Raw genomic sequence first — 57,671 nt, 5'->3', positions numbered from 1 at the left:
GCTGGTACGGGAAGTCGAGCACCTCGTCGATGATCCGAGCAACGGTTCCGTCGGCGTGCGCGCGGGGGGTGTAGATCCAGACGTAGAAGGCCTCCAGGAAGGCGCGTTCGCTCGGGGCCAGCTCTGCCATCCAGCGCCACGAAGCCGCCATGGAGCGGGCCAGCGCGTCGAACCGGGCCCAGGTGCTGACCAGGGCGAGGCTGCGGACGAGCTCCGGGTGACGGAGCGTCAGCTCCTGGGCGATGATGCTGCCGCCGGAGAACCCGCAGACATGCGCGGACGGGATGGCCAGTGCGCGCAGCAACCCCGCGGCATCGTCCGCCATGGCGGCCACCGAGACGGGCTCCGGGCGCATCGGCGAGCGCCCCATGCCGCGGTTGTCGAAGGCGGTGAGCCGGTAGCGGTCGGAGAGGCCGTCGAGCTGGGCCTCCCACGCCTCGGCGGGGTCGCCGAGTCCGGCGATCAGCAGGACGTCGGGCCCTGAGCCGCGCTGGTCGGTCCACAGGTCGATGTCGGCGGTGCGTACCTGTTCCGCCACGGTGCATCCCTCGTCCCGTACGAGCGGTTATGTCAATTCTGTTAACTGTTTGGCCCGCGCGCTCTCGTCGGAAGCCCGGCGGACGCACGAGGCGGGGACCGGGAGCGGTTGGGGTCAGGGCATGGCGTTCGGGCCGGACGGGGGAGTGCCGCTCGGGCCCGGCGGCGGCACTGACGCCACCGGTTTCTCGTGGGCCAGACGGTTGGGCCACCACATCCGCGGTCCTGCGTCCAGGAACAGCGCGGTGACCAGCACGGACCGTACGACGAAGGTGTCCAGCAGCACGCCCAGCGCCACCGCGAAACCGATCTCGGCGAAGCCCACCAGGGGCAGCGTGGCCAGGGCGGCGAACGTGCCCGCGAGGACCAGGCCGGCAGAGGTGATGACGGCACCGGTCGCGGCCAGGGCGGTACGGGCCCCCCGCCGCGTGCCCTGCTTGCGGGCCTCTTCGCGGATACGGGTGGTGAGGAAGATGTTGTAGTCGATGCCCAGCGCGACCAGGAACACGAAGACGAACAGCGGGAACGCGGGGTCCTCGCCCGCGTAGTCGAAGATGTACCGGAACGCGAGCGCACTGATGCCCAGGGCCGCCGCGTAGGACAGCACCACCGTGGCGATCAGGACCAGCGGGGCGAGCAGTGCGCGCAGCAGCGCGCACAGGATGATCAGCACCACGACGAGGATGAGCGGGATCACGACCTCGTTGTCGCGGGCGGAGGCGTTCTCCGCGTCGAGCAGTGTGGCCGTGGTGCCGCCCACCTTGGCGTCGGCGTCCGGGACGGCATGGACCGCGTCCCGGACCCGTTCGACGGTGTTCTTCGCCTCCGTGCTGTCCGAGGGATCGGTCATGGTCGCCTCGAAGAGGACCCGGCCGTCCTTCTCCGGTGCGGCGCCCAGCGGGACGGCGATCGACTGCGGCACCACGCCCGGCGTGGTCGCGACCGTACGGAGGACCTCCTGGGCGTTGCCGGCGTCGGTGACGACGACCAGCGGGTCGCCGCTGCCCGCGGGGAAGTACCGCTCCGAGATCTCCTGGCCCTTGACCGAGTCCTGCTCGTCGGTGAAGGCGTCCGCGTTGCTGATGCCCTCCGCCCGCAGCACGATGATGCCGAGGGACAGCGCCGCGAGGATCACGGCGGTCGTCGTCCAGACGGCGCGCGGCCGATGGGAGATACGGGTGCCCGTACGGGCCCACAGCCCGCGCTCGGTCGGCTCGGCCGATCCGAAGTGGGGAATGGCCGGCCAGAAGATCCAGCGCCCGCAGATCACCAGCAGGGCCGGGAACAGCGTCACCATCGCGACCAGGGCGACCAGCACGCCGACCGCGCAGACCGGGCCGAGTCCGCTGGTGGAGTTCATCTCGGCGACCAGCAGCACCAGCATGCCCGCGCAGACGGTGGCGCCGCTGGCGATGACCGCGGGGCCCGCCCGGTGCAGGGCGAGGGCCATCGCCTCGTGCCGGTCCTCGTGGCGGCGCAGCTCCTCGCGGTACCGGGCGGTCAGCAGCAGCGCGTAGTCCGTGCCGGCGCCGAAGACGAGGACGGTGAGGATGCCGGCGCTCTGCCCGTTCACGGTGAGGTCGGCGTGGCGCGCGAGGAGATAGATGATCGCCTGGGCGGTGAGCAGGGACGCGATGGCCGCGACCACGGGAACCAGCAGCAGGGTGGGACTGCGGTACGTGATGAGCAGAGCCACGATCACGACGCCGAGAGCCGCCACCAGCAGGGTGGAGTCGATGCCCTCGAACACCTCGGCGAAGTCGGCGTTGGTGCCGGCGGGCCCGGTCACGTACACCGTCAGCCCGTCGCCGTCGTCGCCGACCTTCGCGCGGATGTCGTCGACCGCGTCCGACAGCCGTTCCCAGCCCTCCTCGTCGACGGTGACCGGCACGAAGATCTCCGCGGCGCGCGGGTCGCCGGGCCGGTCGAAGACCGGGCCGCGGGTCTCCTCGCCCCGGATTCCGTGGGCGGTCATCCGCTTCAGTTCCGCGGCGTCCTGCCCGATGGCGCTGAGGTCCTGCGGGGTGAGCCCGCTGTCCCGGGCGTAGACGACCACCGCCGGGATGGTCTCGGGCCGGAAGTCCTCGGAGAGATTGAGGACCTGGGTGGACTCGGCGCTGCCGGGGAGCCAGGACGTCGCGTCGTTGTCCTGGGCGCTCATGAGTTTCCCGGCCAGCGGGCCCAGAAGGAAGATCGCGATCACCCACAGGACGAGCACCAGCCACTTGGTACGGCGTCCGCAGATCAGCCACGCCACTCCCTGGCGCTTTCCTTCCGGCATGGGGCTCCTCGGATTGTGTCCACCACGGTCCGTCAGCAGCCGCAGGCCATGGCAGGCTTGTGCCATGGCCGTTCAGATCAGCCCCAGTATCCTGTCCGCCGACTTCTCACGCCTGGCGGAACAAGCCCAGGCGGTGGAGGGTGCCGACTGGCTCCACGTCGACGTGATGGACAACCACTTCGTGCCCAACCTGACGCTCGGAGTGCCGGTCGTGGAGTCGCTGGCCCGTGCCGCGGACACGCCGCTGGACTGCCATCTGATGATCGAAAGCCCTGATCGCTGGGCGCCCGCGTACGTGGAGGCCGGCGCCCGATCGGTCACCTTCCACGCCGAGGCGGCCGCGGCGCCCGTACGGCTGGCGCGCGAGATCCGGGCCAAGGGCGCTCGCGCGTCCATGGCACTGAAGCCGGCGACGCCGATTGAGCCGTTCGAGGACCTCTTGTCCGAGCTGGACATGATCCTCGTCATGACCGTGGAGCCCGGCTTCGGCGGCCAGGAGTTCCTCGACATCATGCTGCCGAAGATCCGCCGCACCCGTGAGCTGATCGCCAAGCACGGTCTGGAGATGTGGCTCCAGGTGGACGGCGGAGTCTCGGCCGACACCATCGAGCGGTGCGCCGAGGCCGGCGCCGATGTCTTCGTCGCGGGCTCCGCGGTCTACGGCACGGACGACCCCGCCGCGGCCGTGCGCTCCCTGCGCGCGCAGGCGCAGGAGACGACCGCGAGCGCCGCGTGGGCCTGCGGCCACTGAGCGTCAGCTCGGTGAACGCGGTGAGGCAAGAGCTGATCCGCGGAGGCAAGAGCTGATCGGCCACCGCCGCTTCTGACAGGATGAGCAAGGGGGAACCCCCAGCCGAGCGCGCCGGGGGCTCCCCGGTGTGAGCTGGGGAGTGCCCAGCAAGGTGCAGCAGTGAGGAGAATGCGGTGTCTGCGATGTCGGCGGGTCGGCCTGCCCTGCGGATGGGACCCGCGGAGCTGGTGCAGGCGGCGGCCATGGCCCGCCGCTTCTACCTCGAGGGCAAGTCCAAGATTCAGATCGCCGAGGAGTTCGGCGTCAGTCGCTTCAAGGTCGCGCGGGTGCTGGAGACGGCGCTCGAGCACGACCTCGTACGCATCGAGATCCGGGTCCCGGCCGAGCTGGACGCCGAGCGCTCCGACGCGCTCCGGGCCCGCTACGGCCTCCGGCACGCGGTCGTCGTGGAGTCCCCGGCCGACGTGGAGGCCGACGCGCCGGACCCGGAGAACCTCGGCGAGGTCGCGGCCGACCTGCTCGGTGAGCTGGTGACCGAGGGCGATGTCCTCGGCCTGGCATGGGGGCGGTCCACCATCCACATGGCCGCGGCCCTCGACCGGCTGCCGCCGTGCACGGTCGTCCAGCTCACCGGTGTCTACGACGCGGGGACCGCCGAGCGCGGCTCCGTCGAGGCGGTACGCCGCGCCGCCCAGGTCTCCGGCGGCGAGGCCCACCCCATCTACGCGCCGATGCTGCTGCCCGACAGCGCCACGGCCGCGGCGCTGCGCGGCCAGACCGGGATCGCCCGCGCCTTCGAGTACTTCGACAAGGTCACGGTCGCCTGCGTATCCATCGGTTCCTGGGAGGCGGGCATCTCCACGGTCTACGACATGCTCGGCGAGGAGGAGCGGGAGCACTACGCCTCGCTCGGCGCCGCGGCCGAGATGTCCGCGCACCTCTTCGACGCCGACGGCCGCCGCATCGGCCGCGACCTGGGGGAGCGCTGCATCACCGTCGAGGCCGACCGGCTGCGCCGTATCCCGGAGGTCGTCGCCATCGCGGGCGGCGGCCGCAAGGCCGACGCGATCGGCGCCGTCCTGCGCTCGGGACTGGTCACGAGCCTGGTCACCGACACCGCGGCCGCCGACCATCTGCTGCACGAGGCGACGCCCGGCCTGCGGCCGGCGCGGGAGCGTACGGACCCCGACGGGGTCTGAGGCCCGCCAGGGCCGCTCCACGGCGCGGCGGGCAGGCCCGTCGACGGCACGTCGCGCGACCACCCCTGCGTACGGAGTCGTGTGGCCACCCCTGCGTACGGATTTGTGTGCCACCGCTGCGTATGGAGTGATGGCGACTGCACCGTCCACGGCCCGGTCCGACGGCCCTGCTGCGTGCCGGGAAGGCGACCGGCGGAGGGCCGCGATGCGCCGCGCCGCCGGGGCAGCCGGACAGCCAGGGAAAACATCCGCGTGAGCCCGTTCCGGCAGCCGTGTGTTCCATGGCAGAGTGCCCCGAAACGATCGTGGGCCGGGCACGGTTCGCGGCGGCGCACGGCAGCGGGAGGCGGACCGGCGCGCCACCCCTTCGGAAGGGCCTCATCCGGAAGTCGGAGGAGGCCGCCGTCCGAATTCAGACCATCGACGGACTCCGTGGAACCCCCGGTCGGACGCAGGGAACGGCGCCGGCCGCCACCCTGGTTGCGCCACGGGAAGTCCACCAGCAGGTGACGGAGATGACCACGTGAGTCTCGGGGAGCCACAGAGCGCGTGCAGCAAGGGCTGGCCCCTGGTCGGCCGGGATGCCGCGACGGCCGAGCTGGACGAGGTGGCCGCACAGGTTCTCGTCGGCCGCTCCACCGTCGTACGGATCGAAGGCCCGGCCGGGATCGGGAAGTCGGCCCTCCTGAGCAGTTGGTGCGGCCGCGCCGACTCCTTCCGTGTGCTGCGCGCCCGGTGCCACCCCCTGGAGAGCGAGTTCGCGTTCGGCGCGGTGCGGCAGCTCTTCAAGCCGCTCGTCGACCCGGCCGGGGAGGCCGGGCAGGAGGCTCTCAGGGACGGGACGGCGACGGCCGCGCTGCGCGTTCTCGACGACCGGGTGGCGGGTGGCCCGCCGGAGGGATCCGATGTCGTGGCCGCGGCGCTCAGTGGTCTGGACGGGCTGGCCCTCGCCGTGTCCGCGCGCCGGCCCCTGCTTCTGGCGATCGACGACCTGCAGTGGATCGACACGCCCTCCCTGCGCTGGCTGACGCACTTCGTGCGCCGGGCGGGCCATCGCTCCGTCCTCGTGGTCGTGACCAACCGGACCACCGAGCTGCGCAAGCCGGACCCCTTGGTCGCCGAACTCGTCCACCCCACGAACTGTCACACGCTGACCCTGGAGCCCCTCGACGTCGCCGCCGTACGGGAGTTGGCGCAGGCGGTCTGGGACGGAAGCGAGCCCGAGGCGTCCTTCTGCGCCACCTGCCATGCGGCCACCGGAGGGCATCCGCTGTTCGTCCGCGCCCTGCTCCACGAGGCGCGGATCAGAGGAGCACTGCCGACGGCCGGGTTCGAGGAGCGCATCCCCACGGTCAACCTCTCCGTGCTCGGCCGGGAGATCATGCACCGCCTCTCCCAGGCCAGCGACGCCGCCGTGCAACTGGCCCATGCCCTCGCCGTCCTCGGCGACCACAAGCCTCCCCAACTCCTCGCCGCCTACTGCGAGAAGGGGGATGCCGTGGTGCGGGCGGCGGCCTCCGATCTCCGTGCCCTCGGACTGCTGCGCGCGGAGGGGCAGCGCTTCGTCCACCGGGCCGTGCGCGACACGGTGCTGGCGACCTTCTCGCCCGAGGAGCTGGGGCGGGAGCACGCACGCGCCGCGCAGGTGTCGTATCTCGGCGGGCGGCCGGACGAGGAGGTCGCCGCCCATCTCCTCGCCGCCGGTCCCGTGGTGGGCGAGTGGGTCCTCCTGGTGCTGCGAAGAGCCGCCGACGCCGCGCTCGTCCGGGGCGCACCCGAGGTCGCCGTCACCTATCTGCGCTCCGCCCTCAACCAGCCGCTGCAGTCCGCGGAACGCGGCTCGGTGCTCTTCCAGCTCGGTATCGCGGCCGGGCACTACGACGCGGCGCTGGCCCTGTCGTACATCACGAGCGCGCTGGAGACGCTGACCGACGAGAGGGCCCGGCAGGAAGCCCTCGGGGTGCTCACCTACTCGCTGCTCTTCTCCCACCAGTCGCCCACGATGGTCTCGAACATGGACCGGGTCATAGGGGAACTCAGCAGCCAGGCGGACTACGGCTGTGCGGACCGCGAAGTGGTGCTGCGCGTACGGGCGTTGCGCGCGTGGATGGAGTACGAGCGGCCCTCCGCCGGCACTCTGGAGCCGCTGTCCGACGCCGCGGATCTGGCCGGCCGGTCCTCCGGGGAGCGCCAGCTCCTGGCCCTGCACGCCTTCCACGCCCTGCGCCAGGCGCTTCCGGCCCCCTACGTCCGCGAGCTGGTGAACCTCGCGTCCGTCAGCCTGCCGGTCTTCTCCTACGACCTTTATCCGCTGCACTACTTCGTCGTCCAGACGCTCTTCTATCTGGACGACCTCACCGCGGCGGAGCGCCTCCACGAGGAGCTGGCCCAGGAGACCAGCGACAAGGGCATGGACATCGTCGTCTCCGCGCTGACGGTCTATCAGTCCGCGTTGGCCCTGCGCCGCGGCAAGGTCCGCGAGGCGCTCGCCGCGGCGGACCGGGTGGTCTCCGGCTCGGGCACCGGCGCGGTGCCGTACGGGACTGCCCTCGACATCATCAGGATCGACTCGCTGCTCGAACAGGGCCGCGTCGCCGAGGCCGAGCAGATCGCGCTCGCCCATACCGCGGGAGGACCGTCGGGCGCCGCCTGGGAGCGGCCGCTGTTCCTCATGTGCCTGGGCGGACTGCGGGTCGCCCAGGGCGACATCCGGGCCGGGCTCTCGCTGATCCGGGAGTGCGGCCATGAGGTGCAGGAGGCGGGGACGGTCAACCCCGCTGTCGTTCCGTGGCGTTCCAAGGCCGCGGCCGCCCATCTCCGCCTGGGCGAGAGGTCGGTGGCCCACGAGCTGATCGAGCAGGAACTCGACCTGGCCCGCCGCTGTGGCATTCCGCGTGCCCTCGGCGTGACCCTGCGCACCGCGGGAAGCGTGACCGGCGGCGCGGCGGGGCTGGAGCAGCTCGCGGAATCGGTGGATGTGCTCGGCTCGACCCCGGCACGCCTCGAACTCGCCTACGCCCTGCACGACTTCGGTGCTGCATCGCTGGAACGGGGCGACAGGAGCGGGGCGCGCGAGATCCTCCGGCGCGGGCTGCGGGTGGCGGGCGAGTGCGGTGCGACGGCGCTCGCCGACCGTGTGCGGGACCGTCTGCACGAGGCGGGGGGACGCGTCACCCGGTCCAGTCTGAACGAGGGGCCCGCGCTGACGCCCGGCGAGGAGCGCGTCAGTGCGCTGGCCGCCCAGGGCTACCGCAACAAGGAGATAGCGGAGCGGCTCTTCGTCTCGCTGCGGACCGTGGAGACCCATCTCACCGGCGCCTACCGGAAGTTGGGGATCGCGGGGCGCAGCGGCCTGGCCGCGGCGATGGCGGGACGGATCCCGCCGCCGGACGAACAGGAGCCGCGGAACGCATCCTGACGCGGAACGCGCCCACCGGTCCGCCGTACCGTAAGTCGTACGCGATCACAGGACATCGAGGGTGCATCACTGGTCCTGCTGTCCCTCTCGCCGGGCCACGACCCGGTAGGCGTTGGAGAGACCCCACCGGTGTGCCAGCGGCTTCAGCAGCAGGTCGAGCAGATGCGCCACGACCATGAACGGGATCCCCGCGCCCAGGACGGCACCGCGCAGCACCCGCCGGAGCGTGCCGGGCGTCTCCGCGAACCACGGTTCGTCCCGGTGCGGCGCCGCACGGTTGACGGCCAGGCAGGTCGCGGCCAGGAGGTCCACGGGATCGTGCGGTCCTGCATGCTCCTCGGCGACCACCGTGAACCCGTGGGCGGCCAGCCGCTCGCGCAGATTGCCCACCGGGAAGAGGTGCAGATGCTGAGGCTGCAGCCAGGGCAGCCACCAGCGCCCGAGCAGCCGGGCGAACCGGGACCGCGGATCCGGCACCTCGACGATCAGCAGTCCGCCGGGGTGCAACGCCTCGCGGGCGGCGGCCAGTTCGGTATCGGGGTCGGCGCTGTGCTCCAGGTAGTGGAACATGCTGATCACGTCGTAGCCGTCGGTCGCAAGTCCGGGTGCCAGCCCGGTGAAACTGCCCCGGTAGCCGCGGCGCAGCCGGCCCAGGCGCTCGGCCGATTCGACCCCCGCGCCGATGTCCAGCCCGTCGAAGGCGGTACGGGGCAGCACCGCGCGGGCCGCCTCGCAGAAGTGACCGTGGCCCGTTCCCACGTCCAGCCAGGTCTTCGGGGCGTCGGCGAAGGGCAGCACGGCCTCGGCGCGGGGGCGGTGGAAGCGGCTGTGGGAGCGGAAGAGGCCCGCGAGGTTCTCCTCGCCGAGCCCGTCGTAGAAGTCCCGGTAGTAGAAGGCGAGTCCGTTCTCGTTCAGCTGCGGGTTCTGGAAGATGTGGCCGCAGTCCTCGCACGCGTCCAGGACGAACCGGCCGGGCTTGTGCTGGAGCAGGTCGGAGGTCCGCATCCGTACGCGCAGCCGCCGCGAGCCGCACCAGGGGCAGTCGTTCCGCCGGGGGGCGAAGAACCGCGCCGTACCGGCGGCCAGTTCGGCCTGGTACTGGGGGCGGAGGGCGGCGACCTGCTCGGTCCGTGTCGTGGGCGGCGCGGCCGGTGCCTGCGGCGGCCCGCTCCGCGGGTCGACGAGCTCCGGCCGGGCGGTCCGGTTGCCGCGGGTCCGGTTCCGGATCATCGTCAGAACCTCCCCGAGAGCGCGCGCGACCGTACGAGCTGTTCCAGGTGGACCGCCGCGACCGCCGCGCCCCCCGACGTCCGCAGGGACCGGCCGACCCGTGCGGCGGCGGCCCGGAAGTCGGGCTCGTCGAGCACGGTGTCCAGGGCAGTGCCCAACTGCGGCGCGCTCACACGGTTGAACCGGACGCGCACACCGGCGCCCGCGTCGACCACCTGGCCTGCGATGGTGGGCTGGTCGTCCCGGATCGGGGCGACGACCAGGGGCAGTCCGTGCCACAGCGCCTCGCACACGGTGTTGTGCCCGGCGTGGCAGACGACGGCGTCGCACCGTTTCAGCAGGGCCAGTTGGGGCACGCTGCGCCGCACCAGCACGCGGTCGCCGGTTCCGCTCAGGGTGCCGGCCGGGTCAACGACCACCGCCTGTATCCGGTCCGACCGGGCCCCGACCGCCTCGGCGCAGCGGGCGAGAAAGCCCTCGCCGGCCTCCGCGTTGGCTGTGCCGAGGGTCACCAGAACGGTCTTGAGACCGGGGCGCAGCCACTCCCACGGAAAGCCGGAGGTGGAGGGCCGGGAGGTGACGGACGGGCCGACGAACCGCACCTGTCCGCCGAAGTTCCCCGGTCCCACCAGCTCGCGGGAGCTGAACGTCAGCACCAGCCGGTCGGACAGGCGTGGATCCACCGTGCTGTCCGGGTCGCCGATCCGCCGGCGCAAATCCTGGATGCGCTCGGTGATCCACTCCTCCACCTTCGGCAGATCGGCCAGCGCGGTGAAACCCGCCGACGTCGTCGCCGAGGTCGCCCACGCGACACCGAGCTGCTCGGCCACCAGCCCGCCGGCGACGGCCTGCTGATCGGCGATCAGGACATCCGGCCTGAACTCCCGCACCGCGGACCGGATTCCGGGAGCCATCGCCTCCGCCAGCGGCACGAGGAACCGCTCCCAGAGGAACTTCAGCGCCGCGGGCCCGCGCAGCGAGGGCGGACGCAGGAGCGCCGGGTCGTTCAGCGGCGGCGCGGCACACCGGAAGACGGCGGCATGCTCGCCCACCAGGGGCTCCACCACTTCCGGGACGCCCGCCCAGGCCACCTGGTGACCCCGCCGCGTCAGCTCCGCGGCCACGCCCACCGTCGGGTTGATGTGCCCCACCAGAGGGGGCACCACGAAAAGGAACCTGCTCATCGCCCGCCGTCCTCTGCCGTCGCCGCGCCGTCGTGCTCGCGGATCCACTCCAGGACCAGATCGCTCACCAGCGCCGTCGCGCCCATCAGCACCCAGTGCTCCTGCTCGGGCACCACGACCGTACGGCAGTGCGCGAGCAGCGACTTCAGCCACGGCTCCTGGGCGGCCAGGTCCGATTCGCTGCCGTAGATGGCCAGGACCGGGCAGCGCAGCGACCGCAGTTGCTCCTCGTCCATCAGACGGCTGGCCGGGACGTCGCGCGCCATGGTGCTGGACTCCAGAAGCCGCGAGGCCGACCTGACCCGCTTGGTGACGTGCGGCCCGTGCTCCTCGGCCAGTTGCCGGTGGAGGTCCGGGCGGGCGAACTCGGTGGCCGCCCGCTCCAGATTGGCCGCCATCTTGCGCGACCACGCGTCGGTGGCGGGCTCGGACTCGATGACCGAGATGCTGGCCACCCGGTCCGGCCGCAGGGCCGCATAGCCGAACGCGACCGTCCCGCCGTAGGAGTTGCCGACCAGATGGACCGGGCCCGGCACCTCCAGCCCGTCGAGCAGGGCGTCGAGGTCCCCGATGAAGTCCTCCACGGTGTACCCGGTCGGCAGCCGCTGACTGCGGCCGTGCCCGCGCAGGTCGTACATGATGACGTCCATGCCCGCGGCGGCGAACACCGGCGCCAGGGTGAAGTAGTAGCTGATGAGGCTGTCGACGAGCATGCCGTGCACGAACACCACGGTGGGCGGGGCCACCCCCTCGGCCGTGTTCCGGGCGGGCATCCGCTCCACGTGCAGGTCCACGCCGCCTGCGTTGACGACTCCCACGGTCACCGCTCCCCGGCGTCGCGCAGGCACCCGGCCACGTACGCGGCGAGCTCGCCGATGGTGAGGTAGATGATCTCCTCGAGTTCGAGGCCGGCGAGGAACTCGGCGAAGTTGATGCGGTCTCCGTAACGCGCCGTCAAATGCCCGCCCAGAGTGACCAGATCGATGCTCTCCAGGTCCAGGTCGTCATGGAAACGGGTGTCTGTGGTGATCTCGACGTCGTCCAGCCCCTGCTCGTCCAGGACGACATGGAGCATCCCGACGATCTCGTCGAACACCACCGTCTCGTCCGCGGCGGCCGGCGGCACTGCCTGGCTGCTGTTCACTGCTTCGACTCCCGTTCGTCGGTCGTTCCCGCCGTCCATGCGACGACGTAGTCCCGGCCGGGCAGGCCCTCCGGGTTGCTGATCCGCCGGCAGTGCACGCGGTGCTCGAGGCCTCCGGCGGACACCAGCAGTTCCTCCGGCGATGCGGCGGTCACGGCGAACTCGCGTGGCCGTCCCCGCAGTCCGGTTCCGGCCGCCTTGGCGACGGCCTCCTTCGCCGTCCAGAAGCGGGTGAACCACACCGCCTCCGGCTCGCCGCTCGTGGCGCAGCACTCGGCGAGCACGGCGCGCTCGGCGGGGCCGAGCGCCACATCCCGTGTCTCCGGCGGGCGTTCGGTGATCTCCTCGACATCGATGCCGACTCCTGTGGCTCCCTGGGCCGGGGGCCGGCTCGGGCGAGCCAGCGCCACCCCGGCCTCCGCGCAGTGGGCCAGCGTCACCTCCAGCGGTGGAATGCTCCGGCCGTGGAGCCCGGTGACGCGCGGCGCTCCGCTCGCGTCGTTGCTCACCCGGATCTCCGCGGGGAAGACCGGCCCTTCGCCCTGGTCCCACAGCCACCGGCGTACGGCGTCCTTGACGGCGATGCGGCCCAGGAGCCACTGGCGGCGGCGCCGGGGCGGGCATCGCTCGTAGTCCTCCCGTTCGGCGCTGCCGAGATGGTTGCGCAGGACCAGATCCCGGGACGCGAGGTCCGGCCAGCGGTCGTGGACGAGCGTCCAGCCGCCCGGCTGCGGGCGGGAGAGGGTGTTCCGCTCGGGGAACCGCTCCTGCGCCCGGGTCTCGGGGTGGTTGTCGAAGCGCCGGTCCCGCCAGCCGTCGATCTCCGCCCAGACGCCGCCGCCGGAGACGAGCTGCACATCGGCTTCCACGGCGGCCTCGGTGACGGCCGTGATCCTGATGAGGCAGTCCAGTTCGGTGCCCGGCGCCGGATGGGGCCCGTGGAAGCGGATCTCCCGCATGCCGACGGGGAAGACCACGTTCCGTTCGGTGAGCGTGGTGATGATCCAGTAGCCGAAGAGCTGGCCCACGTTGTCCAGCAGCGCCCCCGGTGCCGCAGGGGTGGTGAGGACCCCGCGGACGTGGGACGGGCCGATCGCGGTCAGCTCCGTGACGCCCTGGAACAACGGACCGTGGAACATCCAGCGCTCGCTGTAGAGCTGATCCGCGGTCAGATGGGGGGTGCGCTCGGACGCGGGGTCGAAGTGCCACGGGCGGGGCGGTGGGACCGGGTGGCCCGCCGCAAGGCCGACCCGTGCGCCCGCGTACGGGCCGAACGCCACGTCCGCCTCACCGCCACCCTTCGGCGTCACGGTGATGGGGACGTCGACCGGCGGTGTGGCGGCCACCCAGCGGTTCAGCCGTACGTCGCGCACCGCCACCGCCGTCGCGCCGGGCTCCGCCTCCTCGGCGTACCGCATCATGTGGTGGATCACCGTCGTGGCCGGGACGACGGGGCGGCGGTCCGACTCGTCGGGCCAGCCGGGCCGCTGCGCGAAGAAGCAGTGGTCCAGCAGATACGGCATCGACGCTGTGGACACCCGCAGTACGGCACGGTGTTCGCGCCCGCCGGATGACGGTGCGGTGCCCGTCGCACGGGAAGGGGAGTCCGCGTCTCGCGAGGCGTCGGCCGCATGCCGGGTGTCGGCTGTCAGCGGGGCGTCGGCCGTGTGCGGGGGGCTCGCCGCTCCCGAAGTCGGTGACGGCTTGGGTGGGTTCGCCGTCTCCCTCGTCCCGCCCGCGTATGCCGTACCCGCGTATGCCGTACCCGCGTATGCCGTACCCGCGTATGCCGTGCCCGGGGTGGCCGTCGCGCCCGACGTGGCCGACGTGGCCGCGCCGATCAGCGCGACGGCCGTGTCCGCGGTGTCCCTCAGCAGCGCGGACAGCTCTTCGGCCACCGGGAACCGCGAGGCAACCGCCTCCAGTTCGGCCGCACTTCTCGTTGCACTCCCGGCCGCACCGGCCGCACCGGCCGCACCGGCCGTACCGGCCGTACCGGCCGTACCGGCCGTACCGGCCGTACCGGCCGTACCGGCCGCACCGGCCGATGCGGCAGCGGCCGCACTCCGCGCCGAATCCTCGCTCCGCCCTTCGCCGAGCGCCGTACGGAGACCGCTCAGGGTGTCCTGGTCCAGGGACACCAGGCGACCGCCCAGGTCCAGCCGGACCGCCGGGTGGCGGCGGCCCTGCGCGGGGCGGGGGCGGGTCTCCAGCACCTCGGTATCCGGTTCCCCGCCCTCGGTCCAGAGCGCCGTGGCGACGCGGCGGAGCTGCGCGATCCCGCTGCGGTGGGGTGAGTTGGCGGCCACCGCCAAGTGCGGGCGGCCGTGCAGCGTGTTGCCGATCAGCGCACCGATCTGCCCCGGCCCCGCCTGGACGAACACCCGGACGCCGTCCGCGTGCAGGGCCTCGATCAGAGGCCGGAACCGTACGGGCTCCAGCAGATGCCGTACGAACAGCTCCCGCACCCGCGCCTCCTCGCGCGGGTACACCGCCGCGGTGGTCGCCGACCACACCGGCACCGTCGGGGGATGCAGTTCGAAGCGCTCCGACGCCTCCCGGATCGGTTCCAGGTAGGGGGCCAGCATCGGGGTGTGGAAGCCGGAGCGGAACGGCAGCACCTGGCCAAGGACGTCCCGCGAGCGGAACCAGCGCACCAGCTCGTCCACCGCCTCCGGCGGCCCGCACACCATCGACTGGTCCGGTGCGTTGTCGTGGGACAGGACGACGCCGGGGTGCTCCTCGGCGGCGGCCGCGACCCGGTCGGCGCTCGCACCCAGGACGGCGAAGGACAGCTCCGGCACCTGGAGTTCGTCCGGGTCGAAGGTGTCGAGGAACGCGTCCGTAGCCGTTCCGGAGAACAGTCCTCCGGTGACCATCGCGGTCCACTCGCCCACGCTGTGGCCCGCCACCGCGTCCGGCACGATCCCCATCCGGCGCAGCGCGGTGTCCATCACCCGCCCGGCGCCCACCACTCGGGCACCGAGCCTGCCGACGTCGTCTGCCGCGTCCACGCCTCCTGCCGCGTCCACGTCCGCGTCCTCGGACCCGTCCGGCCGGTCGCCGCCGCTGAGCGTGAGGCGCGCCGCGGGCAGCCCGAAGTGCTCGGCCACATCGGAGATCCGGGGTTCGACGCCCGCTTCGAGGCCGGGGAAGACGAACGCCGTACGGCCGGCGCCGGGGCCCGCGAGCAGGGGCTCATCGGTGAACCACACATCGCCCCGCCCCCGCCAGGGCCGTCCGCGGGCGACGGCCTTCCGGGCCAGCGCGAGGCGCTTGGCGGTCGGGTCGACGATGCCCAGCCGGGTACGCCGGTGCTCCCGGCCGCCGGGGCGCCGCGCCCCGGAGCCCTCCTGGGCGAGCCCGGCCGCCAGCACGGCGGAGTCGTCGGCGTCCAGCAGGGCGGCCAGTTCCTCCGGGCTGTCGGTGGCAAGGCGCACGACCCGCTCCCGCTCGCGTACGGTCGTGGCGGGCCGCAGCCCTCCTACGGTCGCCGCCGGGTGCTGTCCCCGCCCGCCCCGTACCGCGCCGGGTGCGGCTTCGAGCACCACGTGCGCGTTGATGCCGCCGAAGCCGAAGGCGTTCACCCCCGCCCGGCGAACACCGCCGCCGCCACCGGACTCCCAGGGTTCCGCCGCCGAGAGCGGGCGGAACCGGGTGGTCTCCAGGGCCGGGTGCGGATCCTCGCAGTGCAGGGTCGGCGGCAGCACTCCGTGGTGGACGGCGAGCGCGGCCTTGACGAGACCGGCGACGCCGGCCGCGGGCATGGTGTGTCCGATCATCGACTTCACCGACCCGATCACGGCCCTTTCGTCACCGCCGGGCTGCCCGAACACCTCGGCCACGGTGGCCAGTTCGGCCGCGTCCCCGGACGGGGCGGCGGTGCCGTGCGCCTCCAGGAGCCCGATCGAGCCGGGCTCCGCGGGGTCGAGGCCCGCCGCACGCCACGCCTGCCGCACCGCGCTCACCTGGCCCCGGGGGTCGGGGTTCACGAGGCTGCCGCTGCGACCGTCGCTCGCCATCCCCGTACCGCGGACGACGGCATAGATCCGGTCCCCGTCGCGCTGGGCGTCCGCGAGCCGCTTCAGCACCACCACACCGGTGCCTTCCCCGATCAGCAGCCCGTCAGCGCCCCGGTCGAAGGGGCGGATGCGCTGGCTCGGTGACAGGGCCCGCAGTTGGGCGAACACGCTCCACAACGTGATGTCGTGGCAGTGGTGCACACCTCCGGCCAGCATCACATCGCACTGCCCCGCGGACAGCCGGGCGACCGCGTGGTCGACGGCGACGAGGGAGGACGCGCAGGCGGCGTCCACGGTGTACGCGGGGCCGCGCAGATCGAGCCGGTTGGCGACGCGGGACGCGGTGAGGTTGGGCACCAGGCCGATGGCCTGCTCGGGCTCGTCAGGCCCGAGCTGCTCGGTGAACGCCCGCCGGACCTCTTCCAGCCGGCCGTCCGGAAGTCCGGGAAGCAACTCGCCGAGTGTCCGTACGAGTTGATTGGCCGTCCGTACGCGCTGGGTGCCCCGGGACAGCCCCGGCGTCAGATAGCCCCCGCGGCCCAGGATCACGCCGATCCGCTCGCGGTCCGGCAGCCACTCCTCGCCGCCGGCGTCCGCGATCGCGTCGGCCGCCACCTTCAGCGCGATGAGCTGGTCCGGCTCCGTGCCCGCGACGGAGGTGGGCATGATGCCGAACCGGGTCACCTCGACCTGCGCCAGATCGTCCACGAATCCGCCCCGCCGGCAGTAGACGCGGTCCGAACGCCCCACGGCCTGCGGGTCGTAGAAGACCTCGTCCCAGCGTCCCGAGGGGACGTCGCTGATGGCGTCGACCCCGCCGACCAGATTCCGCCAGTAGGTGTCGAGGTCCGCCGCTCCCGGCAGGAGGACGGCCATGCCGACGACGGCGATCCCCGGGCGATGTGTGTCCTCGGCCATCACCCGTCACCAGGCCGATGCCGTGTAGAGGACCGCGTCGTCCGAACCGTCGCCCCAGGCCAGTTCCCGCAGCAGGGCGAGCACCCCCTCCTCGGGGTCGATCAGCCCGACGCCGCGGCGGGCGTACTCGCGCGCCAGCTCCGGGGTCACCATGCCGGAGTGCTCCCCGGACGGTGCCCACGGCCCCCAGTGCACGGTCAGCGCGCGGCGCTCGCCCCGCGCGGCCCACCGGCCGCCCAGGCTCTGCAGGGCGTCGTTGGCCGCCGCGTAGTCCACCTGGCCGCGGTTGCCGAGGACGGCGGAGATGCTGCCGAACAGGACCGCGAACCGAGGCCCGTTGGACAGGCCCTCCACGGCGTCCAGCAGCGCACGCGCGCCGTCCACCTTGGTGCCGAACACCCGACGGAAGGACTCGATGTCCTTGTCCGGCACCAGCCGGTCCTCGATCACACCCGCGGCGTGGACCACACCGTCCAGACGGCCGTACTCGGCGTGGATCTCCTTGACCAGCCCGTGGACGGCCTCGGTGTCGCGCACATCGGCCGCGTGGTACCGCACTTCGCTCCCGAGAGCGCGCAGGTGCCGGGCCGTGGCGGCGATCTCCCGCTGCGCCAGGATGCGCCCCACGGCGCGCTCGATGGCGGCGGGTGAGCGGTCGACGCCGGGCGAGGAGGCCAGGGCGGCGCGGAGAGCGGCGGGGTCCGACGCCGTACGGGCGGTGGCCGGGTCCTCCGGACCGGACAACTCGGGGGTTCTGCCGACGAGTTCGATTCGGCAGCGGGAGGCGGCGGCCAGGGCCGCGGCGAAGCGTGCCGTGATGCCGCGCGCCCCGCCGACCAGGAGGACCACCGACTCGTGGTCCAGGCCGATCGCTTGGGCCTCGGCCGTGCCGTCGCCTCCCGGCCCTGCACCTCGCGCGGCGAGGGGGCCGAGGTCGCGCTCGGCGGTCTCGATCCCGTACCGCGCACCCGCGGACCGCAGGACGACCGGGGCGGGCTCGGGGCACAGCAACTCGTCGGCCAGCGCGGCAGCGACGGCGGTCGGCGTCTCGTCGGCGCCGGTCTCGACGACGCGGGCGACGGTGTCCGGGTACTCCCGCGCGAGGGTACGGAACATGCCGCGCAGACCGTCCGTACGGCCGTCGTCCGACGCCGTGGCCGGTGCGGCGGCGATCAGCCAATGGGGGCCACGGTCCAGCACGGCCCGGAAGACCGGGAACGCCTCGGGCAGCAGAGGACCGTCGGCGCGGGCGAACGCCTCCAGATGGAACACACCGTCCACCGGACCGTCCTGCTCGGTGAGGAGGTGGCCCGGGCCGAGGACAACCGACTCCGCGCCCCGGTCGGCGAGTTCGGCGGACAGGCTCCGCACGACCGGGCTGCTGCCCTCGCCGAGCAGGGCGAACCGCCGCCCGGCGGCGGGCGCGGGGCGCTCCTCCCGGGCCTGGTGTCCGGGGTCGTTCACATGGTGTCCGCCATCGGCAGCCCCGGGCTCCGGGAGGGCGACACGCCGCAGCACGAACCGCGTGGGGGCCACGCCGGTGACCGGGGCGGGCTCGCGGATCTCCTCGTGGGCCGGTGCCGGTGCCGGTGCCGGTGCCGGTGCCGGTGCCGGGTCGGGCGACTCGGGTGCGGAAGGAAGCGAGGCCGGGGATGTGGCAGGGGACGAGGTGGAGGACGAGGTGAACTCACCCTGCGGGGAGGCCGGTTCGCCCCGCCGCATGGTCAGCGCCTCGGCGATGCCCGACGCCGTGCGCGCCTTGGAGAGGACCTCCACCTCGTCCTCGTCCAGCCCCGAGACACCGGCCGCGCCCTGGGGTGCGGCGCCGATACGGGAGGCCAGCTCACCGGCGATCTCGATCCGCTTGATCGAGTCGATGCTCAGATCGGCTTCGAGATCGAGATCGGGCTCGATCATGTCCACCGGGTAGCCGGTGCGCTCACTGATGATGTGCAGCACGGTGGCGAGCACGTCGGTCTCGCCGGACTCAAGGGGCCCGCCCACGGCGTCCGGCCCGGGCTCATCGCCCGGCGGGGACCCGTCCGGGGCCGGGACGCCGACCGCGGGCAACTGGGCCCCCGGCAACTGGGCTTCGGCAGGCGAGGGGGCGACCGCGGGCAGCGAGGCGACGGGGGCAGCCAGGGCCGGTGCGGCCACCGGCGGCGGAGGCGGCCCCGCCGTACCCGCTGCCGCGCCGAAGTAGGTCATCAGCACATCGCGTTGCGCGGCCACCATCTCCCGGCTGGTCGCCAGGAATTCGGAGACCATCCGGTCGCGGTCGGGAACGCCGTGGTCACGGGCTGGGTCAGTCACCGCACACTCCTGGATTCGTACGGCCGGTGTGAGCGAACCGGGCAGGGGATTGCCGTCACGGGTGCGGACCAGATGTCCGTCGACGGTCCAGCCGGGGGTCCGGGGCGGATCTCCGGCCCCTGCCTCGGACACGTCCCGGCCGTGGAACATCCAGCCGGTGCGCACCCGGGCACCGGTGACGGCCAGCCGGGCAAGTGCGGCGAGGAATCCGGGCAGCCCGCGGCGCCCCGGCGTCTCGCACGTCACGGTGGTGTGCGGCCGGTCGCCCAGGGTCGCGGACACCAGCGACGTCAGCACCGAGCCGGGGCCCGCCTCCACGAACACGCGGGCACCGGCGTCGTACATCGCCTCGATCTGCTCCATGAACCGCACGGGCGCGCCGATGTGGGCGGCCAGTTCGGCACGGATGCCGTCGGGACGCGCGTCGTGGACCCCGGCCGTGCGGTTGGACCACACCGGCACTTCCGGTGCCCGCACCGGCTGGTCCGCGAGTATCCCGGCGAACCGCTTCCCGGCATCGGCGACGACCGGGCTGTGGAAGGCGCAGGCGACGGGGATCTCCTTGGCGCCGTAGCCGCTCTCGCGGAGCCGGTCCACGGCGGTGGCGACGGCCCCGGCCGGTCCGGAGACGACGGTCTGCGCGGGGCTGTTGCGGTTCGCGAGAACGACGTGGTCCGCGAGACCGGCGGAGGCCAGCTCCCGCGCGACGTCCTCGCCACCGGCCGAGACCGCGGCCATCGACCCGGGGTCGGGCCCCGCGGCCGACAGGATCGCCCCGGCGCGTTCGGCGCTGAGCCTCAGCAGGGTCGCCGGGTCGAACGCCCCGGCGGCGCAGAGCGCGACGAGCTCGCCGTAGCTGTGCCCGGCGAGCATGGCAGGGGTGACGCCGGCACGGCAGAACATCTCGTGCACGGCGAGCCCGACCATGCCCAGGGCGGGCTGCGCGACACGGGTGTCGGTGATACGGGCCCGCTGCCGGTCCGCGACGCCCGGGCCGAACGCCGCGGGCGGATAGAGCGCGTCGGCCCACTCGCGCCCGAGGTGGAGGTAGCGCTGCGTCTCCGGAAAGGCGACGAACAACTCGCCCAGCATTCCGGGGCGTTGGCTAGCCTGTCCGGGGAAGAGGAACGCCACGTCGCCACCGGTCCCCGGTTCGCCACCGGCCAGGAACACCCCCGCCGCCGCGTCGTGTTCCCCCGCGAGCGCCCGCCGCAGCAGCCCCGGCAGCTCGTCCAGATCCCGGGCCACCACGGCCGCCTGCACGGGCTTGGCGGAGGCATCGGCGCGGCGCGAAGCGGCCAGGGCGAGGTCCGCGAGCCGCCAGGGACGCCCGCCCGTGTCATTGGTCCCGGCCAGATCCAGCAGATGTCCGATGGCCCGTGCGGCGTCCTCGCGGTCCGTGCCCCGGAAGAGGAACAGTTCCGCCGGCCACAGCCCGAGTCCTTGTGCCGGGGGAGGACCCTCGTCGTGGGCGCGCAGGACCACATGGAAGTTGGTGCCGCCGAACCCGAAGGCGCTCACCCCGGCTATCCGTTCGGCAGGCGGCGTCGGCCACGGCTGTGCCGCCGTGTGGAACACGAACGGGCTCACGCCCTCCTGCCAGGCCGGGTTGGGGTCCTCCAGCAGCCCGGTCGGCGGCGCGACCCCGGTGTGCAGGGCCATGGCGGCCTTGATCAGACCGGCCAGTCCTGCCGCGCACTTGGTGTGACCGATCTGCGACTTCACCGAACCGAGCACACAACTGCCGGGCTTCGCACCGGACTCGGTGAACACCTCGGTGAGGGCGCCGAGTTCGGTACGGTCCCCGACCACGGTCCCCGTCCCGTGCGCCTCGATCAGCCCCACCGCGGCCGGCGAGATCCCCGCGTTGCGGTACGCCCTCTCCAGTGCGGCCCGCTGCCCTTCGGGCCGGGGAGCGGTGAGCCCGCGCGACCTGCCGTCGCTGGAGCTGCCGACGCCCTTGATCACCGCGTAGATCCGGTCGCCGTCGCGCTCCGCGTCGGACAGCCGCTTGAGGACGAGACAGGCGACGCCCTCGCCGAGCGCGATGCCGTCCGCGCTGCGGTCGAAGGTGCGGGAGCGGCCGGTCGGGGACAGCGCGTGCACGGAGGAGAAGAGCAGGTAGTCGTTGATGCCGTTGTGCAGGTCCGCGCCGCCGCACAGCACCATGTCGCTGGTGCCGCCGGACAGTTCCTTGCAGGCCACGTCGACGGCGGCGAGCGAGGACGCGCAGGCCGCGTCCACCGTGTAGTTCGCGCCGCGCAGGTCGAGCCGGTTGGCGATGCGCCCGGAGATGACGTTGGCCAGCATCCCGGGGAACGAGTCCTCGGTCAGCCGCGGCAGTTGGGTGTCCAGACCGGGCGGCAGCTCGCCGATGTAGGCGGGCAGCAGCGTCCGTAGCGTGGCGGCGTTCGACAGATCGCTGCCCGCCTCGGCCCCGAAGACCACCGAGGTCCGGGAGCGGTCGAACTCCCGCCGCCCGTAACCGGAGTCGTCCAGCGCCCGCCGCGCGGCCTCCAGCGACAGCAGCTGCACCGGCTCGATGCTGCCGAGCGACGTGGGCGGAATGCCGTAGCGCAGCGGGTCGAACGGGATCCGGGGCAGGAAGCCGCCCCACTTGGACTCGGTACGGTCGCTGCCGGCGTCCGCCGCGTAGTAGACCGCCGGGTCCCACCGGTCGGACGGCACCTCGGTGACCGTGTCGGTCCCGGCGACGACGTTCGCCCAGTACGCGTCCAGGTCCGGGGCGTCCGGGAACATGCACGCCATGCCCACCACGGCGATGTCCAGCGGCTCCGGCGGCTCCTCGCGGGGCCGCGCATCGCCCGCGCGCCCGAGGACCGTCTCAGCCCGCTCCGCGAGGAACGCCGCAGCCCCGGCGGTGACCGCTGTGTGCAGCGCGGCGATCGTCGTGATCTCGGACCGCAGCACGGCCACATCGCCGGCCATGAACATGCCCTTGGCCAGTTGTTCGTGCTCGTCGCGCCCGGCGAGCTCCTCACCGATCCGCTCCACGCCCTTGCTGGCGATCCTCAGCCGCCCGACGTTCAGCCGCTCGAGCTGCTCCCACGCCTCGCGGTCCGGTACGCCACCGGCCCTCAACTCGTCCTTGAGAGCGCGGTAGTCCTCGGTGTACGGGCTCGGCACGCAGCGCGTCGCATGGCCGGGCGCCGTCTCCAGCAGCTCGGTCCGCCGCGCCTGGAGGACCTGCTGCTGGAAGACGGGCCGGACCGCGCCGCGGCCGACCGCTTCCTCGGTGAACAGATAGGCGGTGCCCATGAGGACACCCACGGCCACCCCGCGCGCCGTCAGGGGCGCGGCGAGCGCGGCGACCATCGCCGAGGACCGTTCGTCGTGCACGCCTCCGGCGAAGAACACCTGGAAGCGGACGGGGTCGGCGTCACCGGCGGTGTCCAGGAACTCGGTGAGGACCGCGATCTGCGCCTCCCACAGGGCGAAGCTGCTCCGCGGTCCGACGTGGCCCCCGCACTCCGAGCCCTCGAAGACGAACCGATGGGCGCCCGCCCCGAGGAACTGCCGGAGCAGGCCGGGGGAGGGCACGTGCAGAAACGTATCGATCCCGGCTTCCTCCAGGACTGCCGCCTGCGAGGGGCGTCCCCCGGCCAAGATGGCGCAGGACGGCCGGAGTTCGCGGATGATCTCGAGCTGGGCGGTTCTGATCCGCTCGGGAGCGAACCCCAGCACGCCCACCCCCCAGGGCTGTTCCCCCAGCAGTGCGCGGGTCTCCTCCAGCAGCGTCCGCGTCTGCTCCGCGCCGGCGAGGGCCAGCGCGAGGAACGGCAGGCCGCCGTGCTCGGCGACCGCCCCGGCGAACGCGGCCTGGTCGCTGACCCTGGTCATCGGACCCTGCGCGAGCGGCAGGGACGTCCCCAGCGCCCGGCTCATCGCCGATCCGGGGAGCAGCGCGGCGGACGGCGTACGGTCCCGGGCGTCCTCGGGTACCGCCTCCGGCGCCGCATCGGGGGTGGCGTCCCGTGCTTCATGGCGTACGGCATCCCGCGCCGCATCGCGTACGGCATCGGTGACCGCGCGTACGGCGCCGCCGACATCACCCCACTGCTGGGCGAAGTGGGCGGCGAGAAAACCGTCCTGACCGACCGGCAGCAGCCGGGTGCGCGGGTCCTCCGACCCCAGCAGCGCGGCGACACCGGCCGGGTCGTCCGGGTAGGGCGGTGCGTCGGGGCCGCGGCGGCGCAGCACCCGGTGCCCTGCCACCACCACGGTCTCGGAGCCGTCCATCGTGCGTACGGCCGCGGCCACGTCCTCGGGCGTACCGGACTCCGCGAGCAACGCGAGCTGGGTGTCCAGGACGACCCCCGCCGCGCCGCCGAGCACGGCGGCCGCCGCGGTGCGCGGGCCGATGCCGCCGCACGCCCAGACGGGCAGATCGGCCAGGTCGGGGTCCGCGAGCAGCTGCTGGAGCAGGACGAACGTGCTCAACTCCCCTACGCGGCCTCCGCTTTCGTGGCCGCGCGCGACCAGGCCGTGCGCACCGGCCAGGGCGGCGGCCACCGCTTCCTCCCGGCCGGTGACCTCGGCCAGGACCCGGTGGGCGGAGGTGAGGGCGTCCGGGGCCAGTGGGGCTCCGGCCCCGAGCAGCACGGTGTCGACGGATCCGCCGTCCAGCAGGTCGGAGGCGGTGAGCGCGCACCCGGCGCCGATCCGTACGCCGAACGGCCCCGGCACCCACTCCCGGACCGCCGCCAGCGCCTCTCTGGCCCGCCTCCCTCCGTTTCCGAGATCCAGGATCCCGAGTCCACCGGCCCGGCAGACCGCGGCGACGACTCTCGGATCCGGTTCACCGAACGGGCTGATTCCGAGGACCGTTCCGGTCACGGGTGCAGTGGTCACGGGCACTCCGAAAAGAGGGATTCGTTCCGGGGAAAACGAATCGGAAAGCGGGGGGAAAGAAATGTGATGGGGGGAGGTGGGGGCGGGTGGTCCAGGGCCTGTGCGGCGAGCGGAAATGCCGCTTGCGTCCGACCGGTGAAATCAGCCTGTTGTCGGGCCGGGCGGAGTGTCAATGAACACTAGGGATCCCCCGGTGGTGCCGGACCGGCCTCGTGGCAGCCACGAGACTTAGTGGGATCCGGTGACCACGAGACAGCAGGCGGTACCACGAGAAACCCCTTGCCGGTAGCGTGGCAGGGGGTTCGGGGAGGGGCTGCGGCGAGCGGTTGCGGTCGGTGGGAACCGGCGGGCGGAGACGTGCCGCGGCCGGGCGCCGTCCTCCGGTCCGCACCGTTCGCGCCCCGTACGGGACATACGCACGGCGGAATTCAGATGAACACCGGGAAATGCGGAGCGAGATATTCCGTCAACGCCGTCCGCATCGTACGGACGAGATGACGCGGTCAGGCCGTGAGACGGCGCGCAGTGCGCCGTTCCCATTGCCCGATCCAGGCTTTCAGCGGGATCAGGAGCACCCAGAAGAACTTGGCCCCGCTCGGGGTGGCGAAAGCCAAGGGAACGGCGATTCCGAACACCACCACCGTGGATGCGAAATCGGCGGCGTGGAGCAGGCGGAACTTGCGCCCGAGCGGGCTGTCCGGAGGCGGAAGGATCCGCTGGACGGCGAGCAGCAACGCGAGGTGGACCGCGTTCGTGGCGGCGACGCTCAGGGAGTAGATGGCGACGGGCAGGGACTGGTCGCCGTACTCCGCGAGCAGTGCCGTGGGGAACGGGAGCAGCGCGATCAGCCCGAGCCCCAGCAGTGTCAGCCCGGTCACCCAGCCGTCGACCGCCCGCAGGGACCCGAGGATACGGCGGTGGTCGGTCCAGAACTCGGCGATGACAGCGAAACTGATCGCGTAGGCCGCGAGGTTGGGGAGAGCCTTGTGCAGGGCGTCGTGGAACTGCTCATTGTTCAGCCCGGGCGGGATCGACACATCGAGCACCAGCAGGGTCATGGCGATGGCGAAGACGCCGTCCGCGAGGGCCGTCAGACGCTGAGCGGCCGTGTCGGGTTCGGTGGCGACGGGTGCAGACGGCATGCGGGAAACGCTATGCAGCGGACCTGCGCCCGCTGCCGTGCTCGCCCGCGTGCCCGGTGGGCACGGATGTTCCAACGGTGCAGCCGGGAGGCGGTGGTTGACGTGCGGCGGGCCGGCGGCCATCGCCCCCGGGGCCCGCCGTCGAACGCCGTCGTGTCCCGGCCGTGGTTGTGCCAGTCGCCGGTCGCCGCCACATGCCGTGCCGGGAGGGGCGGTTGCCTCGAATCCGCCGACGCGCGCCGGTGAGGGGTGCGAGGCGGAGAGGTGGGCGGACGGGCCGTGCTGGCCGGGCCGGGGGGAGAGAGCCGTCCGCGTTTCGGCGGAGGTCGGCGTACCCGACGCCGAGGACCGACGGCCATCGGCCCTTCGACGACGTCCACGGCTCAGAAGCTCCCGGGCCCGTATGGCTCCCTGGGAGTCATACGGCTCCCAGGACTCATACGGCTCCCGGCACCGCGCGGACGGCGAGGCCGTGCCCGGCCGGAGGGGGGCCTGACGGCCGTCCGGCAGGTCGGCGTCCTCACCGACCTGGTGGCTGTCCGCCGATCACCATCCTCACGCCCCCCGTGCGACTTCGTGCGCGACCCGGCCCGGGACCCCGCGTTCGACCCCGCGCCCGCCGTCCGCCAGCCGTGAACCGACAGCCGGGTGGCTGCTCCGGAGAGGCCCGCCCCTCGCCCCGTCGCCGCGCCGATCCGGCGGAGCCCTACGCCGCAGAGCCGTCGCGGGGCTCGACGCGGGTCCGGCCCGGACCGCTGCCCGTCCCACGGGCGCCCGGCGGCGCGCGAGCCCCCCCGGCCCTCGGCGCCCCGTACGCCACCCACCCCGCGCAGTCACAGCCACCGGGGCCTCCGACCGGTCACGTGCCCGCCCTGGGGCCGGTCACGCGCCCGCCCGGGGGCTGGTCACGTGCCCGCCCGGGGGGACCGGGCATCGCGAGGACGGCGGGCAGCGCCGTGTCACGGGCCCGGAGGGTCGGCCGATGAGGACCGCGAGGTCCGCCTGACGAGGGAAGGTGACGGGAACGCGACGGTGGCGAATGCGCTGTCCGGCCGCACGATCACCGCCGCGGTGCCGGCCCTTCCCGCCGTGCTCCCTCCCCCTTGGCGGAAACCACAGACCGGCGTCGGGCCCACTCGGCCGATGGCACAGACATCGGCGGCGGATGGCCAAGCCGGGCCGGGGTCGGCGACAATGGCCTAGGAGCCGCAGCCCGATCCAGCTCGGCCCGGTGCTGACTCCCCGCCCGCCCTTACGTAAAACCGCAGGTGAGAGAGTTAGATGCGCTTCCTCAACGACCAGAAGCCGGCGTACGACCTGACGTACGACGACGTGTTCATGGTGCCGGGCCGCTCGGCGGTCGGGTCCCGGCAGGGTGTCGACCTGTCGTCCCGCGACGGCACCGGCACGACCATCCCCCTCGTCGTCGCCAACATGACCGCGATCGCCGGCCGCCGCATGGCCGAGACGGTCGCCCGCCGCGGCGGCCTCGTGGTGCTCCCGCAGGACATCCCGCTCGATGTCGTCGCCGAGGTCGTCGGGTGGGTGAAGGAGCGCCATCTGGTGCTCGACACCCCGATCGTCCTCGCCCCGCACGCGACGGTCGCCGACGCGCTGTCCCTGCTGCCCAAGCGGTCCCACGGCGCCGGAGTCGTCGTGGAGGACGGCCGGCCCGTCGGCATCGTGACCGAGTCGGACCTGACCGGGGTGGACCGCTTCACGCAGCTGAACGAGGTCATGTCCCGGGAACTCCTGGTCCTCGACGCAGGCATCGACCCGCGCGAGGCCTTCAACCGCCTCGACGCCGCCCACCGCAAGATCGCGCCCGCGGTCGACCGGGACGGCCGGCTCGTCGGCATCCTCAACCGCAAGGGAGCCCTGCGCGCGACCCTCTACACCCCGGCGACCGACGCCGACGGCAGGCTGCGCATCGCCGCCGCCGTCGGCATCAACGGCGATGTCGCGGGTCGGGCCAAGGCGCTTCTCGCGGCCGGGGTGGACACCATCGTCGTGGACACCGCGCACGGCCACCAGGAGTCGATGATCGGCGCGCTGAAGGCGGTGCGGGGAGTCGACCCGCAGGTCCCGGTCGTGGCGGGCAACGTCGTGGCCGCCGAGGGCGTACGCGACCTCATCGAGGCGGGAGCCGACATCGTCAAGGTCGGGGTCGGGCCCGGCGCCATGTGTACGACGCGGATGATGACCGGCGTCGGCCGCCCGCAGTTCTCAGCCGTGCTCGAATGCGCCGCGGAGGCAAGGAAGTTCGGCAAGCACGTCTGGGCGGACGGCGGCGTACGGCACCCGCGCGACGTGGCGATGGCACTGGCGGCCGGTGCGTCCAATGTGATGGTCGGGTCCTGGTTCGCCGGCACGTACGAGTCGCCGGGCGACCTTCAGCACACCGCCGACGGACGCCCGTACAAGGAGAGCTTCGGCATGGCTTCGGCCCGCGCCGTGCGCAACCGCACCTCGGAGGAGTCCGCGTACGACCGGGCGCGCAAGGGCCTGTTCGAGGAGGGCATCTCCACCTCGCGGATGTTCCTGGACCCGGACCGCCCGGGCGTCGAGGACCTCATCGACTCGATCATCGCGGGCGTGCGCAGCTCGTGCACGTACGCGGGGGCCGGCTCGCTGGAGGAGTTCCACGAGCGGGCGGTCGTGGGCGTGCAGAGCGCCGCGGGCTACGCGGAGGGCAAGCCGCTGCACGCGAGCTGGCAGTAGCGGAACAGCAGGGGACGAACGGCAGTCGGCCCCGCCCGGGCGTGTCCCGGGCGGGGCCGACTCGTGCGGCAACGTCGCGTGCGGCCGACCGCTTCCGCGGTCGTACGGGTCAGCCCGTCCGGACGGCGACGCGCTCCACAACACGCTCGTCACCGAAGCGCCCGTCCCCGTCCGGCGTGCCGTTGAGCGATGCGTCGAGCGCGTCGTCGAGCGAGTCCGCTGCGACCGGCTCGGATTCGCCGTGGCCCGCCTCGCCGGGCGGGATCCACCACGGGACCTCGCCGCCCTCGAGGTAGGTGAGCAGGATCCCCTCGCGGAGCGCCCAGGGGGAGATGACGACGCGGTCGAGCCCGATCAGCTTCATCGTGGTGTGCGCGACCACGGCTCCGGCGAGCGACTGCCCGGCGCGGGCCTGCGAGATGCCGGGCATGCTCGACCGGTCGGCCGTGGGCAGCGCCGCCAGCGCGTCGATGGCGGGGCGCAAGTCCCTCCGTGCGAGCCCGCGTTGGACGAACGGGCCCTCCCGTCCCGGGGCCGCACCGCAGAGCCGGGCGAGCTGCTGGAACGTCCGCGAGGTGGCCACGCCCGTACGCGGTCCCTCCCACCGTATCCGCGCCGCGACGTCCCGCAGTTCATGGCGGACGCGTCGGCGGAGCGCCTTCAGCGCGGGGGGCCGGGGCGGATCCTGGTGGCCGAAGTGCTCCCGGGTCAACCGGCCCGCCCCCAGGGGCAGCGAGGTCGCGAAGTCCGGCATTCCGCTGCGCCCGAAGGCGACTTCGAGCGAGCCCCCACCGATGTCGAGCAGCACGAGTGGCCCCGACCGCCATCCCATCCACCGGCGGGCGGCCAGGAACGTCAACTCGGCCTCGGTGCCACCGGACATGAGACGCAGCGGCATTCCGGTACGACGGAACACCGCCTCCAGGACCTCCCGGCGGTTGGGCGCGTCACGCACCACCGACGTGGCGAAGACGAACGGCGCCGTCACGCCCCACCGTTCGGCTTCGTGCCGCGCCGCGGCCACCGCGTCGGCCAGCACTGCCACGGCCTCACCGGCGATCCGGCCGCTGTCGTCGAGATGCTCGGCCAGCCGGAGTCGGCGTTTCGAGGTGTGCACGGGTAAGGGGACGGTCCCTTCGCCGTCCGCGACCATCAACCGCACCGTGTTCGAGCCCACGTCCACCACGCCGAGTCGCATGGGGGCTGCCTACCCGTGACACCCGCGCAGCAAGCCCTTGCCGCTCACTCCCTGATGTGAACCGGGCTCGCTCGGTGACGATGCTTTCTGATTTCTGGTGAAAAGTTGTATATGCCCCATACTGGAAATGGTGTTGGACCCCTCCAATGCCTCGCGGGGGTCATGAACTCTTGCGCGCATCAGGTCTCCGTGACGCGACAACAGCGAGACCGGAGAGGACGACGATCATGAACAACGGCCAGACGGCGCTCGCCATCGCCGGAGGCTACGTCCTCGGACGCACACGCAAGGCGCGCGTCGCTCTCGGGCTGGCCGCCCTTGCGGCGAGCCGGGGGCTGGGCAGCCGAGGTCTCGGTGAAGCCGGCGAGCTCGTGAAATCGGCGGGGGGCGACAAGCTCACCGCGAACCTGCGCGGCCGGCTCGTCAAGGCGGGCAGAACGGCGGTCACCGGCGCGGTCGGCCACCGGGTCGACGCACTCAGCGACCGGATCGAGCGCAGGACATCGTCGCTGCGCGGCGGACCGTCCGACGACGGAGAGGCCGAGTCCGCCGAGCCGGAGGACGAGCAACAAGAGCGGACGGACGCCCGCGACTCCACGCGGAAGCGGTCGACGGGCAAGGCGTCCGGGGCCGGGAGCGGGAAGGCGGAATCCTCGCGCAAGACGAGCGGAACCGGTACGGGCAGAAGCGGGCCCGGTACGGGCAGGACCGGATCGGGCTCGCCGCGGACCGGCACGAGCAAGGCCGGTACCGGGCGGACCGGCACCGCCAAGTCCGGCACCGCCCAGTCCGGCACCGCCCAGTCCGGTACCGCCCAGTCCGGTACCGCCAAGAAGGAGACAGCCAACAAGGAGACAGCCAACAAGGAGACAGCCAACAAGGAGACAGCCAAGAAGGCGACCGCCAAGAAGGCGACCGCCAAGAAGGCGACCGCCAAGAAAGAGACAGCCAAGAAGGAGACAGCCAAGAAGGAGACCGGAAGCGGTCGTTCGGGAGCCGCGCGGAAGAGCAGCGGCTCGGGTGGTTCGGCCGGGCGGAGCCGAGGGTGATGGAGGTGGTGATGACGTATGGCTGAACAGTCGAAGGGCCGCTCGGACGGAAACGGCACCCTGGGCCAGGAGTTGCACACCGACCGGCTGAGGCAGGAGGTGCAGGACCTTCTCGGCGCGCTCGGTGAGAGGGCGATCGGCTCGCTCAGCGACAAGGTGGGCGGCGTCACCGACCGGTTGACGGATATCGGGCCGGACGGCGGGCCTGGTCTGATGGCTGCGCTGACGGGCGGAAAGTCTCTGGCCGAGGGCAAGTCACCGCTGCGCGCGATGGTCGGAAGTGGTCTGACCGGGATGAAGGAGAAGGCCAAGGGGGCCCTGTCCGGTGCCGTCGGCGGGGGCGGCGGGGGCGGCGGGGGTGACAAGGACAAGAAGATCAAGGTCACCAATATCGTCGAGCAGATCGACGTCGGCGTCCCGGTCTCGACCGCCTACGACTATTGGACGCAGTTCGAGGACTTCCCCGCTTTCATGAAGAAGGTCGAGAGCGTCGAGCAGGAGTCGGAAGCCGAACTGGAGTGGAAGGCTCAGGTCCTCTGGTCCCATCGGAAGTGGCAGTCGACGATCATGGAGCAGGTTCCGGACGAGATGATCGTCTGGCAGTCGAAGGCCGAGAAGGGCCACGTCGACGGTGTGGTCACCTTCCATGAGCTGACGCCCAATCTGACGCGGATCCTGCTGGTGCTGCAGTACCACCCGCAGGGGTTCTTCGAGCAGACCGGGAACCTGTGGCGGGCGCAGGGCCGACGTGCGCGCCTGGAGCTCAAGCACTTCCGCCGTCATGTCATGACCGACACCTTCCTCAACTCCGAGGACGTCGAGGGGTGGCGCGGCGAGATCCACGAAGGCGAAGTCGTCAGCAGCGCTGAGGACGAGGAAGAGGAACCCGAGGACGCGTACGACGACGAGGAAGAGCCGGAGGACGAGTACGAAGAGGACGAAGAGGCGGAGGACGAGTACGAGGAGGACGAGGAGCCGGAGGACGAGTACGAGGAGGAGGACGAGGAGCCGGAGGAAGAGGAGCCCGAGGAGGAGCCCGAGCGTCCCCGACGGCGGTCCCGGACCGCGCAGCGGTGAGCCGCCTTCCCGCTCCGACCGGCGCCCCTCGCCCCCCCGTAACCAGCACGGCATGCGGACCCATCCCGCCCGGTGCACGCTGGAGTCATGAGCAGAGCGCGTCATTCCGTGACCACCCAGGCGGCCAGGGGCGCAGCACCCGAGTCGCTCGGGATCTACCTCAACGACCATCTGGCCGGTTCCACGGCGGGCGTCGAACTCTCCCGCCGTATCGCCCAGCGGCACCACGGCGGCTTCGGCAGCGGTGAACTGGAGCGGCTCGCGCAGGAGATCGCGCGGGACCGCGCCTCGCTGCTCGGGATCATGGAGGCGCTCGGGGTGCCAGTACGCCGCTACAAGATCGCCGGGGGCTGGATCGGCGAAAAGTTCGCCCGCCTCAAGCCGAACGGGCGGGTGGTGCGCAGCTCGGGCCTCGGCGTGGTCATCGAGCTGGAGACGCTGCGGCTGGGCGTCGAGGGCAAGTACCTGCTCTGGCGGGCCCTGGAGGTCGTAGCCGACCCGGACTCCCCCCTCGATCCGGACGAGCTGTACGAGCTGAAGGACCGCGCCCGCGATCAGATCGAAATCCTGGAGTCGCTGCGCATCCGGGCGGCGTCCGCCGCCTTCGCGCCGGGTGTGCCGGCGCCCCAGTAGGGGCCCGTTTGTCGGCGCGGCCATTCCGTTCGTCTCACGGGCACGGGCACAGGCACGGGCACGGGCACGGGCACGGGCAGCGGCAGCGGCAGCGGCCGCGGATGCCGCGCGCGGGTCCAGGCCCTTCCGCGCGGATCCTCGGACGCCTGGTCCGGTGTGCCCTTGACCGCGGCACTGCGACGTCGCGAGCGCCGTCCGGCTTCCGGAGGCACGGCTGTCCCCGCGCAGCCCTCGACCGCGCCGTCCGGCCCGCCGTCCGACGGAGCCGTCCCCGGCGGTCCGGCCCGCCGTCCGACCCCCGCGGTCCCGGAACCGCCGGACGGCCCTTCACAGGCAGCGCCCGGCCCCGTGGATCGCCTCCACCCGGGCCCTCCCCGTCCCGGGCGCCGTACCCGCACCTCCGTCCCCACGCCCCGTAGCGAATTTGGCAATCCCCTCGGTGACCTGCAACGATCTCCCGCGCTGCGCGTCCTACGCGCAACGATTGCGCGCCGATGCGCAAGGTTCGTGCATTACGGGCTCGCACACCCGGCTCGTAGTGTCGTGCGCTGTACGTGGAGTGGCGGTGACCGCCCGCTCGGCGGTCCCCGTCCCGGGCTTTTCTGCCATGCCTGCCGGGTTCCGCCGCCGGTCGCCCGCCGGAGACCGGTAGCAGTACCGGCAGCAATGGAGGAGCCCCCAGTGGTGGAGCACGGCGCAGCCCCCGAGGCCGCGGAAGGTGAGACGCGGTCCCCCCGGCCGCCCGCGGGCGGCTTCGGTTCCCGTCTGATGCGGCGCAAGCCGGTCGAGCGGCTGGTCGCCGAGGGCGGCCACGGTGAGAACGGCTCGCTGCGGCGCTCCCTCGGCATGTGGCAGCTGACGATGATCAGCATCGGCGCCACGCTGGGCACCGGCATCTTCGTCGTGCTCGGCGAGGCGGTCCCGGACGCCGGTCCCGCGGTCACGCTGTCGTTCGTCCTCGCCGGGCTGACGGCGCTCTTCTCCGCCCTCTCCTACGCCGAGCTGGCCGGCACCATCCCGGTCTCCGGCTCCTCGTACTCGTACGCGTACGCCACCCTGGGCGAGATCGTCGCCTGGGTCTGCGGCTGGTGCCTGATCCTCGAGTACGGCGTCTCGGTCGCGGCCGTCGCGGTCGGCTGGGGCGAGTATCTGAACGAGCTGCTCGACGGCACCATCGGCGTCACGATCCCCGACGCGCTGGCCGCGCCGCCCGGCGAGGGCGGCCTGTTCAACCTGCCCGCGCTGCTGGTCGTCATGCTGGCCATGGCCTTCCTCCTGGGCGGGGCCCGGGAGAGCGCCCGCGCCAACACGATCATGGTCGCGGTGAAGATCGGTGCGCTGCTGCTGTTCTGCACCGTGGCCTTCACCGGCATACGGGCCGGGAACTACACGCCGTTCATGCCGCTGGGCATGGCCGGGGTGAGCGCCGCGGGAGCCACGCTCTTCTTCTCGTACATCGGCTTCGACGCCGCCTCCACCGCGGGCGAGGAGGCCAAGGACCCCAAGCGGGACCTCCCGCGCGCGATCATGCTCTCGCTCCTCATCGTGACCGCGCTCTACGTGCTGGTGGCAGCCGTCGCCGTCGGGGCACACCCCTGGAAGGGCTTCGAGGGCTCCGAAGCCGCCCTCGCCGGGATCATGAGAGAGGTCACCGGCCAGAGCTTCTGGGGCGTACTCCTCGCGGCGGGCGCCGTCGTCGCCATCGCGAGCGTGATCCTCACCGTGCTCTACGGCCAGACCCGCATCCTGTTCGCGATGTCGCGCGACGGCCTGGTCCCGAAGGTCTTCTCCAGGGTCGACCCGCGCACCGGCAGCCCCCGCGCCAACACCCTGATCGTCGCGCTCTTCTGCGGCGTCCTCGCGGCCGCCGTCCCGCTCGGCAGCCTGGCCGACGCCACCAGCATCGGCACGCTCTTCGCCTTCGCCCTGGTGAACGTCGCGGTGGTCGTGCTGCGCAGAACCCGGCCTGAGATGCCGCGTACGTTCCGGGTGCCGCTCTCCCCGCTCCTGCCGGCCGTGGGCTTCGGGTTCTGTGTCTGGATGATGGGCAGCCTCGACGCCGTCACCTGGGCAGTCTTCGGGGTCTGGATGGCCGTCGGCCTTGTGGTCTACTTCGGGTACGGCATGCGCCGCTCCCGTCTGGAGGCGGCACCGGCTCAGGCACCCGCAGAGAAGTGAACCACCCGCAGTGCGACTGAACGATCTCGACGAACGCATCGTCCACGCCCTCGCCGCGGACGCCCGCCGCTCGTATGCGGACATCGGCGCCGAGGTCGGCCTGTCCGCGCCCGCCGTGAAGCGGCGCGTGGACCGGCTGCGGGCGGAGGGGGCGATCACCGGTTTCACCGTACGGGTCGACCCCGCCGCGCTGGGCTGGGAGACGGAAGGGTTCATCGAGCTCTACTGCAGCCGCAACACCGTTCCCGAGGCGATCCACCGCGGGCTGTCGCGCTACCCGGAGGTGGCGTCCGCGTCGACCGTGACCGGTGACGCGGACGCGATCGTGCAGGTCTTCGCGTCCGACATGCGCCACTTCGAGCAGGTGCTGGAGCGGATCGCGGGGGAGCCGTTCGTGGAGCGCACCAAGTCGGTGCTGGTCCTCTCTCCGCTGCTGCGCCGCTACAGCTCGGGCGCCCCGGGCTGACCGCACCGGCGCCACAGGGCCGTGAGCTGCGGGGCAGGTGAACGGGCAAGCCAGGTGGACGGGCAAGCCAGGTGGACGGGCAGGCCAGGTGGACGGGCAGGCCAGGTGGACGGGCAGGCCAGGTGGACGGGCAGGCCAGGTGGACGGGCAGGTCGGCCGGGCATGCCGGGCCGGGTGAACACGCGGGACCGGTGAGTTTCCCCGGCCCTCACCCACTGGTCGTTGTTTCGTCGGCTCCGCATCTGCGAGCGTGGGGGGCCGGCCGAGCGACATGAACGGACGACGGAACAGGGGGCGGTGTGGACACCGCACTGTGGATGTACGCCTCGCTGGCCCTCGTCACCGCCCTGCCGCTGATCCCCAACTCCGCGGTCCTGGCCACGGCGGGAGCGCTCGCCGCGGTGGGCCGGCTCGACCTCTCCCCGGTGCTGCTCGCCCCGCTCGCCGGGGCGCTGGCGGGCGATCTGGCCGTGTACCGGGCCGGGAGCCGGGCGCGGGGCCGCGTCCTCGCGTGGGTGGCGCGCCACCCCAAGCGCCGCGCGGTGACGGAGTGGGCGGCGGCCCGCGTCGGGCGGCACGGAATCCCGGCGGTGATCGCGATGCGCTTCGTGCCGTGCGGGCGTTTCCTGGGCGGGCTGACCACGGGTCTGGTCGCGTTCGGCACGCGCCGGTATCTGATCGGGGCGGGCATCGCCGAGCTGATCTTCGTCGCCTGCACCGTCGGTCTCGGTTACGCCGGCGGGCTCGTCGCCGCGACCAGCGGATCCGCGCTCGCCATCGGGCCCGCGGTCTCCCTGGCCGTCGCCGCCGCGACCGCCGCGGCGCAGCGGGCGTCCCGCCGGCGGGAGGTGTCCTCGCGGGACGATGCACCAGGCGTCGTGATCCCGTGGGCCCCGGCCGGACAGGCCGTGTCCGCACAGTCCGTATCCAACAGTCCGTATCCACCCAGCCCGTATCCGCACAGGCTCGGTCCGCACGGACCGACTCCCCGCGGGAAACCTCACCGCAGGCGCTGCCCTCATGGGACGAATCGCCTCAACTCCCCACCGTGCACGGTTCGGTGAGCGGCGGGCGAAGTGATCTGCGTCATCACTTTCTACTTTCAAGTAGCCAACGGCGTCAGGCCAGCTAGCGTGCAGGGACATCCTGTCCCTCTGCGCCCGGGGAGACCATGCGCAGGCGTCCTGGCCGTCCCACCATCCGTACCCGGATCGTCACCCTGACCCTGATCCCGATCGCCGCGCTGCTCGCCCTCTGGGCGTCGGCGATGGTCTCGATGACCGGGGACCTGAGGGCGCTCATGCGCCTGCAGGGGGTGTACGAGCATTTCGGCACGCCCGTGGACACCGCCATCGGCCAGATCCAGACCGAACGGCGCCTGGCCGCCGTGTACTTGGCCTCACCCGGCAGCGCCGCCCGCACCGCCCTGGCCCGGCAGCACCGCGCGACGGACCGTGCCGTACGGAGCATGCGCGCGGCCGTGTCCGGCCAGGATCGGCAGGACGAGCTGACCGGACGTCAGCGCGCGGCCCTGCGGTCGATGGCGGCCGCCGGCGGCCGCCTGCCCGCGCTGCGCGACCAGGTGATGTCCCGTCGGATCTCCTGGGACCGGGCCGTCGACGGCTACACGACGGTCGTCGAGCCGACCTTCGCCGTCCAGTCGTCGCTGACCGCCCTTCAGGCCGGGCAGTTGGCGCGCGAGGCGCAGACCGTCGTCGAACTCGTACGGGTGCGGGAGTTCGTCTCACGCGAGGACGCGCTCGTGGCGGGGGCCCGTGCCGCCGGATCGTTCGATGCGGCGCAGTTCCGGTCGCTGGTCGCCACGATCGAGGACCGGCGCGTCTTCCAGCGGACGTATGTGCCGGACCTGCCCGAGGACTCGCGCACGCTGTTCGAGGAGTTCCAGCGCGGTCGTGCGTACGAGGACCTGACCACCGGCGAGGACGCTCTGCTGGCCGCGGGCGCGCGCGGCGCGGGGAAGGCGGTCGCAGCCGACTCCTGGCGCACGACGATGGACGCGGTGGTGCGGCGCTACATGGCGCTGTGCACCGAGGCCGCCGGGAACTCAGCAGAGCGCGGACGGGACTTCGCCGGCGACGAGTTGATCCGCACCGGTGCGGTGGGCGGCCTGGGCCTCCTGGCCGTCGCCGGATCGGTGGTGCTCTCGGTGCGCGCGGGACGCCGGATCTCGGCCAGGCTGGAGGATCTGCGCGACTCCGCGGATCTGGCCACACGTCAGCTTCCGGACCTCATACAGAAGTTGAGCCACGGGGACGGGGTCGACCCGGCCTCGGTCCTCCCGCCGCTTCCCGACGACGGCGACGCGGGGGCGCAGGACGAGATCGGTCAGGTCTCGCGGGCGCTCGGCACCGCGCACCGGGCCGCGGTCGAGGCGGCCGTCGAGCAGGCCGGTCTGCGCCGGGGCGTGTCCGCCGTCCTGCTCAACATCGCCCGCCGCAACCAAGCGCTGGTGCACCGTCAGTTGAAGCTCGTGGACACCCTGGAGCGGCGCACCGCCGACCCGGACGTCCTGGAGGACCTGTTCCGGATCGACCATCTGACGACACGGATGCGGCGCCACGCCGAAGGCCTGATCATCCTCTCCGGCTCCGCCCCGGGCCGCCGCTGGCGCAAGCCCGTGCCCGTGGTCGACGTCGTGGGCTCGGCGGTGGGGGAGATCGAGGAGTACGCGCGCGTCGACGTGCCGCCGATGCCCGCCGTGGGCGTCAAGGGCGAGGCCGTCGCCGACGTCGTGCATCTGATCGCCGAACTCGTCGAGAACGCAACGGTGTTCTCGCCACCCCACACCCCCGTCACCATGCGGCTGGAGAAGACCCGGCGCGGCTGTGTGCTGCAGATCGACGACCGGGGTCTCGGCATGGACCCGGCCGCCCTGGACGAGGCCAACCGGACCCTCGCCCGGGAGGGCGACTTCGACCCGGCGCTGACCGAGCGTCTCGGCCTGTACGTCGTCGGGCGCCTCGCCGGGCGCCACCGGATCGACGTCTCGCTGACCCGGTCCCCCTACGGCGGGACCACGGCCGTCGTCGTGCTGCCCGGCGCGATTCTGGAGGACCTGCCGGAGATCGCGGTCATGAACGTGGAGGAGACCGCGGAGGCCGAGGCCACCGCGGACCCCGAGAGCCCCTCGTTCGCCGTTCCCGCCTCCGTGGCCGCGGGGCCGGTGACGTCCATGCGGCCCGCGGGCGGTCTCGACGGCACCGGAGACCACGACGGCCTCGACGATCCGGCCGGCCTCGGCGGCCTGGACGGTCCCGGCGGACTCGATGGTCCCGGCGGTTTCGACGATCCCGCCGTCCTGCCGCGCCGCGTACGGCAGAGCCATCTCGCGCCGCAGCTCCGCGCCGTCGGATCCACCGGAACCGGCTCCGGAGGCCGGTCGTCCGGGGCTCCGGCTCCGGCGTCGGTGCGAGGCAGACGGTCGACCACGCCGGGACGCCAGGAGCCGGACGCCGCGGGCCGCGAGGTGACACCCGAGCGGATGAGCGTGATCTTCGGGGCGTTCCAGCGAGGCGTGGAACGCGGGCGCGACAGCGAGCCCGAGGAGCGGCCCGGTACCCAGGGATCCCGATCGAACACCACCGAGGGGGCGGACGATGACACGCGACGACCGGGGCACTGAACGCCGGGACGGCGGACTCGACTGGCTGCTGGACGACCTGGTCGCCCGCACCGAGCACGTACGGCAGGCTGTGCTGCTGTCCGCGGACGGGCTCCCGACGAGCGCCTCCGAGGGGTTGAGCGCCGAGGACATCGACCATCTCGCCGCGGTCAGTTCCGGGTTCCACAGCCTCGCCCTGGGGCTGGCGGACCGTTTCGCGGCCGGTGGTGTGCGCCAGACGATGATCATGCTCGACGACGCCTACCTCTTCGTCACCCCGGCCGGCAGAGGCAGCCGCCTGGCCGTCCTGGCCGGCGCCGAGACGGACACGGGCCAGCTCGGCTACGAGATGTCGCTGCTCGTCAAGCGCGTGGGGCGGCACCTGGCCGCACCGCCGCGCGCGGGATCCGAGACCGCTGACGGATGACGCGTCCGGACGGCGAGGGGGAGGTCTGGTACGAGGGGGAGGCCGGGCCGATGGTCCGTCCGTACACCGTGACCCGTGGCCGTACCCGGCCCGCCGCGGAGCACGCCTTCGACCTGACGGCGTGGGTGTCGGCCGCGGACGGGGGACCGGAGGCCGAGCGCGCCGGCCCGCGGCTCGACCATGCGCGGGCCTCCCTGCTCGCCCTGATCCGCCGCGGCCCCCGCGCGCTCGCCGAACTCGCCGCCGCCGCGGACCTGCCGCTCACCGTCGTACGGGTCGTGCTGGGCGACCTGGTCGACGCCGGGCTCGTGCACATCGGAGACCCGCCGCCCGCCACCGGGCGTCCCGACCCCGCCCTGCTGCGCGAGGTCCTGGAACGTCTCCACGATCTCTGACCCCACGGCCTCCGACCCTCCACGATCTCTGACCCCACGGCCTCCGACCCTCCACGATCTCTGACCCCACGGTCTCCGACCTCTACGGTCTCCGACCTCCAAGACGTCTGACCTGCACGACCTCTGACGTCTCCGGCCGCCACCCCTGCCCCGCGCACCCGCCCGTACGCCACCACGCGTCCCCGCACAACGATTCGCCGCAATGTCCGGGAAGCGCGCAACACATCGCTCGTCGATGGCAATGGACGCGCCTTGTCCGCCCGTCGTCGCGAAACGTACCGTCGTGACGTCTCCCCGAGTCCGTCCGCGGCTCACCCCTGCGCCCGTCCCGCGGCGCACCCTGCCTGCCCACCCGGTCCACCCCTGCTCACCCCGCGAAGAGGTCCCATGACGCCGCTGCGCACCGCGCTGCTCCAGGGCCCCGGCGGCGTCCCCTGCTCCACCGGGGACAGCCTGGCCGCGCTCGACTCCGCCGCCCGCCGGGCCGCCCGCGCCGGCGCCCGGCTGCTGCTCACCTCCGAGCTGTATCTGACGGGCTACGCCGTCGGCGACGCGCTGCCCGAACTCGCCGAGCCCGCCGACGGACCCGGCGCGCGCCGCGTCGCGGAGATCGCCGCCGCGCACGGCCTGGCCATCGCGTACGGCTACCCCGAGCGCGACGGCGGCGCCCTCCACAACTCCGTCCAACTCATCGGCCCCGGCGGCGACCGCCTCGCGAACTACCGCAAGACGCACCTCTTCGGGGCCTTCGAGACGGCCTGGTTCACGCCCGGCGACGAGCCCGTCGTCCAGGCGGACCTCGACGGCGTCCGGCTCGGCCTGCTGATCTGCTACGACGTCGAGTTCCCCGAGACCGTACGGGCGCACGCCCTGGCCGGCACCGAACTGCTGCTGGTCCCGACCGCCCTCATGCGCCCGTACGAGATCGTGGCGCACACCGTCCTCCCCGCCCGCGCCTGGGAGAGCCAGCTCTACATCGCGTACGCCAACCGCTGCGGCCCGGAAGGCGATTTCGACTTCGCCGGGCTGAGCTGCCTCGCCGCGCCGGACGGGACCGCACGCGCCCGTGCCGGGTCCGGCGAGGACCTGATCCACGCCGATGTCGACCCCGGCTTCCTCAAGGCATCCCGCGCCGAGAACACCTACCTCGGTGACCGCAGGCCCGGACTCTACGGCTCGCTCGTCCACGACTGAGCCCCGCGCCGTGCTCACCCCGCACCGCCCGAACCCCCGCTAGGAAAGCTCACGCCCATGACGTCCGTGCCCACCGCAGTCCACGACGAACAGCACGCCGCGGCGCAGGAGCAGCCGCCGGTCACCATGTTCGGCCCGGACTTCCCGTACGCCTACGACGACTACCTCGCCCACCCGGCGGGTCTCGGCTCCGTGCCCGCGACCGAGCACGGCACCGAGGTCGCGGTCATCGGCGGCGGCCTGTCCGGCATCATCGCCGCGTACGAGCTGATGAAGATGGGCCTCAAGCCCGTCGTCTACGAGGCCGACCGGATCGGCGGCCGACTGCGTACGGTCGGTTTCGAGGGCTGCGATCCCGAACTGACCGCGGAAATGGGCGCGATGCGCTTCCCGCCGTCCTCCACCGCCTTCCAGCACTACGTCGACATGGTCGGACTGGAGACACGCCCCTTCCCCAACCCGCTGGCCCCGGACACCCCGTCCACCGTCGTCGACCTCAAGGGCGAGTCCCACTACGCCCGTACGGTCGAGGACCTCCCCGAGGTCTACACCCAGGTCATGAACGCCTGGAACGCCTGTCTCGAGGAGGGCGCCGACTTCTCCTCCATGCAGCGCGCCCTGCGCGAGCGCGATGTGCGTAAGGTCCGGGAGATCTGGTCCCGGCTGGTGGAGAAGCTGGACAACCAGACCTTCTACGGCTTCCTCTGCGACTCCGCGGCCTTCTCCTCCTTCCGTCACCGCGAGATCTTCGGCCAGGTGGGATTCGGCACCGGCGGCTGGGACACCGATTTCCCCAACTCCATCCTGGAGATCCTCCGCGTCGTCTACACGGGCGCGGACGACGACCACCGCGGCATCGTCGGCGGCAGCCAGCAACTGCCGCTCCGCCTCTGGGATCGCGAGCCGCAGAAGATCGTCCACTGGCCTTACGGCACCTCGCTGTCCTCGCTGCACGGGGGCGATCCGCGTCCGGCCGTGACCCGGCTGCACCGCACCGCGGGCAACCGCGTCACGGTCACGGACGCGGGTGGTGACATACGGACGTATCAGGCGGCGGTCTTCACCGCGCAGAGCTGGATGCTGCTCAGCAAGATCGATTGTGACGACGCGCTGTTCCCCATCGACCACTGGACGGCGATGGAGCGCACCCACTACATGGAGTCGTCCAAGCTGTTCGTGCCCGTGGACCGGCCCTTCTGGCTGGACAAGGACGAGGACACCGGCCGGGACGTGATGAGCATGACGCTCACCGACCGGATGACCCGCGGCACGTACCTCCTGGACAACGGGCCGGACCGGCCCGCCGTCATCTGCCTCTCGTACACGTGGTGCGACGACAGCCTGAAGTGGCTGCCGCTGAACGCGGGCGAGCGGATGGAGGTCATGCTGAAGTCGCTGTCGGAGATCTATCCGAAGGTCGACATCCGCAAGCACGTCATCGGCAACCCGGTCACCGTCTCCTGGGAGAACGAGCCGTACTTCATGGGGGCGTTCAAGGCGAACCTGCCGGGCCACTACCGGTACCAGCGCCGTCTGTTCACCCACTTCATGCAGGACCGGCTCCCCGAGGACAAGCGGGGCATCTTCCTGGCGGGCGACGACATCTCGTGGACCGCGGGGTGGGCCGAGGGGGCGGTGGCGACGGCGCTGAACGCGGTGTGGGGCGTGATGCACCACTTCGGCGGGGCGACGGACGCGGCCAACCCCGGGCCGGGGGATGTCTACGAGTCCATCGCGCCGGTGGAGCTTCCGGAGGACTGACCGGGTGTCATGGGGGGTGACGACCGGTCGTCACGCTCCGGGGCTGCGGAATCGACTGCGGGCCGACGCCGTGCGACGAGCACGGCGTCGGCCCGTCTCCATGTCCCGATATGTCCTGCCCTGTCCAGGAGTTCATGAGGCATTGGGGTGCTTGAGGTGTGAAAGTGCCGTTGAGTTGTCAATCATCTTGTCATGAACCTGCGGCCCGACGGGCGGGTCGCAGACACCCTGGAGGTGTGGGATGCACCGCAGACTCTCCACCGGCTTTGCCGCATCTGTCCTCGCCCTGCTCTCCGTCGCCGCCACCGCCTCGTCCGCCACGGCCGCCCCTGCCGCACCGGCGGACAAGCCCCAAGTCCTGGCGAACTGGACCCAGACCAGCGCCGGCAGCTACAACTCCTGGGCCGCCGCGCGGGCCAGCCAGTCCGACTGGTCCGCGTACGGCTTCGACTGGTCCACCGACTACTGCTCCTCGTCCCCCGACAACCCCTTCGGCTTCCCGTTCCAGATGTCCTGCGCGCGGCACGACTTCGGCTACCGCAACTACAAGGCGATGGGCGCCTTCGAGGCCAACAAGGACCGCATCGACAGCGCCTTCTACGAGGACCTCAAACGCGTCTGCAACGGCTACAGCGGCGCGACCAGGACCGCCTGCAACAGCACGGCGTGGACGTACTACCAGGCCGTCAAGATCTTCGGCCGGGAGACCGCCGCCCCGGTGGGGTGAGCGCGTGCCGAGGCGGGTGATCGGCCCAGCGGGCCGCGCAACCCGGTGAAGTCGATCAGCCCAGCGGGGTGAGCAGAAAACGCCCGACGAGACCGACCCCCTCGTCGAGCCGCTCCGCGAACTCCCCGTACAGACCGTCCGTATGCCGCAGACCCCACAGCACGCGGGACGCCGCCCACGCGGCGTCCCGCGCCCTGTCCAGGCTCCACGACCCCGCCAGGTGGGTCAGCGGATCGGCGACGTCCAGCAGATCCGGGCCCGGCATCAGGTCCTCGCGGATGCGCTCCTCCAACGCGGCCAGAACATCGCCCACGCGCTCGAAGTCCGTCTCCAATGCGGCAGGCCGGCATGCCAGGCTCGCGCAGGTGTCCACCACGGCCAGCGCCAGATCGTGACCGACGTGCGCGTTGATCCCGGCGAGCGCGAACTGCACCGGGCTCACCCCGGGGTGGCGGCGCTGCTGGAACAGCGGACGCCAGCAGGCCGGTGCCCGCTCCCCGGCCGCGGCGGCTTCCACGGCCCGCAGATAGCGGCCGGCGAAGCCCGCCGCGAGCACCGCGGCGGACGAGGGGTCCCGGAAGAAGCCCGCGGCACCCCGCCGGGTGATCTCCTCGGTGACCGCAAGATAGACCCGGTTGAAGATCGCGACCCCGTCGTGGGCGGGCAACTGCGCGTCGAGCGCGCGCATGCGCTCCGCCACGCCGTGCAGGTCCGCCGCCACCGCGCACGGCTGCCGAGTCGTCGTCATGTGCCCAGAGTGGCAGGGCACTTCGCCGACGAACGTCCCCACCGGCACGGATGACCGGAACGGCGTAACGGGGCGTACCGGAACCGGCGTACGGCCGCCGGCCCGCATGTGCGCACGTACCTGGTAAAGCGCCCATGCCGCGCCTACCGTGGACATATGGGAAGCGTGGAGGACCACAAGGGCTGGAGTTCCGCCAGGTTCTCCTGCCGCGCGTGCAAGAGTCCGGTCCAGACGGTGGCGAGACGGCGGCGCAAGGTGTTCGGCGCCTACGTCCCGGTGTGGGAGCCGGGTCCGTGCGAGAACCCGGAGTGCTCGCTGCGCGCGGGCACCCCCGCGGAGCCGTCGTCGCCCCCCGACGCGGAATCCGCCGACCGTACCGAACCGGGTCGGACCGACGGGCCGGAGGAGGCCGAACCCGGCCAGGGGCCCGTCGGAAAACCGGGCTAGCCCCGGTCAGCGCTCCCGGGCCCGGCCGCCTGTGAGCTCTTCGGTCCCGCCCGGTCGGTGTCATGCGCCGCCACGGCGTGCGCACCGCGCCCCGCGGACCGGAGCACACCCGCACCCACCACGAGTCCGAACGCCAGCACCGTCACCAGGCCGAACGACACCGTCAGCGACGTCGCGTCGGCGATCGACCCCATGGCGGACGGCGCGATGAGGCCCGAGGTGTACGTGATGGTGGCGACGCCCGCGATCGACTGGCTCGGCGCCGGGCCGCTGCGCCCCGCGGCCGCGAACGCCAGCGGCACCACGACCGCCACGCCCAGACCGATGAGCGCGAACCCACCCAGGGCCATCGCAGGGTGGACCGCCGCGACGACCAGGGCACCGCCCGCCGTCGCGAAGAACCCGCCCGCCCGCACGGTACGGACCGGCCCGAACCGTTCCACCACGGCGTCGCCCACCAGCCGCGCCACGGCCATCGTGCAGGCGAAGGCGGTGGTGGAGGCCGCGGCGAGCCCGGCCGACGTACCGAGCGCGTCGCGCAGATAGACCGCCGACCAGTCCAGGCTCGCGCCCTCGGCGAAGACCGCGCAGAAGCCGACCGCGCCGATGATCAGGGCCGACTTGGGCGGCAGGGCGAAGTGCGGCGGCGGATGCTCGTCCGGATCGCTGCGCAGGTCCAGTACGCCCCGGCAGGCGGCCACACCGATGGTGGTGAGGACGGCCGCGGCGAGAGCCAGATGCATACGGGCGTCCACGTCGGCGTGGGCTGCGAGGGTCCCCGCCGCGGAGCCGATGAGCGCACCGGTGCTCCACATGCCGTGCAGTCCGGACATGATCGAGCGCCCGAGGCGCTCCTCGATCTCGACGCCCAAGGCGTTCATGGCGACGTCCGACATCCCCGAGGTGACGCCGAAGACGAAGAGGGCCGCACAGAGGGAGGGGAGGCCGGTGGCGAGGGCGGGCAGCGCGAGGGCGGCGGTCCACAGCGCGATCAGCCCGCGCAGGGCGGCCCGGGCGCCGAAGCGGTGGCTGATCCGTCCGGCCAGCGGCATGGCGATGGACGCGCCGATCGCGGGGAAGGCAAGGGCGAGTCCGAGCTGGCCCGCGCTGAGCCCGGCGTGCTCCTGGATCCAGGGGATCCGGGTGGCGAAGCTGCCGGTGACGGCGCCGTGCACGGCGAAGACCGTGGCGACGGCGATGCGTGCCCGGCGCAGCCGCTCGGCGGGAACCGCGTCCCGGCGGGCCGGTCCGCCCATCGCGCCGCTGCTGTCCATAGAGCCAGTCCTCCCCGAAGTGCCCCGGCCGCGTCAAACCCGTAAATTATCAGGAACCCTGCCTGATAGATAGGCGCCCATCTGAGAGGATCCGGGCGTGACACCGACACGCGTGCACCCGGCCGGCCGTACCGCATCGCCCAGTACCGCCCGGGCCATCAACGACCGGCTCGCCCTGCGCCTGCTCCAGACGGAAGGCCCGCTCACCGCCGGCCAGCTCAAGACGCTGACGGGACTGTCCCGGCCCACCGTCGCCGACCTCGTCGAACGCCTTCAGGGCGCGGGCCTGATCTCGGTCGTGGGCGAGGCCGGCGCGGAACGCCGAGGCCCCAACGCGCGGTTGTACGGGATCGTCGCCGACCGCGCCCATCTGGCGGGCGTCGATGTCCGCCGGCACGGGGTGACCGTCTCGGTCGCCGATCTGCTCGGGCGGCCGCTGGCCGAGGCATCGCTGCCGATCGACCCCGACGCGGACGCCACGCGCGCCGTCGGAAGCGCGGTCGCGCTGCTCGAACGTACGGCGGAACAGGCAGGGACCGCCGCGCTCCACACCATCGGCGTCGGCGCCCCCGGCCTCGTCGACCCCGCCACCGGAGCGCTCCGGCCCACAGGCGCCCTGCCTGCCTGGCACGGCGAACTCGTCGCCGAACTGCGCCGGAAGCTCGGGGTTCCGGTGCTCCTGGAGAACGAGGTCAACCTCGCCGCCGTCGCCGAGCAGCGCGGGGGCGCGGCCCACGACCGCGACACGTTCGTCCTGCTGTGGCTGGGCCACGGCGTCGGCGCGGCCGTGGTGCTCGACGGACGCCTGCGGCGCGGAGCCTCGGGCGGTACGGGCGAACTCGGCTTCCTGCCCGTACCCGGCACGTCCGGGCCGCCCTCGGCAACCGGCTGCGACGGCGGCTTCCACGCCCTCGCCGCGAGTCACGCGGTCTGCGCGCTGGCACGAGAACACGGCCTCGGCGCCTGGACGGACTCCGCCGGAGCGGACGGTACGGACGGTGCGGAGGGATCGAGGGGAACAGGTGCGGAACGCGCGCCGTCCACGGTTGGCGAGCCCGGCGAACTGCCCGCGGTGGACGACGCGTCGGCGGCGGAGGCGGCAATGCGGTACGCGCTCGCCGCGGGGGAGCGGGGCGAGGCGTTCCTCGACGCGGTGGCCGACCGCATCGCGCTGGGTGCCGCCGCGGTGACGGCGGTCCTGGACCCGGGCTGCATCGTGCTCGGTGGCGAGACGGGGCATGCGGGCGGAGACGCCCTCGCCGGCCGCGTCGCCGAACGCCTCGCACGGCTGTCCCCGCTGCCGACGGACATCCGCCCGGCCACGGCGGGCGGCACGGCGGTCCTCCGTGGCGCGGTGCTCACCGCGATGGACGCGGCCCAGGACGCGCTCTTCACCCCGACGGGCAACTGACGACATGGCGCCTGTGAGGTGCCGGAATGCCTCACGGGTGAGCGGACCGGCCGGCCGACAGGGGCTCGTTGTCCTGTCTCGCCGACATATGGAGCGGTCTCACCGAACTGCGCGGGTGGGCAGGCCCGTTGACCGGGCGACGGGCGGTCGCGGGGACGGGGGCCACCGCCCCGCACCGGCGGGGCGCGTCCGCGGCAGCCCCAGGTGCGTCACCTTGCACAACGGTGGGGGCCGGGCAGCTGCCCGGCCCCCACCGTCGCCGGGCGCCTAGCTCACCGCGTAGGTCAGCTGGTAGTTGGCGTCATCACGGGTGAAATGGAGGACGCCGCTGCCCCTCCTGACGGTGTGCGCGCCCAGGAAGTCGTTGTCGTCGCCCCCGTAGTCGGCCTCGTAGAGCTTGACGACAGCTTTCTCCCCGAACGATATGTACTGGTCGATGGAGTTCTTCTCGCCTTCGTCCATCGAAGTGAACAGCACGGTTTCGCCGTTCACCTTGAGCAGGACGTCGTCATGGAAAGTCCAGTCCTCCTGCTCGATGCACTTGAGGGTCTTCAAGTGGATTGAGGGCATGCTGCTCTCCCTGTCGTTCTCGAGGTCCAGCGTGATCACTTACAAGATCCACTGTGCCTCGGCCCGGTAAGCGATCACTGAACGGGGTGTCGGCCCTGCTGCAGCGGGCCGTTGGCGCTGATCCCCGCTCCTCGACCGGACAACGACCGTGTTCCGCGCCGGAGTTGGTCGGGTGTCATGGCCGCGTGCCGCAGCTTCACCTGGCCACCTGGCCACCGGGCCGCCGGGCGCGCGGGCTGCCGAACGCCGAGGAAGCCGGCAGTCCGCGTCGCGAAGCCGCCCTTGCGGTGCGCGGGAGTCGGCACTCACCACCCTGGCGGGCCGGGCCGGTCGCCAGCCGGGGTGCGGAGCTGTCCGGGTGTGCAACGTGTGGCGCCTGTAGCCCGGTGTCTCATGCGGTGCCCCCGTGTTCGCCGCTGCGCCAGTTGCTCCGCCCTCAGCGGGTGCCCGGCGGTCGCGGCGTGGGCAACGGCAGCGACGTGACCGCCCGGGCGACGAGACTGCCCGGCCTCGGCTCCGGCCGTCCCGGTCTCGCCGGCAGTGACACCGGAACTGCATGCTGTGAGGCAAGCCACAGAGATCGGCCGCATGGTCGCATCGTGGGCGTGGCAGACTGGACCCGTACCAGTGACGCAAGCGCACTCCGGGGTCGGTGAAAGTCCGAACCGGCGGTTACAGTCCGCGACCCGTCCGCATCCAGCGGCCGGTTGACCAGGTGAAATTCCTGGACCGACGGTTAAAGTCCGGATGGGAGGCAGTGCGCGGCGGGCAAGCACCGGTGCGCCGCCGTCCTGGCGGTCCGTCCGTCTTTCGCGGGCAGTCCGTCGAATCGGCCTCGGCGTCCCCGTTGTCTTGTTCCGTCATCTGTCTTCTCGACAGCCCCGGAGTCCGTGCCCGAAGAGGCAGGAGGACCCGGTGGCCCCCTCAGCGGCCGAAGCCGACGCCATGCGCCGTGCCATCGCGCTCGCCGCGCGCGGTCTCGGATCCACCAGCCCCAACCCGGTCGTCGGGTGCGTGATCCTCGACGCCTCCGGGCAGACCGCCGGCGCCGGCTGGCACCACCGCGCGGGCGGACCGCACGCGGAGATCGAGGCGCTGCGCGAGGCAGGGGAGCGGGCCCGCGGCGGGACCGCGGTCGTCACCCTCGAACCCTGCAACCACACCGGTCGTACGGGCCCCTGCGCCCAGGCTCTCGTCGACTCCGGGATCGCGCGCGTCGTCCATGCCGTGGCCGACCCCAACCCGGCCGCCACCGGCGGCGCCGCCACGCTCGCCGCGGCCGGGGTGGACGTCGAGAGCGGGCTGCTCGCGGAAGAGGCCGAGGCGGGCAACATCGCCTGGCTCACCTCCGTACGGCGCGGTCGCCCCTTCGTGCTCTGGAAGTACGCCGCCACCCTCGACGGCCGCATCGCCGCGGCCGACGGCACCAGCCGCTGGATCACCTCGCCCGAGTCCCGCGCCGATGTGCACCGGCTCCGCGCCCAGGCGGACGCGATCGTCGTCGGCTCGGGCACCGCCCGTACCGACGATCCCCAACTCGGCGCCCGTGTCCGCGAGTCGGGCCTGCTGGAGTCCGAGGTCACCCAGCCGCTGCGCGTCGTGGTCGACAGCAACGCCGGGGTCGTCAAGCCGGGCGCCCGGGTCCTGGACGGTACGGCTCCGACGCTCATCGCCGTCGCCGAGGACGCGGACGCGGAGCACCTGGAGGGCCTCGCCCCGGTCGTACGGCTGCCGCGCGCGCCGCTGGGCCGCCGCGGTCTGAGCATCCCCGCGCTCCTCCAGGCGCTGCACGACCGCGATGTCCGCTCCGTGCTGCTGGAGGGCGGGCCGACGCTCGCCGGGGCCTTCGTCGCCGCGGGCGCGGTCGACCGGGTCGTCGCCTATCTCGCCCCCGCCCTGCTCGGCGCCGGGTCCGCCGCCCTCGCCGACGCCGGAATCACCACCATCGGGGAGGCGTTGCGGCTGGATGTGAGCGAGACGGTCCGCATTGGCCCCGACCTGCGCATCACCGCCGTACCCACCCCCATCACCGCCCCATCTCCCGAGGAGAGCTGACGTGTTCACCGGAATCGTCGAAGAACTGGGTGAGGTCGTCGCCGTGGAGGACCTCGGAGACGCGAGCCGCTTCCGGCTGCGCGGCCCCGTCGTCACCGAGGACGCCAAGCACGGGGACTCGATCGCCGTCAACGGCGTCTGCCTCACCGTCGTCGACATCCAGAGCGGCGAGTTCACCGCCGACGTCATGGCCGAGACCCTCAGCCGCTCCAGCCTCGGCGCCCTCGCCCCCGGCTCCCGCGTCAACCTCGAACGCCCCATGGCCCTCGGTGGGCGCCTCGGCGGCCATCTCGTCCAGGGCCATGTCGACGGCACGGGGGCGGTGGTCGAGCGCAAGAGCGCCGAGCACTGGGAGATCGTGAAGGTGTCCCTGCCTGAGCACCTGAACCGGTACGTGGTGGAGAAGGGCTCCATCACCGTCGACGGCATCAGCCTCACGGTCGTCGACGCCGGCCCCGACTTCTTCACCGTCAGCTTGATCCCGACCACGCTCGCTCTCACCACTCTCGGCATCAAGCAGCCCGGCGACCCGGTCAACCTCGAGGTCGACGTCATCGCCAAGTACGTCGAGCGGATGCTCGCCGGGGGCGGCGGGGAGCCGGGCCGTACGGAGGACCGCGAGGGTCGTACCGGACCGGAGGGCGTCAAGTGAGCGCTCTCGACTGGCTGAACGGCCCCGCCTTCGACATCTTCGGCCAGCAGGTGATCCGGTCGGACATGATCGGCAACACCGTCGGCCTGATCGCCCTCGGGCTCGGCTGGCGACGGTCCATCTGGACCTGGCCCGCCCAGCTCCTGGCCGGAGTCGTCCTCGTCGCCGCCTATGCATCGGCGCAACTCAGCGGTGGCGTCGGCAAGCAGCTCCTGGTCATCGGCGTCGCGGTCTGGGGCTGGAACCAGTGGCGGCGCGGCCGCCGCGGCCAGGACGGCGAGATCGCCGTACGCTTCGCCACCTGGCGCGAGCGCGGCATCCTCGCCGGTGCCACGGCGGCGGGCACGCTGGCCGTCGGCGGTCTGTTCACCGCTGTACCCGAACTGTCCTGGAACCCCTGGCCCGACGCCTACATCTTCGTCGGCACCCTCGCCGCGATGGTCGCCCAGGCGCGCGGCCTCGTGGAGTTCTGGTTCGCCTGGATCCTGGTCGACCTCGTCGGCGTCCCGCTCGCGTTCAGCAGCGGCCTCGTCTTCTCCGGTCTCGTCTACGTCGTGTACTTCGTCCTCGTTCTGTGGGGGATGCGCGACTGGTGGCTGCGCACGCGAAGTGCCGGGCCCGCCTTGGAAGGAGCAGCGGCATGACCGCACTGCAGAGTTGGTACGGCGTCGACGGCCAGGAGGACGAGCTGCGGCTCGACCCCGTCGGCCTTGCGATCGCCGAGATCGCCGCCGGGCGGCCCGTCGTCGTCGTGGACGACGAGAACCGCGAGAACGAGGGCGACCTCATCATCGCGGCCGAGAAGGCCACCCCCGAGATCGTCGCCTTCATGATGAGTGAGTGCCGCGGCCTGATCTGCGCGCCCATGGAGGGAACCGAACTCGACCGCCTCGACCTGCCCCAGATGGTCCAGGACAACACCGAGTCCATGCGGACGGCCTTCACCGTCTCCGTCGACGCGTCCCCCGCGCACGGCGTCAGCACCGGCATCTCGGCCGCCGACCGGGCCACCACCCTCCGCCTGCTGGCGGACGGCACCAGCACGGCGGGCGACTTCGTGCGCCCCGGCCACATCTTCCCGCTGCGCGCCCGGCCCGGCGGTGTGCTCGAACGCAACGGCCATACCGAGGCCGGTGTCGACCTCGCGCGCCTGGCGGGCCTGCGCCCGGCCGCCGCGATCGTCGAGATCGCGGCCGAGGACGGCACGATGATGCGGCTTCCCGAGCTGATCCCCTTCGCCCGCAAGCACGGGCTGGCGATCATCTCCATCGAGGAGCTCATCGCGTACCGGAAGGGCGCCGAGCAGGCCGCCCGGCCCGAGGCCGAGACCGTCGCCCCGCCCGAGGCCGGGCCGGAGGGCGAAGCCGATCCCGTGGTCCGGCGCGAGGCCGAGACCCGGCTGCCCACTGCCTTCGGCGACTTCCGGGCGTACGGCTACCGCTCCACCGCCGACGGCGTCGAGCACATCGCCCTCGTCCAGGGCGAGATCGGCGACGGCGAGGACGTCCTGGTCCGGGTCCACTCCGAGTGCCTGACCGGCGACATCTTCGGCTCGCAGCGCTGCGACTGCGGCCCGCAGCTCCAGGCGTCCCTGGCCCGGGTGACCGAGGAGGGCCGGGGCGTGGTGATCTATCTGCGCGGGCACGAGGGCCGCGGCATCGGCCTGCTGTCCAAGCTGCGCGCGTACGAACTGCAGGAGCGGGGCCGGGACACCCTCGACGCCAACCTCGAACTCGGCCTGCCCGCCGATGCGCGGGACTACGCCGCCGGAGCCCGGATGCTGGCCGACCTCGGGGTGCGCAGCCTGCGGCTGATCACCAACAACCCGGAGAAGAGCGAGGCCCTGCTGCGCCACGGCCTGCGGGTCACCGGACGCGAGCCCACGCCCGTCCAGGCGGGCGAGCACAACCTCCGCTATCTGCGCACCAAGCGGGACCGCATGGGACACGAACTGCCGTGGCTGGACACCGAGCAGCTCTCGGCCTGCGGCAACCAGTAGGGCCGTACCGCCACCGGGCCGACGGCACCCGAACGACAGCAACGACACCCACGACAGCACCAACAGCACCGGATCCACCGAGGAGAGACGTGAGCGGCAAGGGCGCCCCCGAACTGACCGTGAAGAACTGCCGGGACCTGCGGGTCGCGGTCATCGCGGCGCAGTGGCACGAAAAGGTCATGGAGGGCCTCGTCGACGGCGCCCTGCGCAAACTGCACGAGCTGGGCATCGACGAGCCGACCCTGCTGCGCGTCCCCGGCAGCTTCGAACTGCCGGTCGTCGCCAAGGTCCTCGCCGGCCGCGGCTACGACGCGATCGTGGCGCTCGGCGTCGTCATCCGCGGCGGCACCCCGCACTTCGAGTACGTCTGCCAGGGCGTCACCCAGGGACTCACGCAGGTCACGGTCGACACCGGCGTCCCCGTCGGGTTCGGCGTGCTGACCTGCGACACCGAGGAGCAGGCACTCGACCGGGCGGGCATCGAGGGCTCGTCGGAGGACAAGGGGGACGAGGCCGTCACCGCCGCCGTGGCCACCGCCGCCCTGCTGCGTTCGGTGTCCGAGCCCTGGCGGTGACCGTCCCGGGGACCGGCGGAGTGCCCACGCCGCCCGGGCCGAACACCCGGTGCCGAGCGCCCGGGCGAAGAGCGCCCCGCCGGACCCCGTAGGCTAGGGCCACCATGGCGAACAAGACTTTCGAGGAGCTCTTCGCCGAGCTCCAGCACAAGGCCGCCACCGGCGACCCCAGCACGTCCCGTACCGCCGAGCTGGTCGGGAAGGGCGTGCACACCATCGGGAAGAAGGTCGTCGAGGAAGCCGCCGAGGTGTGGATGGCCGCCGAGTACGAGGGCGCCGACCGTACCGCCGAGGAGATCTCCCAGCTGCTGTACCACCTTCAGGTGATGATGGTGGCCCGGGGCATCTCCCTCGACGATGTATACGCTCACCTCTGAGGCTTCCCGGCGCCCTGCCCGTAGCGGCCGACGTCCGCATCAACCCGCTCCCACACGAAGGAAGAACAACCCCATGCTGCGCATCGCCGTCCCCAACAAGGGTTCCTTGTCCGACCCTGCGTCGGCGATGCTCCATGAGGCGGGGTACAAGCAGCGCAAGGACCGTCGCGAACTGGTCCTGGTCGACGCCGAGAACGAGGTGGAGTTCTTCTTCCTCCGCCCCCGCGACATCGCCGTCTACGTCGGCTCCGGCCGGCTCGACATCGGCATCACCGGCCGCGACCTGCTGCTGGACTCCGGCGCCGACGCGGAGGAGATCATGCAGCTCGGCTTCGCCGGCTCCACCTTCCGCTACGCGACCCGGCCCGGCACCGCGAAGGACGTGAAGGACTTCGGCGGCATGACCGTCGCGACCTCCTTCGCCGGCCTGGTCACCCGCCACCTCGCCGACAACGGCGTCGAAGCCTCGGTCGTCCGCCTGGACGGCGCGGTGGAGACCGCCATCCAGCTCGGTGTCGCCGAGATCATCGCCGATGTCGTCGAGACCGGCACGACGCTGCGCAACGCCGGCCTCGACATCATCGGCGAGCCGATCCTGAAGTCCGAGGCCGTCGTCATCCGGCGTACCGGCGAGGGCGTCGAGGACCCCAAGATCCAGCAGTTCCTCCGGCGCATGCAGGGCGTCCTGGTGGCCAGGCGCTACGTGATGATGGACTACGACATCCGCGTGGAGCACGTCGAGCGGGCCGTCGCGCTCACCCCCGGCCTGGAGTCGCCCACGGTCTCCCCGCTGCACCACGAGGGCTGGGTCGCCGTCCGCTCGATGGTCCCGTCCCGGGACGCCCAGCGGATCATGGACGAGCTCTACGACCTGGGCGCCCGCGCCATCCTCACCACCGGCATCCACGCCTGCCGCCTCTGATCCGGCCCCACCCGCCCACCCCTCCGAGATCCGGCCGAAACGTGACCACGCCCGTGCCCCAGTCCGAGTCCCCCGCCCTCCCCGAACTGCCCGTCACCTTCCGGCCGACGCGCACCCGGGTCGTCCTGCTGACCGTCGGCGCCGCGCTCCTGGCCGTCCTCGTGGTGATCGCTGTGCTGCTGCCGGCGCTGAGCCCGGGGGAGCGGCTGAGCTTCGTCTTCACCGGACTGCTGTTCTTCCTGGTCCTGCTGCTGCTCAGCCGGCCCAAGGTGGTGGCCGACTCCGGAGGCGTCACCGTCGTCAATCTCACGACCCGGCGCCGCCTGGAATGGGCGGAGGTGCTCCGGGTGAACCTCCGGCCCGGCGACCCCTGGGTCCTTCTCGACCTGGCCGACGGCACGAGCCTGGCCGCGATGGGCATCCAGCCGGGCATCGCCAGGGACCAGGCGGTGCGCGACGCCCGTACGCTGCGTGCCCTTGCGGAGGCGTACGGTACGGGGGAGTCCACGGTGTGAGACAGGAACACCCGCCGACCGGCACCAGCCTCGGCAGGGTGTCTTCGCAGACTTTTTCTCAATGATTACTCTTGTCGCGGCGGCGCGCTGTGCGCCGTCGCCCCGTACCGCGGAGCCCGCGCACCACCCGTGCCCGCTGGGGCACCTGCTCATCGAGGAGTGACCCCTCCAGCAATGGACGGATCGTCCTGTAGTACCTGCGCCGCCCCCTCCCACGAGGCGGCGGCATCATGACCACCTCCCTGCTCCTGCTCGGCGCGGCCCTGCTGCTGATCCTGGCCAACGGGTTCTTCGTGGCCGCCGAGTTCGGGCTCGTCACCGTCGAGCGCCCCGAGGCCGAGCGGGCAGCCGCCGACGGTGACCGCCGCGCTCGTACCGTGGTCAACGCCTTGCGCGAGCTGTCCTTCCAGCTCTCCGGCACCCAGCTCGGCATCACCATCACCTCCCTGGTGGTCGGCATGCTCGCCGAGCCCGCACTGGCCCACCTGCTGGCCGGGCCCTTCGCGGCCACCGGGCTGCCCGAGGGCGCGGTCCCCGGTGTGGCCGTGGTCGTCGGCATGCTCGCCGCGTCCGCCGTCCAGATGGTGATCGGCGAACTGGTGCCGAAGAACTGGGCGGTCTCGCGGCCGTTCCAGGTGGCCCGGTTCGTCGCCGGCCCGCAGCACGCCTTCTCCCGCTTCTTCCGCCCGGTCATCGCGCTGCTCAACACGGTCGCGAACCGCCTGGTGCGGGCGATGGGCGTGGAGCCAACCGAGGAGCTGGCCTCCGCTCGTACGCCCGACGAACTGGTCTCCCTCGCCCGCCACTCCGCGCGGGCGGGTGCCCTGGAGGAGGACACCGCCGACCTGTTCGTGCGCACCCTCTCCCTGGGCGAGCTGACCGCCCAGCACGTGATGACGCCGCGGGTGCGGGTCAGCGCCCTGCAAGCCACCGCGACCGCCGAGGACGTCCTGAACCTCACCCGCGCCACCGGCCTGTCCCGCTTCCCGGTCTACCGGGACCGGCTCGACGAGGTCGTGGGCATGGTCCACCTCAAGGACGCGCTCGCCGTGCCCGCGAACGAGCGGCTCCGCACGCCCGTGGGCCGGGTCGCCGTACCGCCGCTGCTGGTCCCGGAGACCGTGCCCGTCCAGCCGCTGCTGGAGCAGCTGCGCAGTGAGCAGCCGATAGCCGTGGTCGTCGACGAGTACGGCGGCACGGCGGGGGTCGTGACCCTGGAGGACATCGTCGAGGAGCTCGTCGGCGAGGTGCGCGACGAGCACGACGGCGACGATCTGCCGGAGCTGGCCGCCGCCCTCCCGGAGGACGGACGCCCCGCCTGGGAAGCCGACGGCGGCTGCCGCGTCGACACCCTCCGACGCATCGGACTGGAGGCCCCCGAGGGGCCGTACGAGACGGTGGCCGGCCTGGTCGCCGATCTTCTCGGCCGCATCCCCGCGCCGGGCGACACCGCCGACCTGCCCGGCTGGCGGCTGCGGGTGCGGATGGTGGACCACCACCGCGCCGCGCGAGTCCGGATCGTCCGGCTGGACGGTACGAGGACCCGGCAGGACGGCAGCGCCGGACCGCACGACGGCGCGAAGGCGCAGGACACCGCGGAGAGCCCGCGCGACGGCGTCAAGGCGCTGCTGCTGGGGGGCACGGCGGAGCGGAAGGCCCGGCGGGACAGGACGAAGGCGGCGGCCCTGTGAGCGCACTCCAACTCCTCTTCGCCCTACTCCTGGTCCTGGGCAACGGCTTCTTCGTGGGCGCCGAGTTCGCCCTCGTCTCCGTGCGGCGCAGCCAGATCGAGCCGCTCGCGGCCGAGGGCTCCGCCCGCGCCCGTACCGTTCTCCAGGGTCTGGAGAACCTGCCGCAGATGATGGCGGCCGCACAGTTCGGCATCACCATCTGCTCGCTGACGCTCGGCGCGGTCGCCGAGCCCACCGTCGCGCACCTGCTGGAGCCGCTCTTCCATGCCGCGCACGTGCCCGACGGGCTCATCCATCCGCTCGGATACGCGATCGCGCTCGCCGTCGTGGTCTTCCTTCATCTCGTCGTCGGCGAGATGGTGCCGAAGAACCTCGCCATGGCGGCCCCGGAGAAGACCGCGATGTGGCTCGGGCCCGCGCTGGTCGGATTCGCGCGGCTCTGCCGCCCCGTGACCGCCTTCTTCGGTGCGTGCGCCACGCTCGTACTGAAGCTGTTCCGGGTCGAGCCCAAGGATGAGCTGGAGGCCGCGTTCACCAGCGAGCAGCTGCACCATCTGCTGGAGGACTCACGCCAGGCGGGCCTGCTCGAACCCGGTGAGCAGGAGCGTCTCGCCGACGCCCTGGAGCTGGGCAGCCGCCCCGTCACCGAGGTCCTGCTCGACCGGGCCGGGCTCGTCACCGTCGACCCGACCGTGACGCCGCACGAGGTCGAGGAGCTGACGGTGCGCACCGGCTACTCCCGCTTCCCCGTGGTCGCCGCCGGTGCCTTCATGGGCTATCTGCATGTGAAGGACGTCCTGGACCTGGAGGAAACGGACCGGGCCGTGCCCCAGCAGGTGTGGCGGCCGATGACCACACTGCGGGCGGAACTCCCGCTCGACGACGCGCTCACCGTCATGCGCCGGGCGGCCAGCCACCTCGCGCAGGTGGCGGACTCCTCCGGCCGGGTGCTGGGGCTCGTCGCCCTGGAGGACGTGCTGGAGATGCTGGTCGGCGAGGTCCGCGACCCCGCACACCGCGGGGTGGCGGTACGCCAGCGGCAGCCCGCGGGCGTACCCGTGGCGCAGACCAAGCCGCCCACCGAGCGGTCGCCGGTGGCCGCCGCACAGTAGAAGACCCGGCCCGGCCGCCGCACAGGCGGCCAGGCCGGTCACATCAGCGGATCCTGCGGGCCGCGGTCCCGGGGGCCGCGGCCCGACAGGACTTCGCCGTACGCCTGCATCAGGTCCGGCAGCCGCAGCGTCGCCAGGTCGTCCCGGCTGGGCGCGCCGCTGTAGCCGGACAGCCGCAGGTCGCGGTACGCGCAGCTCTTCTCGTAGAGCGTGCGCAGAAAGCGGCCGTTGCCCAGTTCGTCGATCCAGCCCTGGTCCACGACGTGCCCGCTGACGCTGCGCAGCTCCTCGACCGCCTCCTCGTCCCAGCAGTCGCCGTTGTCCGCCGCCAGCACCTCGCCGATCTTCGTCAGTTCCAGCGGGCGGTAGCTGGGGAAGTCGACCCGGGTGGTGAAACGGGAGCTGAGGCCGGGGTTGGTGGCCAGCAGCCGGTCCATCCCCTCCGGATAGCCCGCCAGGATGACCACCAGCCGGTCGCGGTTGTCCTCGGCCCGCTTCAGCAGCACCTGGAGGGCCTCGTCGCCGTACGCGTCGCCCTTGCTGTAGCCGGTGTTCGACAGGCTGTACGCCTCGTCGACGAACAGCACACCGCCGAGCGCCGAGTCGATCAGCTCGTTGGCCTTCACCGCGGTCTGCCCCAGGAACTCACCGACCAGATCGGCGCGCTGCGCCTCGACCAGGTGGTCGCCGCCCAGCAGCCCGAGCGCGTAGAACACCCGGCCGAGGATCCGGGCCACCGTCGTCTTGCCCGTCCCGGAGGGGCCCGAGAACACGAAGTGGCGCTTCGGCGGCTGTACGGGCAGGCCCTGCGCCGCTCGCAGCCGCGCCATCCGGAGCTGCGCGGACAGTGCCCGCACCTGCCGC

The 57,671-nt window shown here is 72.6% G+C and carries 42 protein-coding genes and 1 riboswitch (2 of these 43 only partly in view); of the genes, 28 read left to right on the top strand and 14 right to left on the bottom strand.

Annotated features, from left to right (window positions below):
* Both ACGFNH_RS06570 and ACGFNH_RS06565 read right to left on the bottom strand, forming a co-directional pair.
* Positions 1 to 538, bottom strand: the 5' portion of a protein-coding gene (locus ACGFNH_RS06570; RefSeq protein ID WP_393651914.1) for an alpha/beta fold hydrolase. It extends 272 nt beyond the left edge of the window; 538 of the gene's 810 nt are visible here — the first part of the coding sequence; it begins with the start codon at positions 536 to 538; the stop codon falls past the left edge of the window.
* A 114-nt stretch (positions 539 to 652) separates the two neighbouring features.
* Positions 653 to 2,818: an MMPL family transporter gene (locus ACGFNH_RS06565; RefSeq protein WP_393651913.1), complete on the bottom strand. Its 2,166-nt coding sequence runs from the start codon at positions 2,816 to 2,818 to the stop codon at positions 653 to 655.
* 64 nt (positions 2,819 to 2,882) lie between these two features.
* Here ACGFNH_RS06565 and rpe point away from each other — a divergent pair, with 64 nt between their 5' ends.
* From rpe to ACGFNH_RS06550, 3 genes are all read left to right on the top strand, one after another.
* Positions 2,883 to 3,569, top strand: coding sequence for a ribulose-phosphate 3-epimerase (rpe, locus tag ACGFNH_RS06560; RefSeq protein WP_393651912.1), 687 nt, complete (start codon positions 2,883 to 2,885; stop codon positions 3,567 to 3,569).
* 182 nt (positions 3,570 to 3,751) lie between these two features.
* Complete coding sequence (locus tag ACGFNH_RS06555; protein ID WP_393652231.1) at positions 3,752 to 4,768, top strand: sugar-binding transcriptional regulator; 1,017 nt, start codon at positions 3,752 to 3,754, stop codon at positions 4,766 to 4,768.
* A 523-nt stretch (positions 4,769 to 5,291) separates the two neighbouring features.
* A complete protein-coding gene (locus ACGFNH_RS06550; protein WP_393651911.1) occupies positions 5,292 to 8,186 on the top strand; it encodes an ATP-binding protein in 2,895 nt (964 codons plus the stop codon).
* Between the two features lie 66 nt (positions 8,187 to 8,252).
* On the opposite strand, the gene ACGFNH_RS06545 is transcribed toward ACGFNH_RS06550, so the two are convergent.
* The 7 genes from ACGFNH_RS06545 to ACGFNH_RS06515 form a co-directional block, all read right to left on the bottom strand.
* A complete protein-coding gene (locus ACGFNH_RS06545; RefSeq protein WP_393651910.1) occupies positions 8,253 to 9,416 on the bottom strand; it encodes a class I SAM-dependent methyltransferase in 1,164 nt (387 codons plus the stop codon).
* Positions 9,417 to 9,418: 2 nt separating this feature from the next.
* A complete protein-coding gene (locus tag ACGFNH_RS06540) occupies positions 9,419 to 10,600 on the bottom strand; it encodes a glycosyltransferase (protein WP_393651909.1) in 1,182 nt (393 codons plus the stop codon).
* On the bottom strand, positions 10,597 to 11,418 hold the full coding sequence (locus ACGFNH_RS06535; RefSeq protein WP_393651908.1) for an alpha/beta fold hydrolase: 822 nt from the start codon (positions 11,416 to 11,418) through the stop codon (positions 10,597 to 10,599). Before ACGFNH_RS06535 ends, ACGFNH_RS06540 begins: the two co-directional genes overlap by 4 nt.
* Before the next feature lie 2 nt (positions 11,419 to 11,420).
* A complete protein-coding gene (locus ACGFNH_RS06530; protein ID WP_393652230.1) occupies positions 11,421 to 11,675 on the bottom strand; it encodes an acyl carrier protein in 255 nt (84 codons plus the stop codon).
* A gap of 65 nt (positions 11,676 to 11,740) precedes the next feature.
* Positions 11,741 to 16,684 (bottom strand): beta-ketoacyl synthase N-terminal-like domain-containing protein, encoded by a 4,944-nt coding sequence (locus ACGFNH_RS06525; RefSeq protein ID WP_393651907.1) that lies wholly within the window; start codon positions 16,682 to 16,684, stop codon positions 11,741 to 11,743.
* A gap of 6 nt (positions 16,685 to 16,690) precedes the next feature.
* Complete coding sequence (locus ACGFNH_RS06520; RefSeq protein ID WP_393651906.1) at positions 16,691 to 23,875, bottom strand: SDR family oxidoreductase; 7,185 nt, start codon at positions 23,873 to 23,875, stop codon at positions 16,691 to 16,693.
* A gap of 497 nt (positions 23,876 to 24,372) precedes the next feature.
* Positions 24,373 to 25,011 (bottom strand): TMEM175 family protein, encoded by a 639-nt coding sequence (locus ACGFNH_RS06515; RefSeq protein WP_393651905.1) that lies wholly within the window; start codon positions 25,009 to 25,011, stop codon positions 24,373 to 24,375.
* A gap of 1,281 nt (positions 25,012 to 26,292) precedes the next feature.
* Between ACGFNH_RS06515 and ACGFNH_RS06510 the strand changes: the two genes are divergently transcribed.
* A complete protein-coding gene (locus ACGFNH_RS06510; RefSeq protein WP_393651904.1) occupies positions 26,293 to 27,732 on the top strand; it encodes a GuaB1 family IMP dehydrogenase-related protein in 1,440 nt (479 codons plus the stop codon).
* 109 nt (positions 27,733 to 27,841) lie between these two features.
* On the opposite strand, the gene ACGFNH_RS06505 is transcribed toward ACGFNH_RS06510, so the two are convergent.
* The gene (locus tag ACGFNH_RS06505) at positions 27,842 to 28,930 is read right to left on the bottom strand and encodes a Ppx/GppA family phosphatase (protein ID WP_393651903.1); all 1,089 of its coding nucleotides are present in this window, start codon (positions 28,928 to 28,930) and stop codon (positions 27,842 to 27,844) included.
* Between the two features lie 227 nt (positions 28,931 to 29,157).
* Between ACGFNH_RS06505 and ACGFNH_RS06500 the strand changes: the two genes are divergently transcribed.
* From ACGFNH_RS06500 to ACGFNH_RS06445, 12 genes are all read left to right on the top strand, one after another.
* Positions 29,158 to 29,979: a hypothetical protein gene (locus ACGFNH_RS06500; RefSeq protein WP_393651902.1), complete on the top strand. Its 822-nt coding sequence runs from the start codon at positions 29,158 to 29,160 to the stop codon at positions 29,977 to 29,979.
* Between the two features lie 18 nt (positions 29,980 to 29,997).
* The gene (locus ACGFNH_RS06495) at positions 29,998 to 31,056 is read left to right on the top strand and encodes an SRPBCC family protein (RefSeq protein WP_393651901.1); all 1,059 of its coding nucleotides are present in this window, start codon (positions 29,998 to 30,000) and stop codon (positions 31,054 to 31,056) included.
* Positions 31,057 to 31,143: 87 nt separating this feature from the next.
* Entirely contained in the window at positions 31,144 to 31,689 is a 546-nt protein-coding gene (locus tag ACGFNH_RS06490) for a hypothetical protein (protein WP_393651900.1), read from the top strand.
* A gap of 681 nt (positions 31,690 to 32,370) precedes the next feature.
* The gene (locus tag ACGFNH_RS06485) at positions 32,371 to 33,867 is read left to right on the top strand and encodes an amino acid permease (protein ID WP_393651899.1); all 1,497 of its coding nucleotides are present in this window, start codon (positions 32,371 to 32,373) and stop codon (positions 33,865 to 33,867) included.
* Between the two features lie 10 nt (positions 33,868 to 33,877).
* On the top strand, positions 33,878 to 34,333 hold the full coding sequence (locus ACGFNH_RS06480; protein ID WP_365263859.1) for an Lrp/AsnC family transcriptional regulator: 456 nt from the start codon (positions 33,878 to 33,880) through the stop codon (positions 34,331 to 34,333).
* A 299-nt stretch (positions 34,334 to 34,632) separates the two neighbouring features.
* The gene (locus ACGFNH_RS06475) at positions 34,633 to 35,397 is read left to right on the top strand and encodes a DedA family protein (RefSeq protein ID WP_393651898.1); all 765 of its coding nucleotides are present in this window, start codon (positions 34,633 to 34,635) and stop codon (positions 35,395 to 35,397) included.
* A gap of 107 nt (positions 35,398 to 35,504) precedes the next feature.
* Positions 35,505 to 37,976 (top strand): nitrate- and nitrite sensing domain-containing protein, encoded by a 2,472-nt coding sequence (locus ACGFNH_RS06470; RefSeq protein ID WP_393651897.1) that lies wholly within the window; start codon positions 35,505 to 35,507, stop codon positions 37,974 to 37,976.
* Positions 37,951 to 38,382, top strand: coding sequence for a roadblock/LC7 domain-containing protein (locus tag ACGFNH_RS06465; protein ID WP_393651896.1), 432 nt, complete (start codon positions 37,951 to 37,953; stop codon positions 38,380 to 38,382). Before ACGFNH_RS06470 ends, ACGFNH_RS06465 begins: the two co-directional genes overlap by 26 nt.
* Positions 38,379 to 38,777 carry a DUF742 domain-containing protein gene (locus tag ACGFNH_RS06460; protein ID WP_393651895.1) on the top strand — a complete coding sequence of 133 codons (399 nt, stop codon included), beginning with the start codon at positions 38,379 to 38,381 and terminating at the stop codon, positions 38,775 to 38,777. The genes ACGFNH_RS06465 and ACGFNH_RS06460 overlap by 4 nt, the downstream gene beginning before the upstream one ends.
* 387 nt (positions 38,778 to 39,164) lie before the next feature.
* On the top strand, positions 39,165 to 39,971 hold the full coding sequence (locus ACGFNH_RS06455; RefSeq protein ID WP_393651894.1) for a carbon-nitrogen hydrolase family protein: 807 nt from the start codon (positions 39,165 to 39,167) through the stop codon (positions 39,969 to 39,971).
* Between the two features lie 57 nt (positions 39,972 to 40,028).
* The gene (locus ACGFNH_RS06450) at positions 40,029 to 41,732 is read left to right on the top strand and encodes a flavin monoamine oxidase family protein (RefSeq protein ID WP_393651893.1); all 1,704 of its coding nucleotides are present in this window, start codon (positions 40,029 to 40,031) and stop codon (positions 41,730 to 41,732) included.
* 241 nt (positions 41,733 to 41,973) lie between these two features.
* Positions 41,974 to 42,459, top strand: a complete 486-nt coding sequence (locus tag ACGFNH_RS06445; protein WP_393651892.1) for a phospholipase — start codon at positions 41,974 to 41,976, stop codon at positions 42,457 to 42,459.
* Positions 42,460 to 42,514: 55 nt separating this feature from the next.
* Here the strand turns inward: ACGFNH_RS06445 and ACGFNH_RS06440 are convergent, their stop codons facing one another.
* Positions 42,515 to 43,207 carry a DUF5995 family protein gene (locus ACGFNH_RS06440; RefSeq protein WP_393651891.1) on the bottom strand — a complete coding sequence of 231 codons (693 nt, stop codon included), beginning with the start codon at positions 43,205 to 43,207 and terminating at the stop codon, positions 42,515 to 42,517.
* Positions 43,208 to 43,363: 156 nt separating this feature from the next.
* Between ACGFNH_RS06440 and ACGFNH_RS06435 the strand changes: the two genes are divergently transcribed.
* Entirely contained in the window at positions 43,364 to 43,654 is a 291-nt protein-coding gene (locus tag ACGFNH_RS06435; protein WP_393651890.1) for a hypothetical protein, read from the top strand.
* On the opposite strand, the gene ACGFNH_RS06430 is transcribed toward ACGFNH_RS06435, so the two are convergent.
* Positions 43,651 to 44,928, bottom strand: a complete 1,278-nt coding sequence (locus ACGFNH_RS06430) for an MFS transporter (RefSeq protein ID WP_393651889.1) — start codon at positions 44,926 to 44,928, stop codon at positions 43,651 to 43,653. The two genes, ACGFNH_RS06435 and ACGFNH_RS06430, sit on opposite strands and share 4 nt — an antisense overlap.
* 97 nt (positions 44,929 to 45,025) lie before the next feature.
* Between ACGFNH_RS06430 and ACGFNH_RS06425 the strand changes: the two genes are divergently transcribed.
* Entirely contained in the window at positions 45,026 to 46,339 is a 1,314-nt protein-coding gene (locus tag ACGFNH_RS06425; protein ID WP_393651888.1) for an ROK family transcriptional regulator, read from the top strand.
* A 267-nt stretch (positions 46,340 to 46,606) separates the two neighbouring features.
* On the opposite strand, the gene ACGFNH_RS06420 is transcribed toward ACGFNH_RS06425, so the two are convergent.
* Positions 46,607 to 46,909, bottom strand: a complete 303-nt coding sequence (locus tag ACGFNH_RS06420; RefSeq protein WP_393651887.1) for a hypothetical protein — start codon at positions 46,907 to 46,909, stop codon at positions 46,607 to 46,609.
* A 634-nt stretch (positions 46,910 to 47,543) separates the two neighbouring features.
* Positions 47,544 to 47,674: riboswitch (FMN riboswitch) on the top strand.
* 180 nt (positions 47,675 to 47,854) lie between these two features.
* Between ACGFNH_RS06420 and ribD the strand changes: the two genes are divergently transcribed.
* The 10 genes from ribD to ACGFNH_RS06370 all read left to right on the top strand — a co-directional run bounded on the left by ribD (position 47,855) and on the right by ACGFNH_RS06370 (position 56,807).
* Positions 47,855 to 48,964 carry a bifunctional diaminohydroxyphosphoribosylaminopyrimidine deaminase/5-amino-6-(5-phosphoribosylamino)uracil reductase RibD gene (gene ribD / locus ACGFNH_RS06415; protein WP_393652229.1) on the top strand — a complete coding sequence of 370 codons (1,110 nt, stop codon included), beginning with the start codon at positions 47,855 to 47,857 and terminating at the stop codon, positions 48,962 to 48,964.
* Between the two features lies 1 nt (position 48,965).
* Positions 48,966 to 49,616, top strand: a complete 651-nt coding sequence (locus tag ACGFNH_RS06410; protein WP_393651886.1) for a riboflavin synthase — start codon at positions 48,966 to 48,968, stop codon at positions 49,614 to 49,616.
* Positions 49,613 to 50,260, top strand: a complete 648-nt coding sequence (locus ACGFNH_RS06405; protein ID WP_393651885.1) for a nicotinamide riboside transporter PnuC — start codon at positions 49,613 to 49,615, stop codon at positions 50,258 to 50,260. Before ACGFNH_RS06410 ends, ACGFNH_RS06405 begins: the two co-directional genes overlap by 4 nt.
* Positions 50,257 to 51,615 (top strand): bifunctional 3,4-dihydroxy-2-butanone-4-phosphate synthase/GTP cyclohydrolase II, encoded by a 1,359-nt coding sequence (locus ACGFNH_RS06400; protein WP_393651884.1) that lies wholly within the window; start codon positions 50,257 to 50,259, stop codon positions 51,613 to 51,615. The genes ACGFNH_RS06405 and ACGFNH_RS06400 overlap by 4 nt, the downstream gene beginning before the upstream one ends.
* Before the next feature lie 89 nt (positions 51,616 to 51,704).
* The gene (gene ribH / locus ACGFNH_RS06395; protein WP_393651883.1) at positions 51,705 to 52,190 is read left to right on the top strand and encodes a 6,7-dimethyl-8-ribityllumazine synthase; all 486 of its coding nucleotides are present in this window, start codon (positions 51,705 to 51,707) and stop codon (positions 52,188 to 52,190) included.
* 104 nt (positions 52,191 to 52,294) lie between these two features.
* The gene (locus tag ACGFNH_RS06390; protein WP_360854301.1) at positions 52,295 to 52,567 is read left to right on the top strand and encodes a phosphoribosyl-ATP diphosphatase; all 273 of its coding nucleotides are present in this window, start codon (positions 52,295 to 52,297) and stop codon (positions 52,565 to 52,567) included.
* Between the two features lie 73 nt (positions 52,568 to 52,640).
* Positions 52,641 to 53,489 (top strand): ATP phosphoribosyltransferase, encoded by an 849-nt coding sequence (gene hisG / locus ACGFNH_RS06385; RefSeq protein WP_393651882.1) that lies wholly within the window; start codon positions 52,641 to 52,643, stop codon positions 53,487 to 53,489.
* A gap of 41 nt (positions 53,490 to 53,530) precedes the next feature.
* Complete coding sequence (locus tag ACGFNH_RS06380) at positions 53,531 to 54,004, top strand: PH domain-containing protein (protein ID WP_393651881.1); 474 nt, start codon at positions 53,531 to 53,533, stop codon at positions 54,002 to 54,004.
* Positions 54,005 to 54,234: 230 nt separating this feature from the next.
* Positions 54,235 to 55,695 (top strand): hemolysin family protein, encoded by a 1,461-nt coding sequence (locus tag ACGFNH_RS06375; RefSeq protein ID WP_393651880.1) that lies wholly within the window; start codon positions 54,235 to 54,237, stop codon positions 55,693 to 55,695.
* A complete protein-coding gene (locus ACGFNH_RS06370; RefSeq protein ID WP_393651879.1) occupies positions 55,692 to 56,807 on the top strand; it encodes a hemolysin family protein in 1,116 nt (371 codons plus the stop codon). The genes ACGFNH_RS06375 and ACGFNH_RS06370 overlap by 4 nt, the downstream gene beginning before the upstream one ends.
* A gap of 38 nt (positions 56,808 to 56,845) precedes the next feature.
* Here ACGFNH_RS06370 and ACGFNH_RS06365 read toward each other — a convergent pair whose 3' ends face one another.
* Positions 56,846 to 57,671, bottom strand: partial view of an AAA family ATPase gene (locus tag ACGFNH_RS06365; RefSeq protein ID WP_393652228.1) — the 3' end only. Its footprint extends 1,076 nt past the window's final position; 826 of the gene's 1,902 nt are visible here — the last part of the coding sequence; its start codon lies off the right edge, out of view; it ends in the stop codon at positions 56,846 to 56,848.

It is taken from the genome of Streptomyces sp. NPDC048639 (assembly GCF_043199075.1).
Taxonomy (GTDB): Bacteria; Actinomycetota; Actinomycetes; order Streptomycetales; family Streptomycetaceae; genus Streptomyces.
The sequence above is the reverse complement of the archived record's forward strand: the minus strand, read 5'-3'. Positions and strand labels throughout refer to the sequence as shown.

Excerpts from the sequence above, each read along its gene's own strand:
- ACGFNH_RS06565 (WP_393651913.1), bottom strand. The coding sequence starts at position 2,818 with ATGCCGGAAGGAAAGCGCCAGGGAGTGGCGTGGCTGATCTGCGGACGC.
- rpe (WP_393651912.1), top strand. The coding sequence starts at position 2,883 with ATGGCCGTTCAGATCAGCCCCAGTATCCTGTCCGCCGACTTCTCACGC.
- ACGFNH_RS06555 (WP_393652231.1), top strand. The coding sequence starts at position 3,752 with ATGTCGGCGGGTCGGCCTGCCCTGCGGATGGGACCCGCGGAGCTGGTG.
- ACGFNH_RS06545 (WP_393651910.1), bottom strand. The coding sequence starts at position 9,416 with ATGATCCGGAACCGGACCCGCGGCAACCGGACCGCCCGGCCGGAGCTC.
- ACGFNH_RS06540 (WP_393651909.1), bottom strand. The coding sequence starts at position 10,600 with ATGAGCAGGTTCCTTTTCGTGGTGCCCCCTCTGGTGGGGCACATCAAC.
- ACGFNH_RS06530 (WP_393652230.1), bottom strand. The coding sequence starts at position 11,675 with ATGCTCCATGTCGTCCTGGACGAGCAGGGGCTGGACGACGTCGAGATC.
- ACGFNH_RS06525 (WP_393651907.1), bottom strand. The coding sequence starts at position 16,684 with ATGGCCGAGGACACACATCGCCCGGGGATCGCCGTCGTCGGCATGGCC.
- ACGFNH_RS06515 (WP_393651905.1), bottom strand. The coding sequence starts at position 25,011 with ATGCCGTCTGCACCCGTCGCCACCGAACCCGACACGGCCGCTCAGCGT.
- ACGFNH_RS06510 (WP_393651904.1), top strand. The coding sequence starts at position 26,293 with ATGCGCTTCCTCAACGACCAGAAGCCGGCGTACGACCTGACGTACGAC.
- ACGFNH_RS06505 (WP_393651903.1), bottom strand. The coding sequence starts at position 28,930 with ATGCGACTCGGCGTGGTGGACGTGGGCTCGAACACGGTGCGGTTGATG.
- ACGFNH_RS06500 (WP_393651902.1), top strand. The coding sequence starts at position 29,158 with ATGAACAACGGCCAGACGGCGCTCGCCATCGCCGGAGGCTACGTCCTC.
- ACGFNH_RS06495 (WP_393651901.1), top strand. The coding sequence starts at position 29,998 with ATGGCTGAACAGTCGAAGGGCCGCTCGGACGGAAACGGCACCCTGGGC.
- ACGFNH_RS06490 (WP_393651900.1), top strand. The coding sequence starts at position 31,144 with ATGAGCAGAGCGCGTCATTCCGTGACCACCCAGGCGGCCAGGGGCGCA.
- ACGFNH_RS06470 (WP_393651897.1), top strand. The coding sequence starts at position 35,505 with ATGCGCAGGCGTCCTGGCCGTCCCACCATCCGTACCCGGATCGTCACC.
- ACGFNH_RS06465 (WP_393651896.1), top strand. The coding sequence starts at position 37,951 with ATGACACGCGACGACCGGGGCACTGAACGCCGGGACGGCGGACTCGAC.
- ACGFNH_RS06460 (WP_393651895.1), top strand. The coding sequence starts at position 38,379 with ATGACGCGTCCGGACGGCGAGGGGGAGGTCTGGTACGAGGGGGAGGCC.
- ACGFNH_RS06455 (WP_393651894.1), top strand. The coding sequence starts at position 39,165 with ATGACGCCGCTGCGCACCGCGCTGCTCCAGGGCCCCGGCGGCGTCCCC.
- ACGFNH_RS06450 (WP_393651893.1), top strand. The coding sequence starts at position 40,029 with ATGACGTCCGTGCCCACCGCAGTCCACGACGAACAGCACGCCGCGGCG.
- ACGFNH_RS06445 (WP_393651892.1), top strand. The coding sequence starts at position 41,974 with ATGCACCGCAGACTCTCCACCGGCTTTGCCGCATCTGTCCTCGCCCTG.
- ACGFNH_RS06440 (WP_393651891.1), bottom strand. The coding sequence starts at position 43,207 with ATGACGACGACTCGGCAGCCGTGCGCGGTGGCGGCGGACCTGCACGGC.
- ACGFNH_RS06435 (WP_393651890.1), top strand. The coding sequence starts at position 43,364 with ATGGGAAGCGTGGAGGACCACAAGGGCTGGAGTTCCGCCAGGTTCTCC.
- ACGFNH_RS06430 (WP_393651889.1), bottom strand. The coding sequence starts at position 44,928 with ATGGACAGCAGCGGCGCGATGGGCGGACCGGCCCGCCGGGACGCGGTT.
- ACGFNH_RS06420 (WP_393651887.1), bottom strand. The coding sequence starts at position 46,909 with ATGCCCTCAATCCACTTGAAGACCCTCAAGTGCATCGAGCAGGAGGAC.
- ribD (WP_393652229.1), top strand. The coding sequence starts at position 47,855 with ATGCGCCGTGCCATCGCGCTCGCCGCGCGCGGTCTCGGATCCACCAGC.
- ACGFNH_RS06400 (WP_393651884.1), top strand. The coding sequence starts at position 50,257 with ATGACCGCACTGCAGAGTTGGTACGGCGTCGACGGCCAGGAGGACGAG.
- ACGFNH_RS06390 (WP_360854301.1), top strand. The coding sequence starts at position 52,295 with ATGGCGAACAAGACTTTCGAGGAGCTCTTCGCCGAGCTCCAGCACAAG.
- hisG (WP_393651882.1), top strand. The coding sequence starts at position 52,641 with ATGCTGCGCATCGCCGTCCCCAACAAGGGTTCCTTGTCCGACCCTGCG.
- ACGFNH_RS06375 (WP_393651880.1), top strand. The coding sequence starts at position 54,235 with ATGACCACCTCCCTGCTCCTGCTCGGCGCGGCCCTGCTGCTGATCCTG.